At 69.9% G+C, this 56,247-nt stretch carries 57 protein-coding genes and 1 riboswitch (1 of these 58 only partly in view); of the genes, 22 read left to right on the top strand and 35 right to left on the bottom strand.

Annotated features, from left to right (window positions below; all coding sequences use genetic code 11):
- The 17 genes from ON36_RS02215 to ON36_RS02155 form a co-directional block, all read right to left on the bottom strand.
- A protein-coding gene (locus ON36_RS02215) for a Gp37-like protein (protein WP_043647179.1) crosses the window boundary here: on the bottom strand, positions 1-163 show its beginning. Its footprint begins 1,457 nt before the window's first position; the window shows 163 of its 1,620 coding nt (coding positions 1-163); the start codon lies at positions 161-163; its stop codon lies beyond the left edge, outside the window.
- Positions 163-1,056 (bottom strand): hypothetical protein, encoded by an 894-nt coding sequence (locus ON36_RS02210; RefSeq protein ID WP_043647177.1) that lies wholly within the window; start codon positions 1,054-1,056, stop codon positions 163-165. Before ON36_RS02210 ends, ON36_RS02215 begins: the two co-directional genes overlap by 1 nt.
- Positions 1,053-3,494, bottom strand: a complete 2,442-nt coding sequence (locus ON36_RS02205; RefSeq protein ID WP_157224742.1) for a hypothetical protein — start codon at positions 3,492-3,494, stop codon at positions 1,053-1,055. Before ON36_RS02205 ends, ON36_RS02210 begins: the two co-directional genes overlap by 4 nt.
- A gap of 59 nt (positions 3,495-3,553) precedes the next feature.
- Positions 3,554-3,769 (bottom strand): DUF5361 domain-containing protein, encoded by a 216-nt coding sequence (locus tag ON36_RS34420; protein WP_157224741.1) that lies wholly within the window; start codon positions 3,767-3,769, stop codon positions 3,554-3,556.
- A gap of 158 nt (positions 3,770-3,927) precedes the next feature.
- Positions 3,928-4,218 (bottom strand): hypothetical protein, encoded by a 291-nt coding sequence (locus ON36_RS32485; RefSeq protein ID WP_052313570.1) that lies wholly within the window; start codon positions 4,216-4,218, stop codon positions 3,928-3,930.
- Between the two features lie 235 nt (positions 4,219-4,453).
- Entirely contained in the window at positions 4,454-5,041 is a 588-nt protein-coding gene (locus ON36_RS02195) for a phage tail tube protein (protein WP_052313569.1), read from the bottom strand.
- Positions 5,042-5,118: 77 nt separating this feature from the next.
- On the bottom strand, positions 5,119-5,556 hold the full coding sequence (locus tag ON36_RS32480) for a hypothetical protein (protein WP_052313568.1): 438 nt from the start codon (positions 5,554-5,556) through the stop codon (positions 5,119-5,121).
- A 34-nt stretch (positions 5,557-5,590) separates the two neighbouring features.
- Positions 5,591-6,010: a hypothetical protein gene (locus tag ON36_RS34415; RefSeq protein ID WP_157224740.1), complete on the bottom strand. Its 420-nt coding sequence runs from the start codon at positions 6,008-6,010 to the stop codon at positions 5,591-5,593.
- Positions 6,011-6,197: 187 nt separating this feature from the next.
- The gene (locus ON36_RS34410) at positions 6,198-6,605 is read right to left on the bottom strand and encodes a hypothetical protein (protein WP_157224739.1); all 408 of its coding nucleotides are present in this window, start codon (positions 6,603-6,605) and stop codon (positions 6,198-6,200) included.
- Positions 6,606-7,028: 423 nt separating this feature from the next.
- Entirely contained in the window at positions 7,029-7,448 is a 420-nt protein-coding gene (locus tag ON36_RS34405) for a hypothetical protein (protein ID WP_157224738.1), read from the bottom strand.
- A 3-nt stretch (positions 7,449-7,451) separates the two neighbouring features.
- Positions 7,452-10,229 (bottom strand): RelA/SpoT-related domain-containing protein, encoded by a 2,778-nt coding sequence (locus tag ON36_RS33300; RefSeq protein ID WP_157224737.1) that lies wholly within the window; start codon positions 10,227-10,229, stop codon positions 7,452-7,454.
- 2 nt (positions 10,230-10,231) lie between these two features.
- On the bottom strand, positions 10,232-10,849 hold the full coding sequence (locus ON36_RS02180; RefSeq protein ID WP_157224736.1) for a hypothetical protein: 618 nt from the start codon (positions 10,847-10,849) through the stop codon (positions 10,232-10,234).
- Positions 10,850-11,120: 271 nt separating this feature from the next.
- Positions 11,121-11,417, bottom strand: coding sequence for a hypothetical protein (locus ON36_RS02175; RefSeq protein ID WP_043647170.1), 297 nt, complete (start codon positions 11,415-11,417; stop codon positions 11,121-11,123).
- Positions 11,418-11,627 (bottom strand): hypothetical protein, encoded by a 210-nt coding sequence (locus tag ON36_RS02170; protein WP_052313566.1) that lies wholly within the window; start codon positions 11,625-11,627, stop codon positions 11,418-11,420.
- A 548-nt stretch (positions 11,628-12,175) separates the two neighbouring features.
- Positions 12,176-12,910 (bottom strand): hypothetical protein, encoded by a 735-nt coding sequence (locus tag ON36_RS02165; RefSeq protein WP_043647168.1) that lies wholly within the window; start codon positions 12,908-12,910, stop codon positions 12,176-12,178.
- Positions 12,910-13,629, bottom strand: a complete 720-nt coding sequence (locus ON36_RS02160; RefSeq protein ID WP_052313565.1) for a cutinase family protein — start codon at positions 13,627-13,629, stop codon at positions 12,910-12,912. Before ON36_RS02160 ends, ON36_RS02165 begins: the two co-directional genes overlap by 1 nt.
- A complete protein-coding gene (locus ON36_RS02155) occupies positions 13,626-13,871 on the bottom strand; it encodes a helix-turn-helix domain-containing protein (protein WP_157224735.1) in 246 nt (81 codons plus the stop codon). Before ON36_RS02155 ends, ON36_RS02160 begins: the two co-directional genes overlap by 4 nt.
- 140 nt (positions 13,872-14,011) lie before the next feature.
- On the opposite strand from ON36_RS02155, the gene ON36_RS33295 reads away from it, so the two are divergent.
- The 6 genes from ON36_RS33295 to ON36_RS02125 all read left to right on the top strand — a co-directional run bounded on the left by ON36_RS33295 (position 14,012) and on the right by ON36_RS02125 (position 20,338).
- Positions 14,012-14,266 carry a helix-turn-helix domain-containing protein gene (locus tag ON36_RS33295; protein WP_157224734.1) on the top strand — a complete coding sequence of 85 codons (255 nt, stop codon included), beginning with the start codon at positions 14,012-14,014 and terminating at the stop codon, positions 14,264-14,266.
- A gap of 1,058 nt (positions 14,267-15,324) precedes the next feature.
- Positions 15,325-16,209 (top strand): metal ABC transporter solute-binding protein, Zn/Mn family, encoded by an 885-nt coding sequence (locus ON36_RS02145; protein WP_043647232.1) that lies wholly within the window; start codon positions 15,325-15,327, stop codon positions 16,207-16,209.
- Positions 16,206-17,039: a metal ABC transporter ATP-binding protein gene (locus ON36_RS02140; protein ID WP_052313564.1), complete on the top strand. Its 834-nt coding sequence runs from the start codon at positions 16,206-16,208 to the stop codon at positions 17,037-17,039. The genes ON36_RS02145 and ON36_RS02140 overlap by 4 nt, the downstream gene beginning before the upstream one ends.
- Positions 17,039-17,902, top strand: a complete 864-nt coding sequence (locus ON36_RS02135) for a metal ABC transporter permease (protein ID WP_083884849.1) — start codon at positions 17,039-17,041, stop codon at positions 17,900-17,902. The genes ON36_RS02140 and ON36_RS02135 overlap by 1 nt, the downstream gene beginning before the upstream one ends.
- A gap of 395 nt (positions 17,903-18,297) precedes the next feature.
- Complete coding sequence (locus tag ON36_RS02130) at positions 18,298-19,473, top strand: acyl-CoA dehydrogenase family protein (protein WP_043647227.1); 1,176 nt, start codon at positions 18,298-18,300, stop codon at positions 19,471-19,473.
- Positions 19,474-19,525: 52 nt separating this feature from the next.
- Positions 19,526-20,338 carry an enoyl-CoA hydratase/isomerase family protein gene (locus ON36_RS02125; RefSeq protein ID WP_043647161.1) on the top strand — a complete coding sequence of 271 codons (813 nt, stop codon included), beginning with the start codon at positions 19,526-19,528 and terminating at the stop codon, positions 20,336-20,338.
- Between the two features lie 6 nt (positions 20,339-20,344).
- Here ON36_RS02125 and ON36_RS02120 read toward each other — a convergent pair whose 3' ends face one another.
- The 6 genes from ON36_RS02120 to carD form a co-directional block, all read right to left on the bottom strand.
- Positions 20,345-20,617, bottom strand: a complete 273-nt coding sequence (locus ON36_RS02120) for a DUF4190 domain-containing protein (protein WP_043647160.1) — start codon at positions 20,615-20,617, stop codon at positions 20,345-20,347.
- Between the two features lie 76 nt (positions 20,618-20,693).
- Positions 20,694-21,674 carry a 23S rRNA (guanosine(2251)-2'-O)-methyltransferase RlmB gene (gene rlmB / locus ON36_RS02115; RefSeq protein ID WP_043647225.1) on the bottom strand — a complete coding sequence of 327 codons (981 nt, stop codon included), beginning with the start codon at positions 21,672-21,674 and terminating at the stop codon, positions 20,694-20,696.
- Positions 21,674-23,077: a cysteine--tRNA ligase gene (cysS, locus tag ON36_RS02110; protein WP_043647159.1), complete on the bottom strand. Its 1,404-nt coding sequence runs from the start codon at positions 23,075-23,077 to the stop codon at positions 21,674-21,676. The genes rlmB and cysS overlap by 1 nt, the downstream gene beginning before the upstream one ends.
- A 150-nt stretch (positions 23,078-23,227) precedes the next feature.
- The gene (gene ispF, locus ON36_RS02105; RefSeq protein ID WP_043647157.1) at positions 23,228-23,695 is read right to left on the bottom strand and encodes a 2-C-methyl-D-erythritol 2,4-cyclodiphosphate synthase; all 468 of its coding nucleotides are present in this window, start codon (positions 23,693-23,695) and stop codon (positions 23,228-23,230) included.
- Positions 23,692-24,429 (bottom strand): 2-C-methyl-D-erythritol 4-phosphate cytidylyltransferase, encoded by a 738-nt coding sequence (ispD, locus tag ON36_RS02100; protein WP_083884848.1) that lies wholly within the window; start codon positions 24,427-24,429, stop codon positions 23,692-23,694. The genes ispF and ispD overlap by 4 nt, the downstream gene beginning before the upstream one ends.
- On the bottom strand, positions 24,426-24,914 hold the full coding sequence (gene carD / locus ON36_RS02095) for an RNA polymerase-binding transcription factor CarD (protein ID WP_043647155.1): 489 nt from the start codon (positions 24,912-24,914) through the stop codon (positions 24,426-24,428). Before carD ends, ispD begins: the two co-directional genes overlap by 4 nt.
- Before the next feature lie 342 nt (positions 24,915-25,256).
- Here carD and ON36_RS02090 point away from each other — a divergent pair, with 342 nt between their 5' ends.
- Both ON36_RS02090 and radA read left to right on the top strand, forming a co-directional pair.
- On the top strand, positions 25,257-25,937 hold the full coding sequence (locus ON36_RS02090; protein WP_245557832.1) for a copper chaperone PCu(A)C domain-containing protein: 681 nt from the start codon (positions 25,257-25,259) through the stop codon (positions 25,935-25,937).
- Between the two features lie 390 nt (positions 25,938-26,327).
- Complete coding sequence (gene radA, locus ON36_RS02085; RefSeq protein ID WP_043647153.1) at positions 26,328-27,728, top strand: DNA repair protein RadA; 1,401 nt, start codon at positions 26,328-26,330, stop codon at positions 27,726-27,728.
- A 163-nt stretch (positions 27,729-27,891) separates the two neighbouring features.
- On the opposite strand, the gene ON36_RS02080 is transcribed toward radA, so the two are convergent.
- Both ON36_RS02080 and ON36_RS02075 read right to left on the bottom strand, forming a co-directional pair.
- On the bottom strand, positions 27,892-28,569 hold the full coding sequence (locus ON36_RS02080) for a DUF4232 domain-containing protein (protein WP_043647152.1): 678 nt from the start codon (positions 28,567-28,569) through the stop codon (positions 27,892-27,894).
- Between the two features lie 56 nt (positions 28,570-28,625).
- Positions 28,626-29,249: a carbonic anhydrase gene (locus tag ON36_RS02075; RefSeq protein ID WP_043647221.1), complete on the bottom strand. Its 624-nt coding sequence runs from the start codon at positions 29,247-29,249 to the stop codon at positions 28,626-28,628.
- A 90-nt stretch (positions 29,250-29,339) separates the two neighbouring features.
- On the opposite strand from ON36_RS02075, the gene ON36_RS02070 reads away from it, so the two are divergent.
- A complete protein-coding gene (locus ON36_RS02070) occupies positions 29,340-30,236 on the top strand; it encodes an HhH-GPD family protein (RefSeq protein ID WP_373281758.1) in 897 nt (298 codons plus the stop codon).
- Between the two features lie 6 nt (positions 30,237-30,242).
- On the opposite strand, the gene ON36_RS02065 is transcribed toward ON36_RS02070, so the two are convergent.
- Positions 30,243-30,995 carry an alpha/beta fold hydrolase gene (locus ON36_RS02065; protein ID WP_043647151.1) on the bottom strand — a complete coding sequence of 251 codons (753 nt, stop codon included), beginning with the start codon at positions 30,993-30,995 and terminating at the stop codon, positions 30,243-30,245.
- A gap of 56 nt (positions 30,996-31,051) precedes the next feature.
- On the opposite strand from ON36_RS02065, the gene ON36_RS02060 reads away from it, so the two are divergent.
- The 4 genes from ON36_RS02060 (at position 31,052) to ON36_RS02045 (ending at position 33,086) form a co-directional block, all read left to right on the top strand.
- On the top strand, positions 31,052-31,375 hold the full coding sequence (locus ON36_RS02060) for an antibiotic biosynthesis monooxygenase family protein (protein WP_043647149.1): 324 nt from the start codon (positions 31,052-31,054) through the stop codon (positions 31,373-31,375).
- A 56-nt stretch (positions 31,376-31,431) separates the two neighbouring features.
- Positions 31,432-31,567: riboswitch (cobalamin riboswitch) on the top strand.
- A gap of 35 nt (positions 31,568-31,602) precedes the next feature.
- A complete protein-coding gene (locus ON36_RS02055) occupies positions 31,603-31,803 on the top strand; it encodes a CbtB domain-containing protein (protein ID WP_043647148.1) in 201 nt (66 codons plus the stop codon).
- A complete protein-coding gene (locus tag ON36_RS02050; RefSeq protein ID WP_043647146.1) occupies positions 31,794-32,582 on the top strand; it encodes a CbtA family protein in 789 nt (262 codons plus the stop codon). The genes ON36_RS02055 and ON36_RS02050 overlap by 10 nt, the downstream gene beginning before the upstream one ends.
- Before the next feature lie 36 nt (positions 32,583-32,618).
- Positions 32,619-33,086 (top strand): hypothetical protein, encoded by a 468-nt coding sequence (locus ON36_RS02045; RefSeq protein WP_052313562.1) that lies wholly within the window; start codon positions 32,619-32,621, stop codon positions 33,084-33,086.
- Positions 33,087-33,137: 51 nt separating this feature from the next.
- Here the strand turns inward: ON36_RS02045 and ON36_RS02040 are convergent, their stop codons facing one another.
- Genes ON36_RS02040 through ON36_RS02025 form a run of 4 tightly spaced genes read right to left on the bottom strand, consistent with a single transcriptional unit; the run spans position 33,138 to position 35,092 of the window.
- Positions 33,138-33,569 (bottom strand): OsmC family peroxiredoxin, encoded by a 432-nt coding sequence (locus ON36_RS02040; protein WP_043647144.1) that lies wholly within the window; start codon positions 33,567-33,569, stop codon positions 33,138-33,140.
- Between the two features lie 50 nt (positions 33,570-33,619).
- A complete protein-coding gene (locus tag ON36_RS02035; RefSeq protein WP_043647142.1) occupies positions 33,620-34,066 on the bottom strand; it encodes an SRPBCC family protein in 447 nt (148 codons plus the stop codon).
- Between the two features lie 55 nt (positions 34,067-34,121).
- Entirely contained in the window at positions 34,122-34,442 is a 321-nt protein-coding gene (locus ON36_RS02030) for a DMT family transporter (RefSeq protein WP_043647139.1), read from the bottom strand.
- The gene (locus tag ON36_RS02025) at positions 34,439-35,092 is read right to left on the bottom strand and encodes an FMN-dependent NADH-azoreductase (RefSeq protein ID WP_043647136.1); all 654 of its coding nucleotides are present in this window, start codon (positions 35,090-35,092) and stop codon (positions 34,439-34,441) included. Before ON36_RS02025 ends, ON36_RS02030 begins: the two co-directional genes overlap by 4 nt.
- A 110-nt stretch (positions 35,093-35,202) precedes the next feature.
- Between ON36_RS02025 and ON36_RS02020 the strand changes: the two genes are divergently transcribed.
- Complete coding sequence (locus ON36_RS02020) at positions 35,203-35,793, top strand: TetR/AcrR family transcriptional regulator (protein WP_052313561.1); 591 nt, start codon at positions 35,203-35,205, stop codon at positions 35,791-35,793.
- Between the two features lie 20 nt (positions 35,794-35,813).
- Here the strand turns inward: ON36_RS02020 and ON36_RS02015 are convergent, their stop codons facing one another.
- Together ON36_RS02015 and ON36_RS02010 are read right to left on the bottom strand one after the other, a co-directional pair.
- Positions 35,814-36,671: an ABC transporter permease gene (locus tag ON36_RS02015; protein WP_043647133.1), complete on the bottom strand. Its 858-nt coding sequence runs from the start codon at positions 36,669-36,671 to the stop codon at positions 35,814-35,816.
- Positions 36,668-37,564: an ABC transporter ATP-binding protein gene (locus tag ON36_RS02010; protein ID WP_043647130.1), complete on the bottom strand. Its 897-nt coding sequence runs from the start codon at positions 37,562-37,564 to the stop codon at positions 36,668-36,670. Before ON36_RS02010 ends, ON36_RS02015 begins: the two co-directional genes overlap by 4 nt.
- A 145-nt stretch (positions 37,565-37,709) precedes the next feature.
- Between ON36_RS02010 and ON36_RS02005 the strand changes: the two genes are divergently transcribed.
- Entirely contained in the window at positions 37,710-39,005 is a 1,296-nt protein-coding gene (locus ON36_RS02005; RefSeq protein ID WP_052313560.1) for a sensor histidine kinase, read from the top strand.
- Positions 39,002-39,670, top strand: coding sequence for a response regulator (locus tag ON36_RS02000; protein ID WP_085999557.1), 669 nt, complete (start codon positions 39,002-39,004; stop codon positions 39,668-39,670). Before ON36_RS02005 ends, ON36_RS02000 begins: the two co-directional genes overlap by 4 nt.
- Before the next feature lies 1 nt (position 39,671).
- Here ON36_RS02000 and ON36_RS01995 read toward each other — a convergent pair whose 3' ends face one another.
- Positions 39,672-40,313, bottom strand: coding sequence for a vWA domain-containing protein (locus tag ON36_RS01995; RefSeq protein ID WP_174377529.1), 642 nt, complete (start codon positions 40,311-40,313; stop codon positions 39,672-39,674).
- Positions 40,314-40,505: 192 nt separating this feature from the next.
- Between ON36_RS01995 and ON36_RS01990 the strand changes: the two genes are divergently transcribed.
- The 3 genes from ON36_RS01990 to ON36_RS01980 all read left to right on the top strand — a co-directional run bounded on the left by ON36_RS01990 (position 40,506) and on the right by ON36_RS01980 (position 42,137).
- Entirely contained in the window at positions 40,506-40,763 is a 258-nt protein-coding gene (locus ON36_RS01990; RefSeq protein WP_052313559.1) for an SHOCT domain-containing protein, read from the top strand.
- Positions 40,764-40,779: 16 nt separating this feature from the next.
- A complete protein-coding gene (locus ON36_RS01985) occupies positions 40,780-41,589 on the top strand; it encodes an LLM class flavin-dependent oxidoreductase (protein ID WP_043647127.1) in 810 nt (269 codons plus the stop codon).
- A gap of 77 nt (positions 41,590-41,666) precedes the next feature.
- The gene (locus tag ON36_RS01980) at positions 41,667-42,137 is read left to right on the top strand and encodes a YfbM family protein (RefSeq protein ID WP_043647124.1); all 471 of its coding nucleotides are present in this window, start codon (positions 41,667-41,669) and stop codon (positions 42,135-42,137) included.
- Between the two features lie 63 nt (positions 42,138-42,200).
- On the opposite strand, the gene ON36_RS01975 is transcribed toward ON36_RS01980, so the two are convergent.
- A complete protein-coding gene (locus ON36_RS01975; protein ID WP_043647122.1) occupies positions 42,201-44,759 on the bottom strand; it encodes an ATP-dependent Clp protease ATP-binding subunit in 2,559 nt (852 codons plus the stop codon).
- Between the two features lie 713 nt (positions 44,760-45,472).
- Between ON36_RS01975 and ON36_RS01970 the strand changes: the two genes are divergently transcribed.
- Positions 45,473-46,717 (top strand): FAD-dependent oxidoreductase, encoded by a 1,245-nt coding sequence (locus ON36_RS01970; RefSeq protein ID WP_157224733.1) that lies wholly within the window; start codon positions 45,473-45,475, stop codon positions 46,715-46,717.
- Positions 46,718-46,766: 49 nt separating this feature from the next.
- Here ON36_RS01970 and ON36_RS01965 read toward each other — a convergent pair whose 3' ends face one another.
- The gene (locus ON36_RS01965; protein ID WP_043647120.1) at positions 46,767-47,642 is read right to left on the bottom strand and encodes an SDR family NAD(P)-dependent oxidoreductase; all 876 of its coding nucleotides are present in this window, start codon (positions 47,640-47,642) and stop codon (positions 46,767-46,769) included.
- Between the two features lie 268 nt (positions 47,643-47,910).
- On the opposite strand from ON36_RS01965, the gene ON36_RS01960 reads away from it, so the two are divergent.
- A complete protein-coding gene (locus ON36_RS01960; protein ID WP_052313557.1) occupies positions 47,911-55,029 on the top strand; it encodes a non-ribosomal peptide synthetase in 7,119 nt (2,372 codons plus the stop codon).
- 5 nt (positions 55,030-55,034) lie between these two features.
- Positions 55,035-56,210, top strand: coding sequence for an FAD-dependent monooxygenase (locus ON36_RS01955; RefSeq protein ID WP_043647118.1), 1,176 nt, complete (start codon positions 55,035-55,037; stop codon positions 56,208-56,210).
- The last annotated feature ends 37 nt before the right edge of the window (positions 56,211-56,247 follow it).

Here is a 56,247-nt window from a genome sequence, read left to right as displayed (position 1 = left end):
TGAACTCCAGCGACAGGTAGCTGTGCTCCTCCCCCACCTCCTGCATGAACTTGTCCCAATAGCGCACCAGTACATCGGGATTGCGTGCCCGCTCCTCATCCGCCCGGAACGCCTCGTCCATCCGGCGCACTTCGGTGTGCGGATCCCAGGTGGCCGCGCTCATCAGAACGGCCTCGAGGATCGGGGCGTCACGGTGGCGATGATGCTGGAGGCGGTGGTGCCGCCTTCCACCTGCACGGTGATGTCGGTGGTGCTCCACGGCTGCATGGACTGCAACCAGCGGCGACCCGCGAGCTGACCCCAGACGTTGTGACCGTCGGGATTCTCACCGGAGTACACCCGCGCGGTCCGATGCCGCGGATGCGTATCGATGCGCAGCGTCTCACCGGCCTGCAGGGTCGGGGTCTGCACCATGCGCAACAGATCGCCCTCGTAGGGATCCAGGATCGACCAACGCCCCGGGCCGTTCATCGTGTAGCGCGGCCACGCGGGCTGATCGGCGGCGTTGCGCAGCCGCACGACACCCCGGTCCAGACCGGACGTGTTGGTCCACACCTGATTCTCGTCGAAATGCCGCTCGAGCGGATCCATCGCCGTGGCCGACATCTTGTACCCGGCCGTAGCATTGCGCGCCGGGTCGATGTCGCCGACCGGTTCCGGGGCGGAGTCGAGCTGCGCTTGCTGGAAGCGCCAGCCCTGATGCCGGGTGTAGTAACCGACCGTCACCGGCTTATCCGTGGACCAACCTCGGAACCAGGCATCGTGCACCGCGTGGAAGTCCCGAATCGGGTCCGCTCCGGCGCCTTTCGCGTCACCGGAGATGATGACCAGGAAGTCCCACTCCTTCTTCGCCCGCACGGACCGAACGAAGGTCGCGCCGTCCTGGCGCGCACCCTCCGAGATCAGCAGTTGCACCGGGGCGAACATGTATCCGGCCTGCTGGGACAGGCGCACGCCCTCGCGGCCCGCATTGGTGCCGGACAGATGCCACACCCGGCCGTTCACGTCCCACAGCACGACCTTCGTGCCGTGGCTCTCCAATAGTTGGTGGGTCATCGCCCCATACCTCCTCCGCGTTGCTGCGCCACAGCCCGGCGCCGGCGCACCCGCTCCACCGCGATCGACGCGCTTTTGGGGTCTGTTCCGTTGAAGTTGTAGATATCGCCGCGGACGGTGTGCCCGCCCGGGCCGTCCGCCAGATCGGTGAGCCCGAAACCGGTCCCGACCAGCTCTTTGACCGCGTTGCCCGCCCATTCGATGGGGCGCGTCAGTTGGCCACCGAGCATGCCGCCCGCCATGGATCCAAGGAACTGGCCGATGACCGGGCCGAGCGGGGCGGCGGGTCCGAGGAAGGGCGCGATGGCGGTGCCGATCGCGCCGCCGACCACACCACCCGCGGTGGAGGCCGCGCCGGAGATGGCGCCGGTGAGGCCTCCCAGCAGGCCGTGTTGCTGCAAGCCGGAGACAGCGGAAGTGAAGGCGCTGTAGCCGATCTGCTGCTCATTGGTCATCTGGGTCGCGGCCGAGGAGCCGCCGGTTCCGGTTGGCTTCCACTCGACGCCGGTGAGATTGCTGATCCACTGACCGAGCGTGTTCGTCCAGTTCTTGTCGGGATCGGCGTTGCTGTACGCCTGGCCGACCGGGGTCAGCAGGGATTGCGCGAGGTCACCGAGGGTCTCCGGTGCTTGATCGCCCAGAATGGGCTTCAGCAGGTTGCCGACATTCGTGCCCCAATCCTTGGCGGCGAGCGAGACCAGATCGGTGAAGTTGCCTTCGTTCGGGTTGTAGAGATGGCTCTCGCGACGGAGATCCTTGGCGTCGGAGCTGCTACCGGTGAGCCAACCCGAGCCCATCGGGGCATCGACCCAGCGCTGGGTGGCACCCGGCTGATCAGCGACGAAACCCGAGATCTGCATGCCTTCGGGTACGGCGTCGGCATCGATCTTCGTTTCGGGCGTCAGATAGGCCCAACCACCTGTCGTGCTGCCATCAGCCTTCGGCGGAATGTACTCCCAGCGAGCCGTGTTCGAATCCTCGCTTCCACCACCGGTTGTGGCGGCAGGCCCCGCGGTTGACACGACGGCGTTGGGATCACCGTTGTCGCCCGCGCCGGGTTCCGGCGCGGACCCCGTGTCCGCCGGCGTTCCACCGGTCACCGACGGAGTCCCGTCTCCACCGGCGGTTCCCGCGCCGAGACCGCTTCCCGTGCCGAGTCCGGCGGACTGACCACCGAGTTCGGCACGCAGGGTCATCGAGGTGTTCAGTTCACCGCCGAACCGCGATCCGATCAGCTGCCCCAGCTGCTCGCCGATCTTCGGGGCGAGCTCACCGGCCGGGCCGAGCATCTGCGCGACGACGTTGCCGAGCGCCGCGCCAACGCGACCTCCGGCCACCGTCGCGGCACTGGTGATTCCGGATCCGAGAGCCGCTCCCAGCGAGCCGAGCTCGACCGCACCGGTATCGGCAGAGCCGTTCGGACCACCGACCAACCCGGCCAGTGTCCCGAGCATCCCGGAGGGTGTTGCCCGCATGGAGGCGGTCAGGGGAATCGGCGAGTCGGTCGACGACTGCGGACTCTGCACCGACAGTGCCGAATTCGACCCGGGTGTTGCGGCAAGCGGACCCCCAGGCGCGAAGAGCGGGGAGAGCGCCGAGCCCACGGCGGAGCCGGCCCACGCGCCCGCGTTCACCGCGGCATCACCGAGACCACCCAGTGCGTCGGCGATGACGCCCTGGCCGAGCATGGTGCGCCACTCGTCGGGGTTGGCGGTACCCGGAGCCGTTCCGGCGGAACCGAATCCGGTCAGCATCCCGGTCAGGAACCGCGCCGACGGAACCCAGCCGGAGTTGAGCAATTCCAGCAGCGGCAATGCGTTACCGGCTGCTGCCGCGTTGACGACGAACTCGCCGGGCGACGCGGCCACCAGGACTTTGTCCTCGGTGGAGCCGCCGGGCCCTTCGATCAGGCCGCCCGGCAGCATCGCTTTCCGCGCAGGGTAGATCGGCCCGCCGTAGGCGCGGCGGAGGGGGATCGGTGCCTCCCCCGCGGTCTCCTCGGCCATGGGGTCGACCGCCGCGCCGGACCGGCGCTTACCCGGGTTGAGCAGCGTCGTCTTGGAGCTGATCTTCAGGATCCGGGTCTCGACCTCGGACTCCGCGGGTTCGGTCACCGCGCGCAGCAGGTGCAGCGCTTCGGTGGCCATGCGGTCGGTGAAGAAGCCCGGCCTATGGCCGAGCACTGCCTCGAAGGCGCGGGTCAGAGCGCCGAACGGGCCGGAGCGCCCGACGATCGCGTTCGGTGCGATCGAACCGTCGTCCGAAACCAGGATCGGGTCCTGATCGGGCAGTGTGATGAGGGAGGTTCCCGCGGTGGGGCCGCCCTCCCACACCGCCCCGCTGGGCAGCGCGATCTGCTTTCCCGAGGGCGGGTGCCCGCTGATCGTCATCGCGAGTATGTCCGGCAGGGTCATTGCCGGTGGGCGTTGCTTGTCCACAATTCACATCCACTTTCTGGGCTGACTGGTCGCGTGCCCGGCCACCGGCGATGAACCCGTCAGCTCCAGCCGAGGAATTCGTTCATCTGGTTGACACCCATCGCGGTGCCCACCCGCTCACGGTTGGACTCGAGTCCCGGCCGCGCGATCTGTTCGGGCCGGTTGCGACCGTTTCTGGCGTCATCGGTCTTCGACCACACCAGCCAGCGCAAGCAATCGGCCATATCGGCGAGTAGGTACTGGTCCAGCTGCCATCGATAGGACTCGGGGTGCATCGAGCGCTGGAACGCCGAATCCGTCGGCGTGCACCTGACTATGGCTTTGAGATCGCCCCAGGTGATCGCCTCCGTGCCGAGTTGCCGCAGCCGGAGACCGAGAACGATGAGGTCGTATTCGATTGCCTCGGAATGCTCTTCGAGTAGAGCATCGAGGCCTAGGATTCCCCCAGGCTGATACCCGAGTGCGCGCGCCAGGCCTCCAGCATGTCGTGGTAGGCGTCCGGATCCATGTCGTCCAGGGCCGCGAGCGCTTCGGGGGAGACAGCCATTTCCAGCAGGGTGTACATCGCGTCCACGTCGCCGAGACGGCGGATCCGGCGCACCAGGCCCGGCTTCAGGTAGGACAGCGATGGCAGCTGGATCTCGACGCCGTCGACGCGGTAGAAGAAGTCTTCCTTTACCTTGGTCGGGGTGGCGATGGTGATGGGGGCTTTGGGGGAAGTCATTGTTACGCAGACCTTTCGAGTCGGTGATTCGGGTGAGCTCGCGACGGCGCCCAGCGCAAAAGGGTCCCAACGGCGGCGGGCGGGCCTGCGCATACGGTTGACAACCGCCGCCGTTGGGGGATTTTGGACAGCTGAGCACTGTCGGCGGACAGGGCTCGATCCACACGGAATCGAGCCCTGTCCGGGATGACGGCAGATGCCGCCGGAATAGCGACGGTCGCTGAGACCGCCGGGATCAGACGGTCTTGACGCCGTCGTCCAGGTAGCGGTAAGCCTTCACGCCGGCGTCGTCCTTGAACGCCTCGACGGTGATGGTGAAACCGGCCAGTTCGGTGGAGACGAACTTCTTCTCGGTCACCGCGGTGATCTTGGCGTTCGGCAGCACGATGCGCAGCTTCTTGTCCTCGTTGACCATGTCGAAGACCCAAGCGCGACGCGGCAGCGGGGTACCGGTCTCCTTGACCGTGTACAGCGAACCGGTAGTGGCGGTGGCGGCGGTGGTGACGACGTTGTCCGGGTGGAAGACCTCACCCAGAACGTCCTTGTCCCACACGGCGTACAGGGTCAGACCGAAGCGCACCGAGTGCTCAGTCTGCAGCTGCGCGATGATGTCGGCGTTCCAGTCCTTGACGGACTCGATCCGACGCTCACCCAGCGATTCGATGCCGTCCTCGGACACGTAGCCCAGCGCCTTGAAGGCGGGGTCGATGGTGCCGGCCGCGGCGGTCGGCAGAGCGGAAGCCAGCGGGGCGACCAGAACACCACCGGTAACGGCGATGTTCGGGGTGCCTGCGCCGATGAACTTGCTGGAAGGCAGAGCCATTTTCTTATCTCCCTTGGGAATGTTGCGCAGGCCCTAGGGATGGGTATTCAGTTGTTACTCCCCCGTTTTCGGGAGAGTCACGCGAGGACTGTGCCTCGCACGATCAGGTCGGTGACGATTGTGTACCGCTGAGCGGCGGTCACCGGGTCGGTGTCGTTCTCCATGCCGGCGTCCTCGACGTGGTCACACCACACCGAGCCGATGTATCCGGGAGCCGCGGCCGTCACGATGCCGCGCACCAGCGCAGCCAGCCCGGCCGCGTTGCCGGCATCGTCGGTGCATTCGAGAACAACCCGGGGACGGTCGAGGATCAACTGCGAGCCACGACGGCCCTCCCTGTCCTCGACGTCCACCCGGGCCTTGCGGTCATTACGGGTGACCCGCACCATCCGCGCCGGCCGAGGCTCGGGAACACTGGTAGTCACCGCAGCACTGTCCGACGCGGCAGCGAGTTCGACAGTCAAGTAGTCCACGAGCGCACTCTCGACATCAGGCAACGCGATTCGCTCACCCATAGATCAACCACCTTTCAATTGAATACTTTCACGTTCATGCATCAGGTATGGGAGCCGGATCGACGAATTCAGCTTCCTGCTCCCACATGGCATATGTCCGGAAGAGAGTCGATCTGATGAATTTCCTCTCCGCATCACTATAAGTGCGCCTTTCCCGCTTTACTTTGGCATCGAGATCGAGTACCACCGCATAGAGACTAAATATCGGACCCACTCCCGAAACCTTTTGCGCACGCGTCCGCTCTGCATCGATGATGAATTCCTCGCGATCCATCTGCCAGATGTCGGCGTTATTACTGGAAGATTCGGCTCGCGGGACGATACCGGACACAGCTCGTTCAAAATGACCACCGAGAGGATCCAATATAAAGCCCATCAGCCGGCCATCAGGATCCTTTTCCACGCGCAAAGGACGACCACAGTACGAGTAGTAGGAAGGATAGATCTCGTGCACCGTTTCACAAACCTCTCGATAGCCTTCTTGAAGCGCGTACCAGAATATTGAAGTGCCCCCTCCAGCACGTCTCGCAAGAGACCCCCAAAGGTGGCATTCACAATTTGGCCTAGTCCGAAGAAGTTCGAACGACGCATCTCAAAATCGTTCTCTGCAGAACCAGAAATCCATCGAAAAGGGAGGAGAATCACGAATCCGGAGCATCGACAGGACGAACGTTGCCATTCCCATTCAGATCGTCCCACATCAGATATGACCGCCTAAAAATGTTATCGACACGGTCATGTTCTTCACATGGCGGACGATGTCCATTCCGGTAGGCGTTCTCAAGAATTTCAAGGGCAGCTGAGTATAGCTCGGCGATCGGGCCGGGAGCAGGTGAATGATGCATTCGCTGAGCCTCCGTCTCCAGCACGAACTCGTCGAACGAGAGAGTCCAGATCTCAGGATGACTCAAATTGGAGGTGGCGCGGTTTATTTCTTCGAAGTCTGCCACCTCAAAGTAACCGGTCCACTGGTCAAGAACGAAGCCCGAGAAGTGGTCGTCGACCCTGAGAGTCCGACCAAAGTAGTGATAGTAGACCGGAAATTCCATGCCCCTTAAACTCGCTTTCGCGAGATCGTCCCAGAATATCACAGAAGTTCCACAATCCCGTTCGGTGCCTTCACATTCATGAGAATGTCGCCGTATCCACTGTCGGCCAGCTGTATCGTGCTCGGCGGGTTGACTGGCTGGCCCGCTGGTGACGGGATCGGCAGGGCAAACTTCGCACGGCGGGCACGGGCAATCCGAGGTTGGTTCAGGCGTAGAGAACCCTCACCTTCCTCGAGCCGCTCGTGCCTGCCCTGCCTCTCAAACCGTTGGTTTCACCCGACCAGTTTCCGCAGACCAGCAACTGAAACTCCGCCTACACCGGAGCTTTGGCCCCTTGGCGGCACCCACCCTGACGCTGGACCATCAGAGCCTCAACAGCTTTCACCGGCAGGGCGGAAAAGGACTAATTGAACACTGTCGCGTTCATGCATCAGGGATGGGAGCCGGATCGACGAATTCAGCTTCCGCCTCCCACATGGCATATGTCCGGAAGAGAATCGATCTGATAAATTTCCTCTCCTCGTCCCTATAAGTGCGCCTTTCCTGCTTAACTTTGGCATCGAGATCGAGTACCACCGCATAGAGACTGAATATCGGGCCCACTCCCGAAACGCTTTGCGCACGCGTCCGCTCCGCATCGATGATGAATTCATCGCGATCCATCTGCCAGACGTCGGCATCGTTACTTGCACATTCGGCTCGCGCGATGATACGGGACGTAGCTCGTTTGAAATGACCATCAAGCGGCTCCAAGATGAACCCGATCGTAAGGCCATCAGGAGCCTTTTCCACACGCAAGGGTCGGCCACAGTACGAATAGTAGGAGGGATAGACTTCTTGCACCGTTCACAAACCTTTCGGAAGACCTTCCTGAAGCGCGTCCCAGAATATCACGTTGGTCCTCTCCAGCGTATCCCGCAAGAATTTGGCCTCTGCGGGAATCAATTCCCGCCCAGCATCGCTGGCGAAGGTCTTCAAGTCACGAGTGACTTCAAATACCGCGTGATCGAATTCCTCCGACCTCTTCTCGATACCAGCAAGATGAAGTCGCAGCTCAGCCACTTGGCCGCTTGGGGCACGAACATTCATTAGAATATCTCGATACCCACTCTTCATAGGACTCGCGATTCGGTCTTTGATTCGAAGGACTTCAAATGGAGCATCTCGCTCCAACCACGCAAGTGCCTTGTAGATATCATCAACAGTCTTGAATACCACCTTCGATCCAACAACATCTACCAATAGAGAGGCATTATAGTTGTAATCGTCAGGGTCGCGCACCTTCGCATCCGCCCGCGTAATGTCTTTAGGGTTCTCACGTCCATATGATTTCCCTTTGAACTTCTTCGCAATTAGCTCGGACATCTTGTTTACCGCAGGCTGATCTATCTCCCATCTTCGAATGAGATCCGAAATAAATTCACGCCGATACGCATCATCCAGTTTCCGGGTGAGATCGAATCCCGACTGAACGGGCTTGTTACCGAAGTTCTCGGTTACGCGCGCCGAAATCTCTCTCTGCGCTTTGGTAAGTGGTGCACTCTTCGATATATCGAGACCGCCATCAACGGACGATCGAGGTTTGACTTTGACGCCCTTGAGAACATCGTCAATGATGTCGATCGCTTTGGGGTGCTGCAACAGACTCAGCAGCGTCTTCGGATTTCCAAGCAGAGAATCCTCCAAGAACTCGTGCTGCTGGAGAATCCTCAGCATCTTTTCATTTCGAGGAAGAAGACGCCGCACCCCATCGCCGATTGCGATCGGGCGCCCATCTATCTTCTCGATGCTCCTGGCAGAATCCAGTGCGGCCTTGACCTTGCTCTGGCTCAGATAGAGAGAGCTCTCGACCCTTATTGTCCGCGCACTGCCGACCACCCTGGACAGAGCAGATACTCCGGACCCGATACCCCTGAAGATGGAGCCCGTCATGGGAAGTAGAATGAACCCAGCATTTATCGCCGCGTCCGTGGTACTCGGGGACTCAGCGAGCATTTCATCGGCAGCACCGGTCAGATTTCGCCGTGTATCACCGGAAGCGAGATATGAACTCGCGTAAAGACCGCCGTACAAGATGTGGCGACCCGCCCATTCCACGACCGTCATGTACGGGTCAAGCACCAGATCGCCAGCGAATCTGACAGGCGTCGCTATTCCCTCAGAGAACGTTGCGATTCGCTCGAGTGGTGTCGGCGGGATGTAATAGGGGTTACCGGCGTTTGCAACGGCCTCGGCCATTGCATCGAGTCCGATGGTACGCGTGAACCAACTGGTGACACCATGAGCGATATTTCCAGGTATGCCCTTTGCCCCATCGATCAATTTTTCGATGCCGCTACGGCGATCAGGCGGTCCAACGAACGAAATCACCTCGAAGTTGCGGTCGAAGGTTACCGAGGTACCATCGCCATACTTCCGAAAAATTTTGTCATCGACATAGCGATCGGTGTACGCCGGCAATAGCCCGAGAGAGGTTCGGGTGCCACGGAAAGAATCGAACAAGACATTGTTGTGGTCGATGAAATATATGTGGGTTCCGGTGGGAGTCTCGACCGTTCGTCCCTTGGTTATCCGACCCTGCAGATCGGGACCGACCTCCCAGAACTCGCCATCTTCACCGAGTCGCCAACTATTTCGGTCGTATTGTTGATAGAACTTGCTTTCAACGCCGCCTCTGCCGTCCGGCCGGGCATGCGAAATCGTCAGATTTCCATAATTGTCGATGTGATAGTTGTCGTAGAAGCCGAAGGCGTTGAGCTTTCCGATATCGGTTCCGACCCGAACACCATCGACGAACGAAGGTGAGTACACCGACTTGAAGCCCGGATCAGCCTCCAGCGTATGACTGGGTACACCGTAGGTGGGTGCGCCTGGATCAAAACTCTGGATCTCCCAGGTTGATTCGGCCGTAACCCGTCCCGCGTAGGAAGACTGGCCGTTCGCATCATCGTGCCAGTGCTGCAGTCCCCCGGCACCGTCGCTCGCGATACGCCAGCGATCGATCGTTCCATCCGAGTTGGTGATCTCGAGGTCGACCGAGTTCGTTCCGTTCCCTTCCGGGATCGTGTAGCGCACCGGTCGGCCGTCGAGCATCGTCCCGTCCCAGGAATCGCCTACTCCGTGACCTGCCACGTTCGGCATGTCCAGCAGGCTTGTCGCCGGGGTGCTCACCCCGGGGTCGGGCTTCGCTCCGGGAATCGGGATGGGAGGCTCATACAGAGGGTTTCCGCCTGCGGCCGGCGCGGGTTGCGCCTGTTCCTGGGCAGGTTGCTGCTGACCAGAGGGGGTACTGACGGTCGGCGGCACCGGGTCTGTCCCGACCCTGGGGTCATCAGCCGGGTAGATGGATGGGCGGTCGTTGACGAACGACAGTCCTGGAAGGCCGATTGGCGATGCCTGCACCGGGGCGGCTGGGGAGTCCAGAGTCAGGCTGTCGGCATTGCGGATTCGGGAAAGAAGCTGGACGGCAGCCGCGCCGTCTTTGACCTTGTAGTCGTGAACCTTCCCGCCACCGAGTGCGTCGCCGGTGGATGGTTGTGCGATTCCGCTGCCGGTCAGGCGATTCCATGCTGCCGAGCTCACCCACGATGGCGTGGCGTTCGTCGCGGTCGATGTGATCGCCATGGTCATTCCCCGCTGGAGCGGCGAGCCCGTTCGATGCGCTGGCGGAGCTGGTCGACCATCGCGGCGTAGGCGTCGGTTTTGGTGGGGGCCTCAGTGGAAAGACCGCGGGGGTGGGTGGCGGACCAGTTGCCCTCTTCGGTTTGTTTGACCTGGATCTCTTCGAGGTCGTAGAAGGACTCGGGGTCGGGTAGCGGCCACTCGCCGTTCACGTCGCGGGTGATGTGCATTCCGGTGTCGAAGGCGCCGGGCGGACCCATGGGGGTGGGGACCCAGCGGATCTCCTCGAGATCGGGATGTACTCGGACACCACGCTTGACGAGATACTCGGCCACGCGCGTCGCCTGTTTGATGCTGGTGACCGTTGGATCGGCCAGTTTGCGGCCGACCTCGCTGTACCACTCCGGCAGGTGGATGATCGAGAGTTCCTCGGCGAGCGCGCGGACCTGAGGGTCCAGGGTCTCGTCGGGTTTGTGCTCAGCCAGCCTGCCGGTGAGGGTCTGCTGCAGGAGGGAAAGGAACTCCGGCGTAACCAGTTGCCCGGTATCGGTTTCCACATAGTCCGACGACGGCGGGGGCTGATGGCCGAAGCTGACGGAACTGATTACTTCTCTGCCGGACATAGGATTCGGTCCTTCCGATTCAGGGCATGACCGATTCCGCGCCCTTCCCCAGGCGCGGAATCGTGTGGATTGGGGTCCCGCCCCGGGTGAGGGGACTACCCGGGGCGGGACCGTGCGCCCCAGCGCAGCGTCCGTGTCTGCGACCGCGGACCACCTGCGGGAGACGGGCGCGCTGGGGAGCGGCATGCGGCGAGGCTCTCAACCCGCTGTGTATCTGCCGAGAGGCTTCGGGGGCCGGCCGCATGGGCTGGAATGACGGCGAGTAGGGCCGTCAGATCTCTTCTTCGAGCGTCGCGGGGATCTTGTAGCTCGCGTTCGGGGGCTCCTGGCCGGGGACATGGAGTTTGACGAAGGCGAGCAGCTCGTCGATGTGGCGTTGCAGGGCGCGGATCAGGCGGATCGCGTCGCGGAAGCGGCGCTGATCGCTGGCGGCCTGATCCTCCAGGGCGACAACGCGTTCGCGGAGTTTGGCGACCTCGCGGGCCTGCCAGGCGGTGACCGCGCCGATCACGGTCGCGATCGCGAGGCCGATCGCCTGGACGAAGTCGGGATTGAGCCAGGTCTGCATTCAGGCCTCACCATCCGGTGATCGCACCGGCGTCACAGCCGGGCGGATGATCGCTCCTGCGATGACGGGGGTGAGCAGGCCGTAGAGGGTGAGTGCGGATTCGATCCATTCGGTGCCGACCTGCCTGCCGAGCAGGTAGGCAGCGACACCGGTGATGGCGACGAGTACGGATCGCACCAGAGCGGGTTCGGGAACCCTGTTGATACGCATGATGTTTCCTTCGGACAGCGCCGCGGACCCCGTTCGCCGCTCTGGAAGCAGGGGCCGCGGAGTGGATTACACGAGTAGCGGGACGACCACAGCGATCAACTGAACGATGAACGAACCGACAGTGATCCACTGATCGATGGTGAGGCCGAAAAGCATGGCGATTGCTCCTGATTCAGAATTCGAGGCAGCCCGCTACGACCGAACCCTCGATCCGGAGTCGGACCGAGGGTTCGGGGCGAAAGAGCTTGGCAGGCCGACGAGGTTGAAACCTCGTGCCAGAGATGATGTTTCCCGTGATTTCGGGATGAAGGCGCAACTGTGGCGCTGCACATAGCTTCACCTAAGCGAATCCAAAAGTCAACACCCATCTCAAGATTCGAGTAAACGTGCAGGTGGGGCAGGGTTCTCCAACATCCGACGCGGGCGCGAGCCACGGCAATGGTTCTCGCAACGCCGCAGCCAACTACTCGGCGCCACTCCGCCCGGACAACGACAAAGTCCCAGTCCTCCAAGAGGACTGGGACTTCGGTAGTCGCACCTATCGACAGTCAGCCTGCGATCTTCTCCCGGATATGGAGCAGCGGCTGACGCGGCTCCTCCGCCACCTTGGCCCGGCGCTTGCGCGCGGGGTGGGCGAGATGGGCTTCGAGCACCTCCCCCACGACGAACAGCTCGGGCCACTCGGGCGCCCACGGCCCCGGCACCGGGTGAATCCTGCCCGCATCACGGAGGGTCTGAATCCTGCGAACCGTGACCGACTGGAACACCTCTCCCATTTCCTTCGCGAGCGTGGCGATTCCATTGACGTTCAACCGAGCGTTGCGCGCGGCCTCGAGCTGGGCCGCATCCACCTCGATCCGCGGGGTGGGCGGGCAAATGACCTGCAGCGCAGCCTGAATCGCCGCACGAATCTCGCACAGGGCAGTCTCCGCGCCCTCGGTCATGGCGAGGGCAATGACATTGTGATCCAGCCAGCGGGCCAGATCGCCGGTCGACGTACCCCCGGAGTAGTCGAGTCCGCGCTGCTCGCAGATCAGCCGCACCCAAGACACCAGTACGCCGTGCAGATGATCACGGGCTCGGGACGCGGCCGGGCTGAACGGCAGTGGCTGATCGCCGGAGCGGGAGCTCAGGCGCAGGTTCGGGTCGCCAAGGCGGGAGCGGCGGGTGACCGCGTCCTCGAGATCCACCGCCAGTTCCGGGATTTCCCGCAGCATGCGCACGAGATCGTGCACGGCGACACGATCCAGATACAGGTGATTTGCCTCAATCTCGCTGTACATCAGGCGATCTCCCGGTTGATGGTTTCGGCGAGACGAGCGGCGTGACCGTGGCGCACGTAGTCGACGGTGTGCCGGCCGTCGGTGAGATAGCCGCGGGCGTAGGCGAGCGCTCCGCTCCACGCACTCCAGTTCCTGGGCGCCCACCAGCGCTGGACGCGACGGTGCACGATGGTGTCGACCAGACTTCGACCCCAGGCCAGGGCAGCCTCGGGGCTGCTCATGCAGAAGTACTGCGAGAGGTCGGCGACCAGGCGCAGGGCATTGCCTGCGGGCAGGGCGGTGATGGGATCGCCCGGCGCCGCGGCCCAGTACGTCGGAATATCGGGCACCCAGCGCTGACCGGCGATGCCGTAGCCGCCGGGATCCGTGCCGACGTATTCACCGGTCGGGCGCAGAGGGTCGGCGATGAGCGCGCAGGCGGCGATGTCGAGCTCGGGCCACAGGCCGCGGCCTATCTCGGCGGCCACGTCGCCCGCGATCGCGGCGCCCTGCGAATACCCGGCCACGACCACACGATTCGGCGACTTCGCAATGGCTTCGAGCAGTGCGGTCTTCCCCGCCGCACTGCTCTCCGCGTAGGACATGCGGCCACCGTATTCGGCCGGGTACGGGATCATGCGCGGCGCGAAGCGGCTCAGATCCAGTGAGCGGGAGAATGCGTCGGTCACGCTCTCGCCGTAAGGGGCCCAGGTGCCGCCGACGATCAGGACGTCGATCACGCGGCTGCCTCCACCCGGTCGGCGGAGTGAGCGAAGGGCGGCAGCAGGTCGACGGGGTCGCAGCCCAGAGCGCCGCCCACCCGTAGCAGCTCGTCCAGCTTGAACGCGCTCGCGGCGCGCAGACGCAGCGCCAGAACCGGCTCGGGCAAGCCAGTCCGCAGGGCCAGGGTGCGGGAGTCCATGCCGATCGTGCCCATCACGGAGCTGACGCGGTCGGCAATCAGTCGGGTTAGCAAGTCCATACGGAGTATCGTAAGGTCCATACGGACCTGTGACAAGTCCGAACGGACCTCTTACTGTGAGGTTTCGTACACTTGGGCTTAGGCCTTGAGTTCGAGGGCGCTGTTTGCAACTACGCCGTTCGGACCTCAGAATGGTCCGTATGGAATTGCGGGACCTCGACGACCTCAACCGCGCCGTCGGTGACGAGCTCCGTGCCGCGCGCGCGCGCCGTGGGCTGACACGCCCTCAGCTCGCGGCGACCTCGGGAGTTGCGGTAAGCACTATTCAACGTTTCGAGAACGGTGAACGCTCACCAGATCTCACACAGCTGTACCAGCTATGCAGTGCACTCGACGTCTCTCCGCAGGAGATCGTCGCCCGATCCGTTCATAAGGTCAACGGTTTCGGGCAGTAGATCGAGCACATTTCGACCGAGCACGTCGGCCACCAGCCACAGATCAGCGACGGTGAGTCGCCCCTGAGCGACTCGCTCCGCCAATTCGACACCCAACCGTCCCGCCACGACCGACATCTGTTCACGATCTATAATCTGGCCGAACCACGCCACCAATGACGCTGTACGCACGACTTGAAACCCCTATGAATCGATCCGTCGACACGGACATCCGACTTCCGGCCCAAATGGAGCCGAAAGAGACCGCCGACGAGTCGATACCGGCCCTCCAGCCGAACTCCCCACATCGGACAGCAGCACAAATCCGCCACCCGGCCCCCGGAAAACATGGCGGCACTCCCACATCTAATCCATCTCAACTCACCGTCCGTAATGTCTTGTGACACAACGTCACCGGACAATCCGACCAGCCGGAGTATACACGTGCGCGATGGTAGTTCGTCAGCCGAAGATGGGCGCAGTGGGCATCGAAATGCGGTCTACCGATGCGACTCTCCGACAGCGAGCAAGCACTCGGCGAAGCGCCTGCGGAAGTAGAAGTTCCGCACATTCTCACCGCTCACCTGGAAATTTCGCCCTGCGCCGGGCTCGACCCATGCCCGACCTTCCGGTTCGCATAGGGCACAGCATCATCCGCCGATCACCGAATGTGGCCGCACCCGTCCTGGAAACCATTCACTTCTCGAGCGCTCGAGCGAATCCCTATGCCAACTACCTATTACCCGAGGTCGGTTGCCTTTTGTCCGCATGACGAACGATCTCGTACACAGATAGATTGGCCACGCAATGCGGCCGATGCTCAACAATTCGCGACACCGCATCGACGAAGGGGAGTACAGATGAGCCGACGTCGGCCGCAGCGTCAACGGTTCCAGCACTCCGCCGACCTCGGTCCCCGAGACGGGGTCCGGCACCATCGATCCGCCCGAAGGCAGCGCCGATGAGCCAGCTCTGCTAATCTGAAATGGTAACGATTTCCATTATGATCTAGAACACAGTGCTCCCGGGGTGGGGCTCGGGTGCTGTGCGGCGGATCGACGAACGGCCAGGAGTACCGCGTGACCACCCGATTCGCCCGCACCTGGGCCGTACTCGCCGCCGGAACCGCGCTCACCGTCGCGCTGACCGCTTGCGGTGGCAGCTCGGCCGATGACGGTAGCGTTTCCATCGTCGCGTCGACGAATGTGTGGGGCTCGATCGCCGAGGCCGTGGCCGGGCCCGACGCCGAGGTCACCGCGCTGATCAGCGATCCGGCCGCCGACCCGCACTCCTATGAGGTCTCTCCCGCGCAGACCGCGAAGCTCAGTGACGCCGACCTGGTCGTGTTCAACGGCGGCCACTACGACGAGTTCGTCGAGAAGGCCGTGGGCGGCAAGGACAAGCGCACGGTCGAGGCCTTCGAATTGCGCACCGACAAGGGCGATGAGAACGAGCACGTCTGGTACGACGTGACCACCGTGGCTGCGGTGGCCGACCGGATCGCCGCGCAGCTCGGCGAGATCGACGCCGCGCACGCCGCCGGGTACAGCGAGCGCGCGACCGCGTTCAAGAACCGGCTGGCCGGCATCACCGCCGTCACCGGCAGGATCGCCGCCGAACGGCCGGGCGCCCCGGTCGCCCAGACCGAGCCCATCGCGCACTACCTCCTGCAGGCCGCCAAGGCCACCGACCGGACACCGCACGCCTTCCAGGAGGCCGTCGAGCAGGAGACCGATCCGGCGCCGGCCGCCGTCGCGGCGACGCGGGACCTGCTGACCGGCAAGCAGGTTCGCGCGCTGGTCTACAACGTGCAGACCGAGGACAAGATCAGCAAGGATCTGCGCGCGGTCGCGCAGTCGGCCGGGATTCCGGTGGTCGAGGTGACCGAAACCCTGCCCGAGGGCATGGATTACGTTCAGTGGCAGACCAGCAATGCCGACGCACTCGCAACGGCGCTGAAATGACCGCCGTGAACGAGGGAGCCGTCCTGTCCGAGACCGATACGGACGCGGCGATCCGGCTGCGCGGCGCGACCCTGACCTACGGCGACCGAACCCTGTGGCGCGATCTCGATCTCGAGATCGCGCCCGGTGAGTTCATCGCCGTGCTCGGGCCCAACGGCTCTGGAAAGACCTCGCTGCTGCGGGTCCTGCTCGGGCGGCAGCCGCTCGCCACGGGCAGCGCCGAGGTCGCGGGCAGGCCCGCGGCCACCGGCAATCCGGGCATCGGCTACATCCCCCAGCAGAAGACCATCGACTCCGGTGTACAGCTGCGCGGCGTCGACCTCGTCGGGCTCGGCGTCGACGGGCACCGCTGGGGCATCGGCTTCCGGCAGCGCGCCGAGCGCAAGCGCCGGGTCGCCGAGGCGGTCGCCGCCGTCGGCGCGCAGGCGTACGCGCACGCGCCGCTGGAATCGATGTCCGGCGGTGAGCAGCAGCGGCTGCGGGTCGCCCAGGCGCTCGTCGGCGATCCCTCGGTCCTGCTGTGCGACGAACCGCTGCTCAGTCTCGACCTGGCCAATCAGCGCCTGGTCGCCGAACTGGTCGACAAGCGCAGGCGCGAACACGACACCGCGGTGCTGTTCGTAACCCACGAGCTCAATCCGATCCTGCCGCTCGTCGACCGGGTGCTCTACCTGGTCGACGGCGAGTTCCGGATCGGCGCACTCGACGAGGTGATGACCTCGGCGACGCTCTCGGAGCTGTATCGCACGGAGGTGGAGGTGCTGCGGGTACGCGGCAGGCTGGTCGTCGTCGGCACCGGTGACGACATGGACGCGCTCGGCGAGATCTGATGGACAAGCTCACCACGATGTTCGAGCGGCTGCTCGATTTCGGCACCACCGCCGATCTGCTCGGCTACGACTTCGTCCAGCAGGCGCTGCTGGCGTGCGCGCTGCTCGGTCTGCTGGCCGGGCTGATCGGCCCGCTCATCGTCTCACGGCAGATGTCGTTCGCCGTGCACGGCACCAGCGAGCTGTCGCTGACCGGCGCGGCCGCGGCGCTGCTGCTCGGGATCGGGGTGAGTTTCGGCGCCATCGCCGGGTCCATCGTGGCCGCAGTGCTGTTCGGGTGGCTGGGTAACCGTGCGCGCGAACGGGATTCGGTGATCGCGGTGGTGCTGGCCTTCGGGCTCGGGCTGTCGGTGCTGTTCCTGTGGCTGGCGCCGGAACGGGCCGGGTCGAAGTTCTCGCTGCTGACCGGTCAGGTCGCCGGCGTCGGCTACGACGGGCTGGCGCTGCTGGTCACCTGCACCGTGGTCGTGCTCGCGGTGCTGGCCGTCATCTACCGGCCGCTGCTGTTCGCCAGCACCGACCCGGAAGTCGCGGTGGCGCGCGGTGTTCCGGTGCGCGCGCTGTCGATCGTATTCGCGGTGCTGCTCGGTATCACCGCCGCGTTCGGTGTGCAGATCGTGGGCGCCCTGCTGGTACTGGCCGTGCTCATCACCCCGGCCGCCGCGGCCGCCCAGCTCACCTCGAGCCCGCTGCGGGCGACCGTGCTGTCGGTGGTGTTCGCCGAGACCGCCGCGGTGGGCGGACTCCTGCTGTCGCTGGCACCGGGCGTGCCGGTGTCGACCTTCGTCACCGCGATCTCGTTCACCATCTACCTCGCCTGCCGCCTCACCGGCCACCGCCGCCGCACCCTCGCGCGTGCCTGATCCTCAATCGCCGATCCCACCTTCGACGGCTCCCTCCGCCGCACCCCCGCGCGCCTGAGCCTGCCGTCGGAACAAGCCGCAGCCGGGCGCTCACCCGAAGTTGGCGCCGCGGTCGCGGTGATGACCTTCGCCCGCCCGGTCACGCTCACGCACGCCCGAGGCCGGCACACGGTCACCCGCTGCCACGCGCGCACGAGCTCCGTGGCCTGCCGCCGGAGCAAGCCGTAGCCGGGCCCGCCCGGGTACGGCGCCTGGTCGGCCGACGAACGCAGACTCCAGGCCCCGCATGACAGCGCGGCTCGCCGGGGCGCTCCTGCGCGTTGGAAACCGCCCATCCCGCATGGGTGGATTCGTATGCTCACGAGCGGAACATCCCTTCTGCGATGGGCGGCTTCATGTCGATCGATTTCACCGTTCCCGCCGACCTGGAGGCGCTGCGCGACCGGGTCCGGTCCTTCGTCGCCGACCGGATCGTGCCCTACGAGCGCGACCCGCGGCTGACCCAGCACGGCCCCGACGACGACCTGCGCGCCGAACTCGTCGAACTGGCCAGGGCGGAGAAGCTGCTGACCGTCCAGGCCCCGGTGGAATTCGGTGGGCTCGGGCTGAGCCACGTCGAGCAGGCCGTGGTCTACGAGGCGGCGGGCTGGTCCACGCTGGGACCGGTCGCGATGAACTGCGCCGCCCCCGACGAGGGCAACATGTTCCTGCTGGGCAAGGTCGCCGACCCGGAGCAGATCGACCGGTTCCTCATGCCGGTCATCCGCGGCGAGCAGCGCTCGGTGTTCGCCATGACCGAGCCCGGCGGCGCGGGCTCCGACCCGAACCAGCTGACCACCGAGGCCGTCTTCGACGGCGAGAACTTCGTGATCAACGGCCGCAAATGGCTCATCACCGGCGCCGACGGCGCCAAGACGTGGATCATCATGGCCCGCGTCGCCCCGAACCCGCACGTGCCCGCCGGGCCCTCGCTGTTCCTCGCCGACGGCGACACGCCGGGGATCGTCATCGAACGCGTCATGAACACCATGGACCGCAACTACGTGGGCGGGCACGCCGTGGTGCGCTTCGAGAACCTCACCCTGCCCCGCTCCGCCGTGCTCGGCACCACCGGCGAGGCTCTGCGCTACGCGCAGCTGCGGCTGGCGCCCGCGCGGCTCACGCACTGCATGCGCTGGCTGGGCGCCGCCGCGCGCGCCCAGAGCATCGCGGTGGACTACGCCCGCACCCGCACCGCGTTCGGCAGGCCGATCGGCGAGCACGAGGGCGTGTCGTTCATGCTCGCCGACAACGAGGTCGCCCTGCACCAGTGCAGGCTGACCATCTGGCACACCTGCTGGCTGATGGACTCCGGTGACCGGGCCCGGCACGAGTCCTCGATGGCCAAGTCCTACGTCTCCGAGGAGCTGTTCAAGGTCGCCGACCGCTGCGTGCAGGTACTCGGCGGCATCGGGATCAGCGACGAGACGGTCGTGGAGATGATCTTCCGCGACATGCGCGCGTTCCGGCTCTACGACGGGCCCACCGAGGTGCACAAGTTCGCCATCGGCAGACACCTGCTGCGGGAATGAAACACCGGTCATCGGCGGACGCGCCGTCACCGACCCACTACGATTCCCTGTCATGAGTCCGGAACTGCTCGTCGATGTCTCCTCGGGTGTCGCGGTGCTCACGCTCAACCGCCCGGCCCAGCAGAACGCCTTCACGGCGACCATGGCCGCCGAGCTGGGCGCGGCCCTGCACCGGTGCGACGCCGAGGACGCCATCCGCGCCGTCGTCGTCACCGGCACCCCGCCCGCGTTCTGCGCGGGCGCGGACCTGTCGGCACGCACGGGCGAAGTCAGCGCGACCATCGAGCCGCCGCCCTGGCGGGTGCGCAAGCCGGTGATCGCCGCGGTCAACGGGCACGCGGTCGGCCTCGGCCTCGCCCTCGCCCTGCAGTGTGACCTGCGCTACATGGCCTCCGACGCCGTCTACGGGCTCAGCCAGGTCCGCCGCGGGGTCCTCGCCGACGGCTACGCCCACTGGACGCTGCCGCGGCTGGTCGGCATGGCCAACGCCGCCGACATCATGCTCACGGGCCGCACCTTCGACGGCGCCGAGGCCAAGTCCATGGGCCTGGCCAACGCGTCCCTGCCCGCGGGCGAGGTGCTGCCCACCGCCCTGTCGGTGGCCCACGACATCGCCAACGGGCCCGCGCCGCTGCCGGTGGCGCTGTCCAAGCGCCTGATGTGGGAGAGCCTGGCCATGAGCCCCGGCATGGTGGGACAGCTGGAGACCGAGCTCAACGCCCACGTCGCGGGCAGCATCGACGGCGGCGAGGCGATGGCCGCGTTCCGGGACCGGCGCCAGCCCAAGTGGACGGGCAGCATCAGCGAGGAGTGGCCCACCTGGGACCCGGGCCGCGGCGACACCGAGCGGCCCGGCCTGGACTGACGGGGCTCAGCCCCCGTTGCACATGACGAGCAGCCACAGCAGCGCCATGATCACCACCAGGATCGTGCCGATGATCCCGATGACGTAACCGATGAACACCTGGGTGCGACCGCTGTAGGCACCGTAGGAGTTGTCGATCTCGTTCAGCGCCTTCTTACCCATCACCCACGCCACCGGCCCGAACACACCGCAGCACAGGCTGAGGATGCCGAAGGTGAGGATCAGGTTGGCATTGGGGTGCTCGACCGTCTGCCCGATCGGCTGGTTGGGGATGGCCACTCACGAATTGTAAGGTGCCAGAGCACAACTAGCGGTGATTAGCCGCCGGACGGCCCCTGACCGGGCCGTCCGCGCGTCACCCGAGCCTGCGCTGGCGCGCGATCTCCGACAGCACGACGCCCGCCGCCACCGACGCGTTGAGCGACTCCACCGGGCCCGCCATCGGGATGCTCAGGATGGAATCGCAGTTCTCGCGCACCAGCCGGGACAGGCCCTTGCCCTCCGAGCCGACCACCACGACCGTGGGCGCGGTGCCGTCGAAGGTGTCCAGGGTGGTGTCCCCGCCGGCGTCGAGGCCGACGATCTGGAAGCCCTGCGACGCCCAATCCTTCAGGGTGCGGGTCAGATTCGTCGCCCGGGCGACGGGAAGCCGGGCCGCCGCGCCCGCGCTGGTCCGCCAGGCCACCGCGGTGACGCTGGCGCTGCGGCGCTGCGGGATCAGCACGCCCTGCCCGCCGAACGCGGCCACCGAGCGGATCACCGCGCCCAGGTTGCGTGGGTCGGAGATGTTGTCCAGGGCGACCAGCAGGGCGGGCTCCGCCGAGCCGCGCACCCGGTCGAGCAGGTCGTCCGGGTGGGCGTAGCGGTACGGCGGCACCTGCAGGGCGAGGCCCTGGTGCAGGCCGTTGGCGCTGAGCCGGTCCAGGTCGGTGCGGGGCACCTCCAGGATGGCGATGCCCATGTCCGCGGCCCGCTGCACGCTCTCGGTCAGCCGCTCGTCGTTCTCGGTGCCGACGGCCACGTACAGCGCTGTCGCGGGCACGTCGGCGCGCAGACACTCGACCACGGGGTTGCGGCCGAGCACCAGCTCCGGGCCGTCGTCGGACTTGCGGCCCGCCCGCGGCACGTTGCCGCGCGCGGGGGCCGGACGCGACTGGGCCGCTTTGGCTTTCGCCGCCGCGCGCTTCGCCGCGGGGTGCTTGGTGCGCGCCTCGGCGGGCGGCGTGGCGCCGCGGCCCTCGAGCCCGCGGCGGCGCTTGCCGCCGGAACCGACGACCGCGCCCTTCTTCGTCCCGCCCTTGCGGATCGCGCCTCGCCGTTGTGAATTGCCTGCCATCAGTTCGCCTTTCCGCTCGGTGCGCCCAGCGACCATTCCGGCCCCTGCGGGGTGTCGGTGACCTCGATACCCGCGGCGACCAGGCGGTCGCGAACGGCATCGGCGGTAGACCAGTCCTTCTCGGCGCGCGCGGTCGCGCGCCGGTCCAGTTCGGCACGCACCAGGACGTCGAGCGCGTCCATGGCCGCCGAGTTGTCGCTCGGGGCGTACCAGTGCGCGTCGAGCGGGTCGACGCCGAGGACGGCCAGCATGGCACGGACCTGACCGGCCCGCTCGACGGCCGCGTCGAGCGCGCCGGACTCCAGGGCCTTGTTGCCCTCGTGGACGATGTGGTGGATCTCGGCGAGGGCCTTCGGCACGGCCAGGTCCTCGTCGAGGGCGGCGGCGAAGTCGTCGGTCCACTTACCGACGGGCACGTCGCCGCTGCGCTCGAGCACCCGCGACACGAACGCCTCGATCCGCTGGTAGGAGGTGGCGGCGTCCTGCAGGGCCTTGTGCGAGTACTCCAGCTTGGAGCGGTAGTGCGCGCCGACGAGGAAGAAACGTAGCTCCACCGCGCGGACCCGCTCCAGCATGGCGGGCACCGACAGGGTGTTGCCGAGCGACTTCGACATCTTCTCGCCGCTCATGGTGACCCAGCCGTTGTGCAGCCAGTAGCGGGCGAACCCGTCGCCGGCCGCCTTGGACTGGGCGATCTCGTTCTCGTGGTGCGGGAACACCAGATCCAGTCCGCCGCAATGGATGTCGAACTCGGCACCGAGGTAGTACTCGGCCATCGCCGAGCACTCGAGGTGCCAGCCGGGGCGCCCGCGGCCCCACGGCGACGGCCAGCTCGGCTCGCCCGGCTTGGCCGCCTTCCACAGCGTGAAGTCGCGCTGGTCGCGCTTTCCGGTGCCCGCGCTCTCGCCCTGGTGCACCTCGTCGAGCTTGTTGCCCGACAGCTCGCCGTACGACGGCCAGCTCAGCACGTCGAAGTAGACGTTGCCGTCGGCGGCGTAGGCGTGACCGCGCTCGATGAGCCGGTCCATGAGGTCGATCATCTGGGTGATGTGACCGGTCGCGCGCGGCTCGGCCGACGGGGGCAGGACGCCGAGGACGCGGTAGGCCGCGTCGAAGGCGCGTTCGTGGGTAGCGGCCCACTCCCACCACGGACGGCCCGCCTCGGCGGCCTTCCACAAAATCTTGTCGTCGATATCGGTGACATTCCGGATGAAAGTCACGTCGACGGAATGAGCCTGCAGCCATCGGCGCAGCACGTCGAAAGCGACGCCGCTGCGCAGGTGCCCGATATGCGGCAGACCCTGCACGGTGGCGCCGCACAGGTACACCGACGCACGGCCGGGAACCAGCGGGACGAATTCCCGCATGGTCTGCGTGTCGGTGTCGAAAAGGCGCAAGGTCACGGCATTCGATCCTAGCTGGTGGGCCGGGTTGCTCCCGTGACGGGAGGGGTCGGCGGCCCGCCTCGATTCTGGACAGACGGAGAAAGGGAAGCGGAGCGACTGAACGCAGCGGGAAGAATCGGCCCCTCCGGGGCCGCGCACTCCGGCGCGTCAGCGCTCCGTGCTACAGAGACAGGTCGCGATCGCGGCGATTCCCTCGCCGCGACCGGTCAGGCCCAATCCGTCCGTGGTCGTGCCGGAGACCGATACCGGCGCGCCGAGTAATTCGCCGAGAACCTTCTGGGCCTCGGCCCGCCGGGGGCCGATCCTCGGACGATTTCCGATCACCTGCACCGCGGCGTTGACCACGGTGAGGCCGTCCTCGGCGAGCAGCCTGCGGACCTCGGTGAGCATCGCGGCGCCGGAGACCCCGGCCCATTCGGGCCGGTCGACGCCGAACACCGCGCCGACATCGCCGAGGCCGGCGGCCGACAGCAGGGCGTCGCACAGCGCGTGCGCGGCGACGTCACCGTCGGAATGGCCCGCGCACCCGTCGGCATCCTCGAACAGCAGGCCCGCAATCCAGCAGGGCCTGCCCGGTTCGATCGGATGCACGTCGGTGCCGATGCCGACTCTCATGAGTGGGCCACCGCCCCGTCGGCGGCCAGCAGCGCGTGCGCCAGCCGCAGGTCGAGCGGTGTGGTGATCTTGAACGCCAGCGGGTCGCCCGCGACGGTGTGGACGGGAACGCCGAGGCGCTCGACCAGGCCGGCGTCGTCGGTGGCGCCGTGCTCGGTGGCGTAGGCGCGGCGCAACAGCTCCGCGGCGAACCCCTGCGGGGTCTGGATCGCGCGCAGCCGGGCGCGATCGGGAGTGCCGGTGACCACGCCCGCGTCGTCCACCGACTTGATCGTGTCGACGACCGGCAGGGCGGGAACCACGGCGGGATGACCGGCGGCCAGCTCCTCGGCCACGCGCGCGATCAGCGCGGGCGGGGTGAGCGCCCGCGCCGCGTCGTGCACGAGGAAGGATCCGGCATCGGGCGCTGCCTCGATTCCGGCGCGCACCGAATCGGTACGCTCGGCGCCACCCACGACGATCTGCACCGGCACCGGGGGCAGCGAACCGCCGGGCAGCGGGGTGGCGAGTGGCACGTCACGCGCGACGGCCTCGGACGCGGCGTCGACCAGTTCGGCGGGCACGATGACGACCACCCGGTGCACCGCACCGGAGGCGATCAACCCGTCCACAGCGAGCCGGACCATAGGTATGCCACCGACCGGGACGAAGGCCTTGGGGAGCGACTCCCCGAGACGGACGCCTCGACCGGCGGCAGGGACCAGAGCTACGACTGGTCGCACGGCGCGGCTCAGGAAGCCGCGGCGAGGACCTCGTCGAGCAGCGATTCGGCCTTGCCGTCGTCGGTCCCCTCGGCGAGCGCGAGCTCACCGACGAGGATCTGACGCGCCTTGGCCAGCATCCGCTTCTCGCCGGCGGACAGCCCGCGATCCTGCTCACGGCGCCACAGGTCGCGCACGACCTCGGCGACCTTGTTCACGTCGCCGGAGGCCAGCTTCTCGAGATTGGCCTTGTAGCGGCGGGACCAGTTGGTCGGCTCCTCGGTGTGCGGCGCGCGCAGCACCTGGAAGACCTTGTCGAGACCCTCCTGGCCGACGACGTCGCGGACGCCGACGTATTCGGCGTTCTCCGCGGGAACCCGAACGGTCAGGTCGCCTTGTGCGACCTTGAGGACCAGATACTCTTTTTGCACACCCTTGATGGTGCGGGTCTCGATTGCTTCGATCAGCGCCGCTCCGTGGTGGGGGTAAACGACGGTGTCTCCGACCTTAAAAATCATGTGTCCCGTGCCCCTTTCGATGTTCACAGTTTAACATGCGACTCGATAACGGCGCGATCAACTGTGCAGGTCAGGGCCACAACGACGGCATCGTAGGGGTTGACAGAACAGAATCGGTGTGCATTGTGTTGTGCCCGAACAGGTTAACCACCAGCACAGCGCACCCCCGCCGGCCACACCACCACCGGCACTTCTCCGGCAACCGCCCTCCGGACACCGAACTGTTACCTCGGCACCCGCGCGTCGCGAGCCCCCGCGCCACGGGCGCGCGGCGAACTACTACGCTGCCTAGTTACTACACTCCTGACACGGAGTGAGCCCGGTCGACATGGAGGACAAACCGTGACTGCCCTGAAAGCTGTGACCGCCCCCTCGGCGCGACGTCGCATGGTGACGGTCGCCGCGCTGGCCGCTGCGGGCGCCGTCGCGCTGTCCGGCTGCGGAGCCGGTCAGCACACCCAGACCTCGTCGCAGGTCGCGGCCATCAACGGCAACAACGCCGACATCGGCCAGATCGCCCTGCGCGACGTGCAGATCGTGCTGCCGCCCGCGGGCTCCGCCGACTACGCGCTGACCAAGGGCGGCAAGGCCGTGATCGCGCTGTCGATCATCAACGACGGCGAGATCGTCACCGACGAGCTGACCAGCGTCACCACCGACCTGGGCCAGGTCAAGATCACCGCCCCCGGCGGCGACCCGGCGTTCAAGATCGCGCCGCAGCAGACCGTCGTCGCGGGCAAGCCCGCCACCTCGGCCGCCACCGGCGGCACCGACGACCACCACGGCACGCCCGCGCCGTCGGCCGCGCCCGACAAGCCCGCCACCGATCCCGAGGCCAAGCCCGGCTCGATCGAGATCCAGGGCCTGGTCAAGGACATCGTCCCCGGCCTGACCTACACCGTCACCTTCAACTTCAAGGACGCCGGCACCATCCAGGTGCAGGTCCCCGTCGACGCGGGCCCCGACACCGTGCGCGTCGTCAACGAGAAGTCCGGACCGGCCACCGAGGGCGCCGGGCACTGAATCTTCTGAGCGCTGGTGCGCTCGAGTCGCGGCCTCTCGTGCCCCGACGAAAAGAACCCCGAACCTCGCGGCTGCGCCGCATTGGTTCGGGGTTCTTTTCGTCGGGGCGGCCGCGACCGCCGCTGCGCGGCGGGGCCTCCTCGGGGTCGGCCCGTGGTGGTCGCGTCCTGGGGTCCGGCCCGCGGTGGCGGCATCGTGGGGGTCCGGCCCGCGGTGGCGGCATCGTGGGGGTCCGGCCCGTTGGTGGTCACGTCCTGAGGTCCGGCCCGCCGTAGTCACGTCCTGCGGTCCGGGCCGCCGTGGTCACCTCGCGGTGCGACCCCGGCCTACTGCCCGGGGCTCACGCAGTGCGCGGTGCGACCTGTCGGGGGGAGTGCCTACTGTGCTCTCGTGGCCAAGTCGAAGCAAGTGTTCCGGTGCTCTGCCTGTGCGCACGAGGTGGCGAAGTGGGTCGGCAAGTGCCCCGACTGCGGGGCGTGGGGCACGGTCGACGAGGTGGTCGTCTCGGCGGCCGCGGCCGCGCCGGGCAGACGGGCCATGCTGCCGAGTACCGCGGCGGCGCCGCTGACGCGCATCGACGCGAAGGTGACCCAGGCCCGGTCGACCGGGGTGAGCGAACTGGACCGGGTACTCGGCGGCGGCGTGGTGCCCGGGTCGGTGGTGCTGCTCTCGGGCGAGCCGGGGGTCGGCAAGTCGACGCTGCTGCTCGAGGTCGCCTACCGGTGGGCGTCGCAGCGGGAGGAGACCTCGCTGTACGTGACCGCCGAGGAATCCGCGGGGCAGGTGCGGCTGCGCGCCGACCGCACCGGCGCGGTGCACGACCGGGTGTACCTGGCGGCGGAGTCGGATCTGGCGGTCGTGCTCGGGCACGTGGAGCAGGTGCGGCCCACCCTGCTGGTGGTCGACTCCGTGCAGACCATGCTGGCCCCGGACGCGGACGGCGTCATCGGCGGCGTCACCCAGGTGCGCGCGGTGACGGCGGCGCTGACCTCGCTGGCCAAGGCGAGCGGGATCGCGGTGCTGCTGGTCGGCCACGTCACCAAGGACGGCAACGTGGCGGGTCCGCGCACGCTGGAGCACCTGGTCGACGTGGTGCTGCAGTTCGAGGGCGACAAGAACTCCACGCTGCGCATGGTGCGCGGCCTCAAGAACCGCTTCGGCAGCGCGGACGAGGTCGGCTGTTTCGAACTGCACGAGGACGGCATCGCCTGCGTGGACGACCCGTCGGGGCTGTTCCTGCACCATCGCACGGACCCGGTGTCGGGCACCGCGGTCACCGTCGCGATGGACGGCAAGCGGCCGCTCGTCGCCGAGGTGCAGGGCCTGACCGTGCGCACCGAGATCCCGCAGCCGCGCCGCGCCGTGAGCGGGCTGGAGTACAACCGCGTCGCCATGGTGCTCGCGGTGCTGCAGAGCCGGGGCGGCGTCTTCCTCGGCAAGCACGACGTCTACGCGGCGACCGTGGGCGGCATGCGCCTGGTGGAGCCGACCGCCGACTTGGCGATCGCGCTGGCCATCGCGAGCGCCGAGTCCGACATCGCGCTGCCCTCGGGGTGGGTGATCCTCGGCGAGGTCGGTCTGGCGGGCGAGGTGCGCAAGGTGACCGGTCTGTCGCGGCGGCTGGCCGAGGCCCAGCGACTCGGCTTCACCACCGCGCTCGTCCCGCCGGGTTCGGAGAAAACGAAGACCGGGAATATGCGTATCCACGAGGTGGCCGATGTGCGCGCCGCCCTGCGGCTCGCGAAACTCCGCAAACCACGCGCATCGCGCGCGGAATCCGGCGCAGAATAATTCGGGCAAACGGCAGTTTCACTCGCGGAACGCAATTCGGCCGCCAACTCTGGTTGACAGATCGGCCGATCTTGCGAATCCTGCGAATAACAACGATAACGACTCGGCCACACCGTAGCCGTCACCCTGACGAAAAGCCGTGGTACAAGCCACATTCCCGCGGCTACGCGATGTTGAACGGCTCCGCCGCGCTGTTGATGGCGCCCAGCTGTGCCACCACGCTGTAGGCGCCCGCGGGCACCTGGATCCGCTCGCCCGCGCAGTTCGGCTGCGAGGTGGAGCCCAGCCAGTTGACCGTGAACGCCGCCTGCTCACCGGGTTTCAGGTTGCGCACGTCGGGCTGGCCGCCGGGATTGCAGTCGTTGCTCGCCCACAGGCGGCGCTGGCCGTCGATGGACAGCACGGCCACCTGCGGCAGGCCGGAGCCGAGGTCGCGCGAACACACGCCGGCGGAGATGTTGGTGACGACGATCCCGAACGTGGGCTGCTCGCCCAGCTTGTACGTCGGGCGACCCACGGTGACCTTCACGGCCAGCGACTGGTCCGGGCACGGCTCGGCGGCGATCGGCGCCCCCGAGGTGGTGGTGCTGCTGCCCGCCGCGGCCGAGGTGCTCGTCGGGCTCGTCGGGCTCGACGAACTCGCGGCCGAGCTGCTCGCCGGAGCGGCGGTGGTGGACGAGGACGTGACGGCCGCGGCGTCCTCACCGGCGGAATCACCGCCGCGCGCGGCCATGACGATCAGCAGGGCGACCACCGCGAGCACGACGACGGCCACACCGACGGCGAGCGCGCGGCGGCGCCAGTAGATCTCCGGTGGCAGGGGTCCAGTCGGTTCCAGCACTCCTCAACCGTAAGCGCAGCCGTCTGGGCCGCGCTCGATGACCTCGGCGTGTCGGGTCAGACCACTTCCCCGATGTTCCCGACGACGCGGCGCAGGTGCACCCGCCCGTCCTCGAGCTTGTAGGTGACCGAGGCGATGGCGAGTTCGCCGGTGGCCACGCGCTGGGAGATGATCATCGACCGCTGCATGAGCAGGCGGCTCGTCTCGACGACGTGGCGGGACTCGAACTCGTCGATGGTGGTCAGGCCCTCGCGCCTGCCGACGAGGATCGACGGCGTCACCCGCTCGACCACGCTGCGGATGAAGCCGCCGGGGACCTCGCCGCCGTCGAGGGCGTCGATGGTGGCCTTCACCGCGCCGCAGCTGTCGTGTCCGAGGACGACGATCAGCGGCACGTCGAGCACCGCGACGCCGTACTCGATCGAGCCGAGGACCGAGCTGTCGACGACGTGGCCCGCGGTGCGCACCACGAACATGTCGCCGAGGCCCTGGTCGAAGATGAGCTCGGCGGCCACGCGGGAGTCGCCGCAGCCGAAGAGGATGGCGTGCGGGTGCTGGCCTTTGACGAGCTTGGCTCGGTCGGCCGCTCCCTGGCTAGGATGCAACAGGTTGCCGCTCACGAAGCGCTCGTTGCCCTCGCGGAGAGACTTCCAGGCGCTTATCGGGTTTGAACCAGGCATACCGACCATTGTGCACACGGCCCTGGTTACCAGCGAGTCCGTTTCGTTACGGGTCGGCAAACAGGGTCTGGCGGAGGCAGGACGGAAGTGGTGAGGGCGGTGCGCGCCGGGATCGACGCGGAAGTGCTGGTCGGCTGGTACGAGCGGGAGGCGAGAGACCTGCCGTGGCGGCGCCCCGAGGCGACCGCGTGGCACATCCTGATGAGCGAGATCATGCTCCAGCAGACCCCGGTCGTGCGGGTCGAGCCGATCTGGCGGGAGTGGGTCGCGCGCTGGCCGGTGCCCTCGGCGATGGCGGCCTCCTCGCAGGCCGAGGTGCTGCGGGCGTGGGGCAAGCTGGGCTATCCGCGCCGGGCGCTGCGGCTGCACGAGTGCGCGCGGGTGCTGGCCGCCGAGCACGGCGACGCGGTGCCCGCCGACGTCGACGTGCTGCTGAGCCTGCCCGGCATCGGCGCCTACACCGCGCGGGCGGTGGCGTGCTTCGCCTACGGCGCGCGGGTTCCCGTGGTCGACACCAACGTTCGCAGGGTGGTCGCCCGCGCCGTGCACGGCCGCGCCGAGGCGGGCAATCCGTCCTCGCGGGACCTGCCCGAGACCGAGGCGCTGCTGCCGGTGGACGTCCGCCGGGCGGCGGTCTTCTCCGCGGCGCTCATGGAACTCGGCGCGACCGTGTGCACCGCCCGCAACCCCACCTGCGACGGCTGCCCGCTGCCGCGGTGCGCCTGGATCGAGGCGGGCCGTCCGGCCTCGGATGTCGTCCGCAGGACGCAGAAGTACGAGGGCACCGACCGGCAGGCCCGCGGCAGGCTGCTCGACGTGCTGCGCGGATCGAGCGGACCCGTCGAGCGGGTCCGCCTCGACCTGGCGTGGACGCGTGACCCCGGCCAGCGCGACCGGGCCCTTGACTCGCTGCTGATGGACGGGCTGATCGAGCAGACGGCCGACGGGCTCTTCGCGCTGGCGGGCGAGGGCGGCGAACCGCGCTGACCGGGGCTAGCGCCCGTCGCCGAGCACGCGGCGCAGGAAGCCGGACACCGCTTCGCGGTAGACCTCCGGCCGTTCGTCGTGGATCAGGTGCCCCGCGCCCGGCACCCAGCGGTACTCGGCGTCCGGGTGGGTCCCGGCCATCTGCCGCATCTGCCCCGGCGGGGTGATGGTGTGTTCGCCCTCGAGCAGCAGGGCGGGGACCGTCAGCGCCTTCCATTCGGTCCAGAAGTCGCGGGTGCCCCACTCCTCGGAGATGGCGCGGAAGGTGGCGACCTCGCCGTGCAGGCGGTACCCGTGCTCGGTGCGGGTGAAGGAGCGTTCGAAGTAGCGGCCTGCGACGGGCCCGAAGTACTCCGCGAGCGCCTCCCGCGACGGGAACGGCTGGGGCCAGGACTCGATGAGCGCGGCCCAGTGCTCGGCGGTGCGTCCGGTGAAGTCCGGGGCGATGTCCTCCACGACCAGCGCCCGGACGCGTGCGGGATGGGTGGCGGCGAAGACCCAGCCGTGCAGCGCCCCCATCGAGTGCCCGACCAGCACCATCGGTTCGGTGATGGCGGCGGTGTGGCGGGCGAGGTCGGCCACGAACGCCTCGGTGGTCAGCTCGGGCGGTGGCGTGCGGCCGTGCCCGGCGGCGTCGAAGGTGTAGACGTGCCCGAACGCGCGCAGCCACGGCACCTGATCGGACCAGGTCCGCGCGCCGCCCATGAGCCCGTGCGTCAGCAGGATGGGCGCACCCGCACCGCCCTCGTCGTACAACACGACGCCGATTCTGCCGCACGGACCCGCGCGGTCCGCGCGCCCGTATTGTCGATCTCATGGCTGTTGTGAAGATCAATGCGATCGAGATCCCCGAAGGCGCCGGACCGGAGCTGGAGAAGCGCTTCGCGGCGCGCGCGCACGCGGTGGAGAACTCCCCCGGTTTCCTCGGCTTCCAGCTGCTCCGCCCGGTCGCCGGTGACAACCGGTATTTCGTGGTGACGCAGTGGGATTCGGAGGAGTCGTTCGCCGCGTGGCGGGACGGGCCCGCCCGCACCGCGCACGCCGGGCACGGTGCCGACGGCGAGCGTCCGAAGCCGGTGTCCACCGGCGCCTCGCTGCTGGAGTTCGAGGTCGTGCTGGACGTGCCCGCCAAGGCCTGACCTCGGCGAGTCGGTGCGACGCGCGCGCAGCGCGTGTTGACGCCGGGGGCGGCGGCTGTCACAGTTCGAGGTGCACACAAGCGAGGGTGCGCGGGAATTCCGGTGAGAATCCGGAGCGGTCGCGCCACTGTATCCACGTACCGGATCCCCGGTGCCGGAGAGCCAGACACCGGCACCTTCGCGACCCACCCACCCCGACTGGGACGCGTATCCCGAGGAGGATCCGAATGGCTATCGCGCATTCACCCAGCCGCCCCGCCGGCCTGGACACCCTGACGACTGTGCTCGTCACGGTAGGTGTCGTTCTTCTTGCACTGCTCACGCTGTACCTGGTCGGCTTCGACCAGGGTGCCGTCTCGCGTAGCGGGATGTACCTGCACGAGCTGATGCACGACGGACGCCACCTGCTGGGGGTTCCGTGCCACTGACAGGCGCACTGAAAACCCTGCTGTTGCGCGGCCTGCTGGCCGGTCTCATCGCCGGCCTGCTGGCCGCCACAGTGGGGTATTTCGTCGGCGAGCCCCAGGTCGACGCCGCGATCGCCATCGAAGAGGCCGCCTCGGCCGCCGCCGAGCACGCCCATTCCGCCGGAGAGGCCGCCGGCGGGCACTCCCACGACGCGGACGACGCGCTGGTCAGCCGCACCGGGCAGAAGGCGGGTCAGTTCCTCGCCCTCGCCCTGGCCGGCCTGGCCTTCGGCGCGATCTTCGCCGCGGCCGCCAACGTGGCCCGGCGCTACACCACCCTCTCCGGTCCGCACCTGGCACTGGCGCTGGCGCTCGGCGGCTGGACCGCCGTCGTGGCGGTGCCGTTCTTCAAGTACCCGGCCAACCCGCCCGCGGTGGGCGATCCGGAGACCATCGACCAGCGCACCTGGCTGTGGGTCGCGGCGGTGCTGCTCGGCCTGGCGGCCGTCGGCGCGGCCGTGTTCGTCCACCGCGCGCTGGCCGGCCGGTTCGCCACGTGGCGCCTGATCGGCGGGGTGGCGGCGTTCGTGCTGGTCACCGCGCTCGGCTATGTGCTGCTGCCGGGCGTCGACGAGGTGTCCGCCGACTTCCCCGCGACGCTGCTGTGGCGCTTCCGCGTCGCCTCGCTGGCCGAGACCGCCACGCTGTGGGCGGGCATCGGGCTCGCCTTCGCCGCGCTGACCGAATTCGCCACGCGCCGTAGCACTCCCGTACCGGGCGAGGTCGCTACCGCGGGGTGATCCGGGGTTCGGATGTCGAAAGGCAGTGTCGGTGACATGACCGGCACTGCCTTTCCCGTTTCCGCATCCTCCGCCGCCGCGCCCTCCGCCGCGTCGCCGCGTCCCACCGCCGTCGCCGTCGCCGTCGCGGGTTTCGCGACCGCGCTGGCGGCCGGCCTCGCCGAGGGTCTGCTGGGGGCCGCCCGCGCGGGCGACCCCGCGGGCCTGCTGCCGCGGCTCGCGATCTACGCCCTGGTCGGGCTCGCCGTGTGGCGGATGTCGGCGGGCGGCCGCGGGGCGCGGCTGCTGCTGGCCGCCGGGATCGGCGTGGCGGGCACCGCCTCGCTGGTCGTCGAGCCGCTGGCGATCCTGTTGTCGGCGCAGTCGTTGCGTGACCCGTTCCTGGCGCTCACCCCCACCGGCACGGTGCTGCTGGCCTGCCGGATCGTGCACTTCGTCGCGGTCGCGGTCGCGGTGCCCGCCCTGTTCACCCCGGCGGCGCGGGCCTGGTTCGCCCGGCGCTGACCGACGGGAACGGCCCGGGTGCGCGCACCCGGGCCGTCGCCGTGTCACGACTCAGACGAGCACCAGTTCGATGACGTCCACGCCGGCCAGTGCCTTGCTGACCGGGCAGCCCTTCTTGGCGGCCTCGGCCGCGGCCGCGAAGCCCTCGGCGTCGAGACCGTCCGCCTGACCGCCGACGGTCAGGGTGATCTTGCGGATGCGGAACCCGCCCGCCGGGTCGGGCCCGAGGTCGACGTCGGCGGTCACGTCCAGGCTGACCGGGGTGCCGCCCGCGTTGGCGATCTCGGCCGAGAGCGCCATGGAGTAGCAGGACGAGTGCGCGGCGGCGATGAGTTCCTCGGGGCTGGTGCCCTCGGCCGCGTCGGCGACGCGGCGCGGGAAGGTCACATCGAACTTGCCTGCGCCGGAGCTGGTCAGCTCGACCTGTCCGGCGCCGTCCTGCAGTCCGCCGGTCCAGGAGGTGCGGGCGCTACGAGTGGGCATCGTTGTCCTTTCGAGGAGGGGTGTGCCTTGCGCCCGTCGAACCTACTCGCTCAGCTCGCCGCCGAGGTGACTTCGTCGAGACGCTCGAGCACCGCGGGCCAGACCTGCAGGTGCAGATCGCGCAGCGCGGGAGTGGCGAACCCGGAGTGGCGCAATCGCAGGCGGATGCCGCGCGGCTGTTTGAGCAGCTGGACGGCGACGACGGTCTCGACGCCCTCGGTGGCGGCGGTGACCCAGGTGAACTCGACCAGCCGATCGGTTTCCAGCCGGAGGTACCGCCCGTAGTGCGGGTTGCGCTTGCCGTCGTGTTCGGTGTCGAAGTAGATCGGCTCGTCGACCCCGGGCCGTCCGAGAACCGTGCCGGGTACCGCCAGCCAGAGGTCCAGGCCCTTGGTCCAGGCCGCGTAGAGCAGGCTCGGGGAGGCCTTCATCACGCGTTCCACGGTGAGCTCGTGCGGTCGCGCAGACAGGTCCGGGGGTCGAACTGACTGGTTCATCTCTGGACCATACCGGTTTCGCCCGATCGCGATCGGTATCGGGTGCACGACACCGCTATTCCGGATTCGTCACCCGCGCGAGCACGACGCCACCGAGGATCATGGACAGCGCGAGCACCCGTCCCGCGCTCAGCGGGTCCTTGTGGACGACGACGCCGAGGGCGATCGCGCCCAGCGCGCCGATGCCGGTGAACACCGCGTAGGCGGTGCCGACGGGCAGCGACTGCATGGCCCGCGACAGCAGGTACACCGCGAGGGAGCCGAGCGCGACGCACAGCAGCGTCGGCCCGAGCCGGGTGAAGTTTTCGGTGGGTTTGATCGTCTGGGACCAGACGATCTCGACCACCCCGGCCAGCAGCAACACCATCCAGCTCATCGGGCGAACTCCTCGGCGAGCCGGCGTACCTCGGCGAGCGCGGCCGCGTGCGAGTCCTCCTGCGCGCCGCGCAGGTGGGCCAGTCCCGGATCGAGGCGGGCGTTGGCCAGCTCGCTGCTGACGAACACGGCGTCGGTGACCGCGAAGTGGCCGGCGAAGAAGTCGCGCAGGTAGCGCTCCTGGTAGTCGAAGGCGGCCTTGGGCGCGCCGGGCGAGTAGGCGCCCCCGCGCGCGGTGACCACCACGAAGCGCCGGTGCCCCAGCGTCATCCGCGGGAACGTCACCTGGTCGAGCCACGCCTTGAGCGCGGCGGGGATCGAGTAGTTGTACATCGGGGTGCCGATGAGGATGACGTCGGCGGCGAGGACCTCGGCCAGCAGCGGTTCGACGACGGACAGGGCCCGGCGCTGCGCGGGGGTGCGCGCCAGCTCGGGGAGCCGGTCCAGGTCGGTCTCGCCCTCGGCGAGGACCGCGTCGCACAGCTCGGTCCAGCCCTCGTCGATGAACGGCACCGGGTCGGCGGCGAGGTCGCGGTAGGTGTAGGTCCCCGCCGGGCGCGCGGCACGCCAGGTGTCGGCGAACGCCGCGCCGAGTTCGCGACTGATGGATCGGCTACGGGCGCTCGCGTCGAGGTGCAGCAGATGGGTCATGGCGTCGGTCCTCCCTCCAAGCGGACGTTGTGTCCACTTGTGTCGGATTCGACGGTAGAACACAAGTGGACATCTTGTCCACTTGTTCTCCGCTGGGCTACAGTCGGCCCATGGACACCGGAACCGACCTGCTCGGCGGCGCCCCCGCGCCGGGCGAGCGCGCCGACGCCAGCCGCAACCGCGCGAAGGTGCTGGCCGCGGCCGCGGAACTGTTCGCCACCCGGGACCCGCGCACCGTCACCATGGACGACATCGCCAAGGCCGCCGGCGTCGGCCGCGGCACCCTCTACCGCCGCTATCCCGACCGCAACGCCATCGCCGTCGCCCTGCTCGACGAGCACGAACGGGCGCTCCAGGAGCAGCTGCTGCGCGGCGCGCCCCCGCTCGGCCCGGGGGCGCCGCCCGCCGACCGCCTCGCCGCCTTCTACGCCGCGATGGTCGACCTGCTCGACACCCACGCCCACCTGGTCCTCGGCGCCGAGACCGGCGGCGCGCGCTTCGCCACCGGCGCGTACGGGTTCTGGGCGGCGCACGTCCGCGCGCTGCTGCTCGACGCGGGCGTCGACGGTCACGACGCGCTGGTCGACACCCTGCTCGCGCCGCTGGCCGCCGAGGTCTACCTGCACCAGCGCGACCGGGGAGTCCCCACCGCCGAGATCGTCGCCGGGCTCGGCCTCCTCGCCCGGCGACTGCTCGGCTGAGCCGACGCCGGACGCCCGGCTCAGGTGAGGTCCCGCCGCGCCTGCAGCAGGACCGTGGCACCGGCGAACAGAACCGTGTAGACCGCGAGGACGACCAGCGACTCCCCGCGGCCGAGCACGTCGAGCACACCCGGCGTCGCCGGACCGTCGACCGTGCGCATCGCGCCGGCGAGCGACCCCGCCGCGGTGCCCGGCAGCAGGTCGGTCACCGCCTCGACCGGGCCGAGCAGGCCCGCGACGCCGCGCAGCAGGTTCTCCACGACCAGCACCCAGACCAGGCCGAGCCCGATGGACAGCGCCGGGCCGCGCGCCAGGGCCCCCAGTGCCGCCCCCGCCGCGGTCCACATGCCGAGAATGGCCGCGCCCGTGGCGATGCCGAGCAGCGCGCGCCCGGGCGTCGGCAGCACCGCCGGCTGCCCCTCGGTGACCTCGACGAGCGAGGCCACCCCGAGGTCGACGGCGAAGGCGACCACGACCAGCGCCAGCACCACCGCGCCGAGACTCACCAGCAGCCCGCCGCTCACCGCGACCCGCCGCGGGCCCTGGGTGAACGCGGTCTTCCAGGTACCCCACCCGTACCCGCTGCCGACGGCGAGCGCGCCGAGGATGAGCATGAGCGCGCCCCCGAACATGGCCATGCCCTGCGTGAACACCTCGGGGACCGCCGCGGGGAGGAGCTGGGCGAGCAGCCGGTCGCGCGGCAGCCCGTCCGACATCGGGGAGGCGTCACCGGAGCGGTAGGCGAGATAGTTGAACAGGTAGGCGAAGGTCAGGTTCAGCAGCAGCCAGCTGCCGAGCACGATCCAGAACGCGGGCCAGCGTGTGAGCCGCAGGGTCTCGGCGCGCACGCTCGCGCGCAGTTCGGCAGGGCCGGTCATCGGTGTGCCTCCGTCGTCATCTCGAAGAACGCTTCCTCCAGGGACTTCTCGTCGACCCGCAGTTCCAGCAGGTCGGCGCCCGCGCCGAGCACCGCGCGTGCCACGGCGGGCGCGGCCGTGCCGTCGAGCTCGACCCGGAACCCGTCGCCGGCCGTCCGCGGGTCGGCGCCGGTCGCGGCGCGGACCGCCTCCCGCGCGGCGTCCAGCGGCGTCGCGCGCACCAGAAGGGTGGCGGCGCCGCGCAATTCGGCGACCGTCGACTCGCTGAGCAGGCGACCGCCCGCGATCACCCCGACCCGGTCGCAGATCTCCTGCACCTCGGCGAGCAGGTGGCTCGACAACACCACCGTGCGGCCCTCGGCCGCGAGATCGACGACGAGCGAACGCATCTCGGCCAACCCGGCGGGATCGAGACCGTTCGTCGGCTCGTCCAGGATCAGCAGATCCGGGTCGCCGAGCAGCGCCGCGCCCACCCCGAGCCGCTGCTTCATGCCCAGCGAATAGGCGCGGAACCGGTCGCCTGCCCGCTCGGCGAGCCCGACCCGCTGCAGCGCCCGGTCGACCTCCGCCTCGCCGAGCCCGCGGTAGCGCGCAAGGACGCGCAGGTTGTCCCGGCCCGAGAGGTAGGGATGGAAGCCGGGGCCCTCGATGAGGACGCCCGTGCGGCGCAGCGCCGCGGGGTCGCCGGGTGGTCGCCCGGCTATCCGCGCGCGGCCGGAACTGGGCCGGATCAGCCCGGCCAGCATGCGCAGCAGCGTGGTCTTGCCCGCACCGTTGGGGCCGAGCAGGCCGTAGATGTGGCCCGCGGTGACCCGCAGGTTCACGCCGTCGACCGCGGTCTTGGCGCCGTAGTGTTTGGTGAGGCGCTCGGTCTCCACCAGGGATTCGTTCATGGGTCGAGCATCGGCCCGCACGGGGTCCCGCCACATCCGCCGCCGGGCGCTGCCCCGGCTACGCCGCGCGGCGGACCCCGCCCGCTCCCCGGCCACCCCCCGCGAACGACGCGCCCGAGCAGGTCGGCGCACTACGCTTGGCAGGGTGAGAACGCCTGCGCAATGGGATCGTGGCTGGGTCATCGGGGACTGGGGCCTGGCGCTGATCATCGCGATCATCCAGCTCGGCGGCAGCTACGGCGCGAACACCCACCAGGCGGGCGCGCGTCCGCTCGACATCCTCGCCTACATCCTGCTCCTGGTCGGCCCGATCGCCCTCGGCTTCCGGCGGGAGGCGCCCGAGCCGGTCCTCGCGGTGACGCTGCTGGCGGCCGCGGCCTACGTGATCTGCGGCTACGGGTACGGCCCGATCTTCCTGTCGCTGGTCGTCGCGTTCCTCACCGCCGCGGTCACCGGATCACGCTGGCGCACCTACCCGTTGGCGGCCGTCGGCTATCTGACGATGGTCTGGCCGCTGCCCGCCCTGCTCGGCCGGGACACCGGCGCCTGGCAGGCGTTCGGGCTGCTGGCCTGGATGGGGGTGCTGGTCGCGATCGCCGAGGGGATCCGCCAGCGCCGGGCGGTGACCCTGGCCCGGAAGCAGCGCGCCGAGGCGGCCCGGCGTGACGAACAGGCCCAGCGCGACCGGGTCGCCAGCGAGGAGCGCCTCGCCATCGCCAGGGAACTGCACGACGTCCTCGCGCACAGCCTGTCGCTGATCAACGTGCAGTCCTCGGTCGCGCTGGAACTCTTCGACCGCAAGCCGCAGCAGGCCGCGGCCGCGCTGGCGACCATCAAGACCACCTCCAAGGAGGCGCTCACCGAGGTGCACACGCTGCTGCAGGCCATCCGCAGCGGCGGCCCGGTCGCCGTGCCGGTGGAGGAGAGCGCCGACACCCGCGCGCCCGAACAGGAGGCGGAGCCCGCGCCGCCGCCGCCCCGGCCCGCGCAGGCGCCACGGGCGCCCGTGCCCAGCCTCGACGACCTCGACACCCTGCTCCAGCGCACCCGCGCCACGGGCCTGACCGTGGACACCCGCGTCCTCGGCACGCCGGAGAAGCTGCCCAGCGTCATCGACGTGGCGGCGGCCCGCATCGTCCAGGAGGCCCTGACCAACGTGGTCCGGCACGCGCCGGGCGCCTCGGCCACCGTCACCCTGCGCTACTCCCCCGAATCGGTCGACATCACCGTCGACAACTCCCGCCCGACCAGCACGGTCACCCGGACCGCCAATTCCGGCGGCAACGGCATCATCGGCATGCGCGAGCGCACCCACGCGCTGGGCGGCGCGCTCACCGCGGGCCCCCGGCCGAGCGGCGGGTTCCGGGTCGCGGCGCGGCTGCCCGCCCGGATGGAGGCCGCCGAACCCGCGGGCGACGAGCCGAAGGAGGCCCTCGGGTGACCCCCGCCGTGCGGGTGGTCGTCGCCGACGACCAGGCGCTGGTCCGGGGCGGTTTCGTCGCCCTGCTCGACGCCCAGGACGACCTCGAGGTGGTCGGGGAGGCCGACAACGGCGAGCAGGCGGTCCGGCTCACCCGGTCCCTGCGGCCCGACGTGGTCCTCATGGACATCCGCATGCCGGTGCTGGACGGGCTCGCCGCGACCCGCATGATCGCAGGGGACCCCCAGCTCGCCGGGGTGCGGGTGGTCGTGCTGACCACCTTCGAGCTCGACGAGTACGTCTTCGAGGCGATCCGGGCCGGCGCGGCCGGTTTCCTGGTCAAACACACCGAACCCGCGGATCTGCTGCGCGCGGTGCGGGTGGCGGCCGCGGGCGACGCGCTGCTGTCCCCCGGCGTCACCCGCAGGCTGCTGGCCGAATTCTCCACCCACGCCAAACAACCGCCCCCGGCCGCGCTGGCCGAACTCACCGAGCGCGAACGCGAGGTGATGACGCTGGTCGCCGAGGGCCTGACCAATGCCGAGATCGGGGAGCGGCTGTTCATGAGCCCGGCGACCGCCCGGACCCATGTCAGCCGCATCCTCACCAAACTCGACGCCCGCGACCGCACCCAGCTCGTCGTCATCGCCTACGAGTCGGGCCTGGTGCGGCCGGGCTGGCAGTGAGCTAGCGGCCCGGGTTCGACCGCCGCCGCTCGTCGTCGGAGAACGCCTGCGGCGCGCCGCCGGGGGCGGCCTGGGCGCGGGCGGCGTAGGCACCGAGGGCGTCGAACGCGCCGCGCACGCCGGCCGGGGCCGCCGCGTAGGTCATCGAGGAGCCCGGCGCGACACCGATGCCCGTGCCGATCTCGACGGCGTCCATGTTCGCGCCGAGGAACACGAAGCTCCACTGGTAGACCTCCTGCTGCTGGGTGATCAGCGACCGCACCGCGGCGTGCGTCCACTCCCGGCTGGAGTTCTCGTGGCCGTCGGTGAGGATGACCACGATCACCGTCCCCGGCCGCTCGTGTTCCGGGCGGCGGGCGAGGTCGGCGCCGAGCGCGGTCACCAGCTTGCCGATGGCGTCGTAGAGCGCGGTGCCACCGCGCGGCTGGAGCACGGGCGCGGGCACCTGGGCGAGCGGCAGGTTCGCGTAGACCACCTCGTACTCGGTGTCGAACTGGGCCAGGGTCACCTCGATCCGCTTCGGAACCTGCCGCTGCTGGTCGTAGAACGCGGCGAGCCCGCCTTCGGTGTCGGCCTTGATGGTCTGCATCGAACCGGACCGGTCGAGCAGGACGGCGATCGTGGTCAGGTCAGGATTGGTCATGAACACCCCCGTGTCTGTGTGCCTTGCGGACGTCCTCCACGCTACGCGCGGCGGCCGTTTCCCGAGAGCGGCCCGACCAGGGCTTCAAGCGCGCGACAAGGGTTCCTTATGCGCCGGGTACGCCGCGCGGCGTAGCGCGGATGTGGCCGCGCGGCCGATGTCCGCGCGCCCCGCGCGGCGGAGGCTGGGGGCATGGACATTTCGACGATTTCCCTGCTGGCCGACCACTACGACGGCGGCTGGCATCCGTGGCCGTTCTTCTGGATCTTCCCGCTGCTGTTCTGGATCACCGTGGTGGCGGTCCTGTTCCTCGCGCGGCGCCGGTGCGCGGGGCGCGGTGGCGCCGTGACCGCGCTGCGGACCGCGTTCGCCCGCGGGGAGGTCGGCGAGGCGGAGTACCGCGCGCGCCTCGCCGTGCTGACCGAGCCGCGCCGCGGCGAGAAGCGCTGAGCGGAAGGATGATTCGATGAGCCTGCGATTCGGCATCGTGCCCGACGCCCGGTCGGGCAAGGAATGGGTCGCGGCGGTCCGCGCCGCCGAGGAGCGCGGCTACGACACCGTGCTCGCGCCCGACACCCTCTTCACGCCCTCGCCGTTCCCGCTGCTGGCGGCCGCGGCGGCGGTGACCTCCGACATCCGGCTGCGCACGAATGTGGTTGCCGCGCCGCTGCGCTCGGCGGCGGAGACGGTCCGCGAGACCGCCGCGCTGCGCCTGCTCTCCGACGGCCGGTTCGAGCTCGGCATCGGTTCCGGACGCCCGCAGGCCGAGCAGGAGGCCCAACGGCTCGGCCGGCCCTGGCCGTCGGCCGCCCGGCGCCGCGACCAGGTGATCGAGGTGATCGGGGCCGTGCGCTCCCAGGTCGATCCCGCGCCACCGATCGTCGTGGCCGCCGCGGGCCCGCGCATGCTGGCCGTGGCCGCCGCCCACGCCGACCGAGTCCTGCTGGCCGCCGCGCCCTCGGCGACCGAATCCGAGCTGGCCGACCTGATCGCCACCGCACGCGCCCACACGGACCGTCCCCTCCCCTGCACCCTCCAGATCGCGGGCATCGGCGACCGGCTCCCCTACTGGCTCCGCCACCACCTCGGCCACACCCCCGCCGACCTGCGCGCCCGAGGCGCCGCCGCCCTCCTCCCCAGCGATCCCCGGGCCGCCCTCGACACCCTCCTGCGCCGCCGCGAGACCCACGGCATCGACGAGGTCGTCGTCCCGGGCGAACTGGCCGACGCCTTCGACCCGATTCTCTCCGCGGCCCGAGCCGCCGGACACCGCTGACCCTCCGTCGCCGACCCGGGCGGCCACGGCCGATCCCCCTGGTACCTTTCGCCCGTCTGTACGGGAGGAGACCACACATGGGTGTGACGATGTCGTTCGCGCGGATCGCACTGGACGATCTGCGGCGGATGCTGGACGACGCCGCCTGGGGCGAGGAATTCCTGGCGCGGTTCACCCCGCCGGAGGGCGACCCGGACGGTGATCTGGACAAGGCGTGGGGCGGGCTGGACTTCCTGTTGACCGCCGCCGAGGCGGGGGTCGACCTCTGCCACGCCGGGATCCCACTGGAATCGGGCGGCGGGCGGTACACCGCCTGGCGGCCCAAGCTGGTCGCCGCGACGGCGGAGAGGCTGGGCGGGCTGACCTTCGACGAGCTGGCCGGGCACTACGACCCGCCCGCCATGGAAGCGGCCGAGGTCTATCCCCCGATCTGGGCACGCGACGGCGGCGACGCGCTGCCCTACCTGCGGGCGGGCTACCGGGACCTGGTCGCGATCTTCGCGCACGCGGCACGGTCCGGATACCCGCTGCTCCAGCGCTGCGGCTGAGCGGCACCGACAGAGCGAGGCCCGCCCCACCGATTGGTGGGGCGGGCCTCGTCGGCTGTGTGCCTACTCGCCGGAGGCGGCCGCCTCCGGGGCGTCGCCCGTCGCGGTCAGGACGACCTCGGGCTTGTCCTTCTCCGTGGAGACCTTGTCCAGCTTCGCCTTGCCGGTGAAGGTGAACTTGGCGTCCTCGCCCTGGCCCTCGCCGTCCCAGCCTTCGACGCCGACCTCGATGAGCTGGCCGGGGCCGATCTCGCCGAAGAGGATCTTCTCCGAGAGCTGGTCCTCGATCTCGCGCTGGATGGTGCGACGCAGCGGTCGCGCACCGAGCACGGGGTCGAAGCCGCGCTTGGCCAGCAGGGCCTTGGCGTCGGCGGTCAGTTCGATCGCCATGTCCTTGTTGCGCAGCTGGTTGGCGACGCGGCCGATCATCAGGTCCACCATCTCGACGATCTGCTCGGTGTTGAGCTGGTGGAAGACGATGACGTCGTCGATGCGGTTGAGGAACTCCGGGCGGAAGTGCTTCTTCAGCTCGTCGTTGACCTTCAGCTTCATCCGGTCGTAGTTCGACTGGGTGTTGTTGGAGGCCGCGAAGCCCAGGCCGACCGCCTTGGAGATGTCGGAGGTGCCCAGGTTCGAGGTGAAGATCAGCACGGTGTTCTTGAAGTCGACCGTGCGACCCTGACCGTCGGTGAGACGGCCGTCCTCGAGCACCTGCAGGAGGGTGTTGTAGATCTCCTGGTGCGCCTTCTCGATCTCGTCGAACAGCACCACCGAGAACGGCTTGCGCCGCACCTTCTCGGTGAGCTGGCCGCCCTCCTCGTAGCCCACGTACCCGGGAGGGGCACCGAACAGGCGCGAGGCGGTGAAGCGGTCGTGGAACTCGCCCATGTCGATCTGGATGAGCGCGTCGTCGTCGCCGAACAGGAAGTTCGCCAGCGCCTTGGACAGCTCGGTCTTACCGACGCCGGACGGACCGGCGAAGATGAACGAGCCGGACGGACGCTTCGGGTCCTTCAGGCCGGCGCGGGTGCGGCGGATCGCCTTGGAGACGGCCTTGACGGCGTCCTCCTGGCCGATGATCCGCTTGTGCAGCTCGTCCTCCATGCGGAGCAGACGGGTGGTCTCCTCCTCGGTGAGCTTGAAGACGGGGATACCGGTCCAGTTGGCCAGCACCTCCGCGATCTGCTCGTCGTCGACCTCGGCCACGACGTCCAGGTCACCCGAACGCCACTGCTTCTCCCGCTCGGCGCGCTTGGCGACGAGCTGCTTCTCCTTGTCCCGCAGGCGCGCGGCCTTCTCGAAGTCCTGCGCGTCGATCGCGCTCTCCTTCTCGCGGCGGGCGTCGGCGATCTTGTCGTCGAACTCGCGCAGGTCCGGCGGCGCGGTCATCCGGCGGATGCGCATGCGCGCGCCCGCCTCGTCGATGAGGTCGATCGCCTTGTCCGGCAGGAACCGGTCGTTGATGTAGCGGTCGGCCAGCGTCGCGGCGGCGACCAGGGCACCGTCGGTGATGGACACCCGGTGGTGCGCCTCGTAGCGGTCGCGCAGACCCTTGAGGATGTTGATGGTGTGCTCGACGGTCGGCTCGCCGACCTGCACCGGCTGGAAGCGGCGTTCCAGGGCGGCGTCCTTCTCGATGTACTTGCGGTACTCGTCGAGGGTGGTCGCGCCGATGGTCTGCAGCTCGCCACGGGCCAGCTTCGGCTTCAGGATCGAGGCCGCGTCGATGGCGCCTTCGGCGGCACCCGCGCCGACGAGCGTGTGCAGCTCGTCGATGAACAGGATGATGTCGCCGCGGGTGTTGATCTCCTTGAGCACCTTCTTCAGGCGCTCTTCGAAGTCACCGCGGTAGCGGCTGCCCGCGACCAGGGAACCCAGGTCGAGGGTGTAGAGCTGCTTGTCCTTGAGCGTCTCGGGGACCTCGCCGTTGACGATGGCCTGCGCCAGGCCCTCGACGACCGCGGTCTTACCGACGCCGGGCTCACCGATCAGCACCGGGTTGTTCTTGGTGCGGCGGCTCAGCACCTGCATGACGCGCTCGATCTCCTTCGAGCGGCCGATGACCGGGTCGAGCTTGCCCTCGAGGGCGGCCTGGGTGAGGTTGCGGCCGAACTGGTCGAGCACCAGCGAGGTGGACGGGGTGCCCGCTTCGCCGCGCGTGCCCGATTCGACCGGCTCCTTGCCCTGGTATCCGGACAGCAGCTGGATGACCTGCTGGCGGACCCGGTTGAGGTCGGCGCCGAGCTTGACCAGCACCTGGGCGGCGACGCCCTCGCCCTCCCGGATCAGGCCGAGCAGGATGTGCTCGGTGCCGATGTAGTTGTGGCCGAGCTGCAGCGCCTCGCGCAGGCTCAGCTCGAGCACCTTCTTGGCGCGCGGGGTGAACGGGATGTGACCGGACGGGGCCTGCTGACCCTGACCGATGATCTCCTCCACCTGGCTGCGCACGCCCTCGAGCGAAATCCCCAGCGACTCCAGGGACTTCGCCGCGACACCCTCGCCCTCATGGATCAGGCCAAGCAGGATGTGCTCGGTGCCGATGTAGTTGTGGTTGAGCATCCGGGCCTCTTCTTGGGCCAGGACAACGACACGCCTCGCGCGGTCGGTGAACCTCTCGAACATCGCTCCCTCACTCTCCTGCTCCGACATTCTGGCAACAGACGCCGCAGTGCACTTGGACAACCTGGGCGCCAGCCCGACGATCACTCGTCAGCCTGCCATGAAGCCCGGGGGTTGCGGCCCCCGCCTCCACTCTAGTTGGCAGGGGGTTCCGCCGCCGCTGGTCCATCCGATTGATGACCGGCGGCAACATGGTCATTCACTCATAACGCACAGGTAGCGGCATTCGTTTCCCCACGGATTTTGCCCTGAGCGAACAGTACTGTGGCGGCGGCTCCGGCGCCGTGTGGTCGGCCTCGTGACCGCCGCGTCGAGGGGCGATACCGCGCCTCGTCCCGCCCTCGGCGGCGAGACGGCCGAACCGGGGGTGGGGCGTCCGCGGATCGCGCCGCCGGGGGCCGGGCCGTGAGCAGGGGCCGGCGGGGTCGGGCCGGGGGCGTCCGTTCGATCCCGGCGGCGGATCGCGGGGTGGCGCCCGGCTCGGCCCGGTACCTCCGACGGTAGCCGGTCGGCGACAGCGGGGTCAGGGCGGCTCGGGCGCCCTCGCGTTGCGATCCTCACATTCCGGGCCGCCACGAGATCAATTGCGTTGTGGAACAATCGCTCCGGCAGCAGCAGCGGCGCGGCTGCCGTTCTCGATCCGTAACCGAACCCACGGTCGCCGCACCCTGTCTCCTCCCGGCCCGGCCTCACCGTGGCAGCGACAGGACCAGTCAGTGAATTCCTCGAATTCCTCGCAGCAACCCCGGGTGATCGTCCTCGGCGCGGGCATCGGTGGGCTCGCCACCGCGGCCGCCCTGCACGCGGTGGGTATCGCCGCCCACCTCTATGAGGCCGCCGCCGACATCGTGCCCGCCGACACCGGCCTCGAACTGGGCAGCAACGCCAACGCCACGCTCCGGGCGCTCGGCGTCGACCTCAACGTCATCGGCCGCCCCGCCCGGCAGCTCGAGGTGTGCGGCCCGCGGGGCGGGGTGATCCGGCGGATGAACGTCGCCGACATGGGCGTCGAGCTGGGCGCGGCCACCGCGGGCGTGCACCGGCGGACGCTGTGCGCCGCCCTGCGCAGGGCCGCCCCGAACTGCCGCGTCACCACCGGAACGCGGGCGGTCGGCTTCGACATGCCCGCCACCGGCGGCGTGCGGGTGCACTTCGCCGACGGGCACCACACCACCGGCGACCTGCTGATCGGCGCCGACGGCTTCGACTCGGTGGTGCGCGCCCGGGTCCAGCCCGCCCGGCCCCCGATCACCTACGACCAGCTGACCTGGCAGGGCACCGCCGACCTGCGGCACCAGCGGATCACCCCGGGCTGGATCGGGCACTACTGGGGCACCGGGCAGCGCTTCGGCATGATCGAGCTGGGCGGCGGGAAGGTCTCCTGGTGGGCGACGACCACCATGCCCGCCGCCGCGGCGGGCGCCTGGGCGGGCACGCGGGAGGACGTCCTCGCGCACTACGACGGCTGGGCGTCGGAGGTGCGCGCGGCGATCGAGGCGACGCCGCGCAGCGCCCTGGTCGCCGAGCCGGCCCGCGACCGCGATTTCGGCGCGGAATGGGGCTACGGCCCGGTGACCATGCTCGGCGACGCCGCCCACCCCATGCTGCCCGGCCTCAACCACGGCGCCGCGGCGGCCATCGAGGACGCCTACGTCCTCGCGCACAGCCTCGCCCTCCAGCTCAACGGCGACCGCGACCTCGTCGCCGCCCTGCGCCACTACGAGCACCGCCGCATCCCGCGCACACGCCGGCTGGTGGAGGAGTCCCGCCGACTCGCGCGCACCGGCAGCATCACCAACCCGGTCCTGCGCCGTGGCCGCGACATCGCCATCGGCTACTCCCCCAACGGCCTGATCAGGCGCATCACCATGGACCCGATGCGCTTCCGCGTGGAACCCCTGCCGACGGTCCGCACCGGCGGCCCGGCCCGCTACAGCGGCAGCCAGGGCCTGCTGCGCTGAGGAACGCCTCGGGCGCGGCGCCACCCGCGCCGCGCCCGAGGCGTTCCCCCTAGCCCGCCGCCAGTACCCGGTCGAGGAGGCGGTCCGGAAGCAGACGCGCGGCGAGGCTCGCGGCCGCGGCGTCCCGGCCGACGCGGTAGCGGGTGCGCGGGCGGGGCGAGGTCAGCGCGTGTTCGACGGCGCGGGCGAACTGGCCGGGAGTGGTGGCGGCCGAGCGGGCCGCGGACTCGTTGCGCGCGACGAAGCGGGTGAAGGGCGCGCGATAGAGGGCGGCGACGTCGGCGGGCGCGGCGGCGAGGACGCGGTCGGCGGTGGCGGCGACCTTGTCCCAGATCGGGGTGGCGATGGCGCCGGGTTCGATCACCGAGACGGCGACACCGGTGCCCGCCAGCTCGCGGCGCAGCGAGTCCGAGAGACCCTCCTTGGCGAACTGGGCGGCGGCGTAGGCGCCGAGGAACGGCCCGGCGACCCGGCCGACGCCGGAGCTCACGTTCACGAGCCTGCCCGCCGGGCCGCCCCCGCCGGGCGCGGCCGCGCGCAGCAGCGGCAGGAACGCCTGGGTGACCGCGACGACGCCGACCAGGTTCACCTCGAGTTGTTGCCGGAGATCTTCCAGCGCGAGGCATTCCACCGGCGCGCTGACGCAGATGCCCGCGTTGTTGACCACCCCGCGCAAACTCCCGGCACCGAGCTCGGACGCGACGGCGTCGCGCGCCGCGGCGACGCTGTCGGCGTCGGTCACGTCGAGCCGCAGCGCGGTGAGGCGGCCACCGCCCGCCGCCGTCCGCAGTTCCTCTGCGGCTGTGTCGTTCCGCACGCCCGCGTAGACCCGGAGACCACGCGCGGCCAGGTGCAGGGCGGCGGCCCGGCCGAGTCCCGACGAGGCCCCGGTCACCAGGACGGCGCCGGAATCTGTTGTTCGCATGACGTTTCCATTCCCCTCATCCGGGATCCGTTTCCCGGGTGATTGTCGTCACGAGCACCGGAGCGAATCTTGCTCGCCAAAGCTTTACCGCGTAAATCTAGGCACAGAGGCCACGCGACGGCAAACGCGTTGCGGCACAGGCGCAATGGTGCGCCCAGCAGGGGATTTGTCTCGAGAAACAAAGTCCGCCCCTGCATTTTCGTCGTGCCGTCAAACCATCGGCAACATCGGCATCATCGCGCGCTCCAATTCCGAGGGGAGACTTTTCATGCTCGAGGACGAATTCCGTGACGTCACCGCGTTGCAGCGCGACGTGCTGGCCGTCGCGGCCCGCCACCCGCACCTGCCGCTCGTGCACATCAGCGGCTACAGCCACGTGGCCGAGGCGCTGGACCCCGACCGGATGCGGCGCTGCGTCGAGCTCGCGCACGAGGCGAACGACGCGCTGCGGCTGCGCTTCCACAGCGGCCCCGAGGGGTTCCGGCAGTCCGTCGCCGACACGGTCCCCGCGCTGGAGGTGGTCGACCTGTCGGCCGCCGACGATCCGGCGGTGGCCTGCCGGGAGTGGATGCGCGAGGCCAACGGCAGGCCACCCGCCGAGGCGGGACCGCCGCTGGAGCTCGCCCTGCTGATCGACGGCCCCGGCTCGCACTACCTCTACGGCAGGCTGCACCACGCGGCGGGCGACGCCTGGGCGCTCAACCTGCTCTTCGCCCAGATCCTCGGCATGTACGAAAGCGCTACGCCCACCGCCGAACTCGCCGCCGTGCCGATGCCGTCGTTCCTCGACCACGTCGCGCGCGAGCGCGCCTATCGGGACTCCGACCGCTGGCGGGAGGATCGGCAGTGGTTCCTCGACCACCTGGGCGACACCGAGCCCGCGCTGTTCACCCGCACCGCCGCGCTCGACACCGTGACCCGCACGACGCGCACGGTGCGGGTCGACCCGGAGCTCGCGGCCGCGATCCGCGCCACCGGGCTGTCGATGTTCTCGGTGACCGCCGCCGCGCTGGCGGCGCACCTGGCGCAGGTCCACGGGGTCGGCGAGGTCGTGCTCGGCGTGCCGATGCTCAACCGGGCGCCCGCCGACCTCGCCACCGTCGGCGACTTCGCCAACATGCTCCCGCTGCGGGTGCCGGTCGCGGGGTCGTCCACCCTGCTCGACGTCGCCCGCCGGGTGGCCGACCAGGTGCGCGCGCTCAAGCCGCGCCAGGGCTTCGCCCTCGGCGACATCGTGCGGGCGCTGGCCGAGCGGACCGGCACGCCGCCGACCCTGTTCGACGTCACCTACTCCTACAGCACCCTGCCCGCGGCCGATCACCTGGAGAAGCTGCTGGCGCGCTCGGAGTTCTTCTCCGGGGGCACCGTCGCCGACGCGGCCAACATCATCGCCGTCGAGCACGAACGTGACGGCACGGTCGACCTGCACCTGTTCGCCTCCACCGACGTGTTCGACGCCGACTTCCCCCTGGCCGACGCCCTGCGCCGGGTCACCGCGCTGCTCCGCAACGCCCTCGCCGCGCCGGACGTGCCACTGCGCGAACTCGACGCGCTCCCCTCCGCCGATCGGCGGACCCTGGCCGCCTTCGAGCCCGGCCCCACGGTGCCCTTCCCCGGGGACTCGCTCGATCGACTGTTCACCGCGCAGGCCGCGCGCACCCCCGACGCCCCCGCCGTCCGCGGCGCGGACGGCACCCTGACCTACGCCGACCTGCGCGCGGCGGTCGAGCGGCTGGCCGCCGAGCTGGCGGCCGCGGGCGTGCGCGCCGACGAGCCGGTGCCGGTGGTGCTGCCGCGCTCGCCGGAACTGCTCGTCGCCATCTGGGGCGTGCTGCGCGCGGGCGCCGCGTACGTGCCCGTCGATCCGGCCTACCCCGCCGAGCGGATCGCCACGGTGCTCACCCAGAGCGGCGCCCGGCTGGCGATCACCGCCGACGGGCTGCCCGCCGGCGCGGTGCCGGACGGGGTGACCCGGGTCCCGGTCCGCCCGGAGGGTGCCGCCGAGGCGCCCGAATCGACCACGGCGCCGGGCGATCTCGCCTACGTGCTGTTCACGTCGGGATCGACGGGCACGCCGAAGGGCGTGATGATCGAGCACCGGCCGGTCGTCAACCGGCTCGCGTGGATGCAGCGCCGCTACCCGCTCGGCGCGGACGACGTCATCCTGCAGAAGACGCCGGCGACCTTCGACGTCTCGGTGTGGGAGCTGATGTGGTGGGCGCTCACCGGCGCGAGCGTGGCGCTGCTCGCGCCCGGGGCGGAGCGCGATCCCCGGCGCATCGTCGAGGCGATCGAGACCCACCGGGTGACGGTGCTGCACTTCGTGCCTTCAATGCTCGGGCCGTTCCTCGACGAGCTGGCCGCCGAGCCCGCGGCGCGGCGGCGGGTCGCGTCGCTGCGGCGGGTGTTCTGCAGCGGCGAGGCGCTGCCCGCCGAGCTGGTCACCCGCTTCGCCGCGGTCTTCGGGGGCACCGCGGACGCGCCGCGACTGGTCAACCTGTACGGGCCGACCGAGGCGACCGTCGACGTGTCCTGGTTCGACTGCCCGGCCGACCCGGCCGGTCTCACCGTGGTGCCCATCGGCAGGCCGATCGACAACATCGACCTGCTGGTCCTCGACGAGGACGGCAGGCGGGTCCCGCCCGGGGTGGCGGGCGAGCTGAACATCGCCGGTGTCGGCCTGGCCCGCGGCTACCTGGGCAGGCCCGACCTGACCGCCGCGGCCTTCGTCGAGGACCCGACGGCCCCCGGCGGGCGGCGCTACCGCACCGGTGACATCGCGCGCTGGCTGGCCGACGGCACCCTCGAATACCTGGGCCGCCGCGACGACCAGGTCAAGATCCGCGGCAACCGGGTCACCCTCGGCGAGGTGGAGAACACGCTGCTGCGCGCGCCCGGCGTCCGGGCCGCCGCCGTCCTCGACCAGCAGTCCGAGGCGGCAGGCACCCACCTGGTCGGCTACTTCGTCCCCGCCGCGCCCGGCGTCACCGACGCGAACGCGCTGGCCGCGTACCTGTCGGCGGCCCTGCCGCCGTACATGGTGCCGAGCCGGTTCGTGGCGCTGGACCGGATCCCGCTGACCCCCAACGGCAAGCTCGACCGGCGCGCGCTGGCCGCCGCCGCCCCCGCCGCGACCGACGACCGGCGGGCGCCGAGCACCCCGGCCGAAGCCGAACTCGTCCGGCTCTGCACGGAGCTGCTCGGCGCCCCGATCGGGGTGGACGACAACTTCTTCACCCACGGCGGCGACTCGATCCTGGCGCTGGCCCTGCGCACGGCGGCCGAGCGGCACGGCCTGCACCTGGACCTCGACGTGCTGTTCACCCGGCCGACCATCGCCGCCCTCGCGGCGTCCGCCGGGACCGAGGCGGCGCCCGCCGACCGGGTCGGCGAGCCGTTCGCCGGCGTCGCCCTGGTCGACCGGGCCGCGCTGGCCCAGGCCGAGGACGCGTTCGCGGTCGGCTCGCTCCAGCTCGGCATGCTGTTCCACGCGGCCGAGCGCGCCGAATCCACCCTCTACAAGGACGTCTTCCGCTACCGCCTGCGGATGCCGTGGCAGGAGGGCGAGTTCCGCGCCGCGGCGGACCGGCTCGCCGCCCGGCAGCCCGCGCTGCGCTCGACCTTCGACCTCACCGGGTTCACCACACCGCTCCAGATCGTCCACCCGGCAGCCACCGCGCCGGTGACGGTCTGGCCCGGCGCGGACGAGGACCGGATCGCCGCCCACATCGAGGACCGCCGCCGCTTCGCCTACGACATCGCCGCCGGGCCGCTGTGGCACCTGGCCGTCTTCCCCGGCGCGGGCGGCACGGTCGAGCTGGTGCTGAGCTTCCACCATGCCGTGCTGGACGGCTGGAGCGTCGCCACCGTCGTCCGGGAACTCGTGCAGGACTACCTCTCCGCGCTCGGATTCCCGCTCACCGCACCGGTTTCGGCGGCGGCGCCGTCCACCGTGCTGGCCGAGTACGTGCGCGACGAACAGCGGGCGACCGCCGCGCACGAGCACGCGCGGTACTGGCGCGCGACGCTGGACGGCGCGACCCCGACCCAGCTGCGCTCGTTCACCGCGCACCTGCCCGCGGGCACGCCGGTGCGGCCGCGCACGACCCTGCTGGTCCCCAGCGGGACCCAGGCCGCCGCCCGGCGCTTCGCCGCCGAGCAGGACGTCACGGTCAAGACGCTGCTGCTCACCGCGCACTGCCTGGCGCTGGGCGTGCTCACCGGCGCGACCGACACCGTGACCGGCGTGATCGGCCACGCCCGGCCGGGCAGGCCCGACGCGGAGACCGTCGCGGGGCTGTTCCTCAACACCCTGCCGCTGCGGCTGGACGGCAGCGCCCGCACCTGGCGCGAGGCGGTCGACCAGGTCGCCGCCGCCGAGCGGGCGGCCGTCCCGCACCGCCGCTACCCGCTGCGCGCCATCCTGGCCGACCGGGCGGCGGGCGGGCGCGCGGAGACCACGCTGTTCGACACTGCCTTCAATTACGTCCACTATCACCAGTTCTCGCGGCTGGCCGGCATCGACGGCGTCGAGCTGCTCGACTTCGACGTGCGCGAGGAGACCAACTTCGCCGCCCTGCTGACCGTCGCGATCGACCCGCGCACCGACCGCATGCTGCTGCGCGTCGACGGCGACGCCGACACCACCCCCGAGCAGTGCGCGCTGCTGGCGAGCACCTGCCTGCGCATCCTCGAGTGCCTGCTGGTGGCGCCCGACGAGCCGATCGACCGCAACCACCCGCGCATCCGCGCCACCGACGTGGTCTCGCTGACCGCCGAGCGGGCCGCCCGCACCCCGGACGCGATCGCCGTGCGCGACGACGAGGGCACGTGGACCTACGGCGAACTCGCCGAGCACGCGGGCCGGATCACCGCCGACCTGCTCGCCCTCGGGCTCGCGCCGCAGGCCCGGGTCGGCGTCCTCATGGATCGCGGCCGCGCCCTGATCGCCACCGTGCTCGCCGTCGCGCGGGCAGGCGCGGTGGTCGTGCCGCTGGACCCGAACTACCCCGAACAGCGCCTGCGCCGGATGCTCGACCGCAGCGCGCCCGCGCGGGTCGTCGCCGCCGCGGCCTACGCCGACCTGCTGCCCGACCCCGCGATCCGGATCGATCCCGACACCCTCGGCGCGGGCGCGCCCGCGGGCCCGCTCCCGCTACCGCACCCGGAATCGGCGGCCTACGTGCTGTTCACCTCCGGCTCGACCGGCGAACCCAAGGGCGTCGTCATGCCGCACCGGGCGCTGGCCAACCTGGTGGAGTGGCAGAACGGCACCGCCACCGGCGCGGCGGCGAGCACCCTGCAGTACGCCCCCCTCAGCTTCGACGTGTCGTTCCAGGAGATCTGGGCGACCCTCGCCGCGGGCGGCCTGCTGCGCCTGGCCGGATCGGCACAGCGCTCCGACATGGCCGCGCTGCTGGACACCCTCGTCGGCGAACGCATCGAGCGTCTGTTCCTGCCCTTCGTCGCCCTGCAGGCCCTCGCCGAGACGGCCGTCGCCACCGAGCGCTACCCCACGGCGCTGCGCGTGCTGATCTCCTCGGGCGAGCAGCTGCGCGTCACCCCGGAGATCCGGGAACTGTGCAGGCGGGTGCCCGGGCTGATCGTGGAGAACCAGTACGGGCCCACCGAAACCCACGTCACCACCGCCTTCGCCATGACGGGCGCCGCCGAGCTGTTCCCGGCCCTGCCGCCCATCGGCCGGGCCGTCGACGGCGCCACCGTGCACCTGCTCGATCGCACCCTGCGCCCGGTGCCCGACGGCGTCGAGGGCGAGATCTACCTCGGCGGCGTCGCCGTGGCCACCGGGTACGAGGGCCGCGGCGACCTTACCGCCACCCGGTTCGTTCCCGCGGGCCCCGGCGGCGAGCGGGTCTACCGGACCGGCGATCTCGGCATCCGCCTCGGCACCGGCGACATCGTGTGCCGCGGCCGCGCCGACGCCCAGGTGAAGATCCGCGGTTACCGCGTCGAGCCCGCCGAGGTGGAGCTGCAGATCGCCGCGCTGGCCGTCGAGTTCCCCGGCATCACCGAATCCGCCGTCGTGGCACGGACCTTCGGCGGCATCGACGGCGTGCTCACCGCGTTCCTGGTCGGCGACGAGGCCGCCACCGACGTCGCGGCGCTGCGGACCCGGCTCGGCGCGGCCCTGCCCGCGCACATGGTGCCCACGCGGTTCGCCTGGCTCGACGCCCTGCCGCGCACCCCGAGCGGCAAACGCGACGACCGGGCCCTGCGCGACCTCGACCTGGACGGCCGCGACGGCCTCGGCCCCGCGGGCGACCACGTGGCGCCCCGCGACGAGATCGAGGCCGCCGTCGCCGAGATCATGGCCGAATTCGCCGGCGTGCCCGCGCTCTCGGCCGACCAGGACTTCTTCGACGCGGGCGGCACCTCGGTCGGCGCCATGCGGGTGGTGCTGAGCCTGAACCGGCGCTGGGACACCGAGATACCTCTCGACACCTTCGTCAAGGCCCCGACCGCGGCCGCGCTGGCCGCCATCGTCCGCAACGACGGCAAACGACGCTTCGACCCCGTCGTCGCGCTGCGCCGCACCGGGGCCGGCGCTCCCCTGTTCCTGGTGCACCCCATCGGCGGCAACGTGCTGTGCTACCTCGCGCTGACCAAACACCTGCCCGCCGGGCGGCCGGTCTACGGGCTGCAGGCGGCGGGCGCCGACATCGGCAGCGAACCGCTGGACGACGTCACCGCGATGGCCGCCGCGTACCTGGCCGCCATCCGGCGCGTGCACCCGGAGGGCCCGATCCACCTGGCGGGTTGGTCGTTCGGCGGCTATGTCGCGCTGGAGATGGCCCGGCAGCTCGACGCCGACGAGGTCGCCAGCCTCACCCTGCTCGACACCATCGCGCTGAGAACCGGCCCGCGCGAGGCATTCCCGGCGGACGCGAAGATGCGGTGGTTCTTCCAGGAACTGCTCTGGTACGCCCGCGGCGCCGAGGCCGCCGACGTCGACTTCGCGCCGGGCACCGACGGCGACGACCTGTTCGCGCACATGCTCACCGAGTCGGTCGCGGCGGGCCTGCTGCCGCCGGAGAGCTCGGAACGCACCCTGCGCAGGCTCTTCGGCGTCTTCGACGGCAACGCCACCGCCATCCAGTCCTACCGGATGACGCCGCTCGACCGCGACGTCACCCTGCTGCGCGCCGCGGGCGGCCTGCCGCCGGGCCTGAAGTTCGCGCACACGCTGGCGGGCACCATGTTCGACAGCGACTCCAACGGCTGGGACGACCTCGTCCGCGGCGACCTCGACATCGTCACCATCCCCGGCGACCACCTCGACATGATGACCGAACCGCACGTCGCCGAGCTGGCGGCCACCCTCGGCCGGCTGCTGACCGCGGCGGAACCAACCAGGACAAGGCAGTGACATCCATGAGCTCTCCCCGCGTCATCGTTCTCGGCGCAGGCATCGGCGGGCTGACCACCGCCGCCGCCCTGCGCGCGATCGGCATCGAGGCCCGCCTGTTCGAGGCCGCGCCCGCCCTGCGCGCGGGCGGCACCGGGCTCGGCCTGGCCAGCAACGCCGCCGCCACCCTGCGCGCGCTCGGCATCGACCCCGTCGCGCTGGGTCGACCCGCCCGGACCTTCGAACTGTGCACCCCCGCAGGCCGGGTCTTCCGCGAGATCCCGATCGCCGCGATCGGCGAGGAACTGGGCGCCCCGACGGTCAGCGTGGACCGCGGCGCGCTGACCCGCGCGCTGCGGGCCGCCGCGCCCGAGGTGCCGATCACCTTCGGCGCCCGGGCGCTGGGCTACGAACTCCCCGAGACCGGCGGCGTCGTCGTGCGTTTCGCCGACGGACGGAGCGAACGCGGCGACGTGCTGATCGGCGCCGACGGCATCGGCTCCGTGGTGCGCGACCGGATCCAGGGGCCGGGCGAGGTCAACGAGTACGGCTACGTCTGCTGGCTGGCCGTCACCGAGTTCCGCCACCCGCGCGTCACCCCCGGCTGGATCGGGCACTACTGGGGTTCGGGCAAGCGGTTCGGGCTCATCGAGCTCGGCGACGGACAGGTCTACTGGTGGGGCACCGCCAATATGCCCGCCGCGCAAGCCCGTTCCTGGTCGGGCACCCGCGAGGAGATCGCCGCGACCTACGCCGGCTGGGCGCCGGAGATCGGCGCGGCCATCGCGGCGACCCCGCGCACGGCGATCCTGTCGGTGCCCGCCCGCGACCGCGACTTCGACCCGCGATGGGGCGACGGGCCGGTCACCCTCCTCGGCGACGCCGCCCACCCCATGCTGACCAGCCTGAGCCAGGGGGCGGGCTCGGCCATCGAGGACGGCTATGTCCTGGCCCGCAGCCTCGCCGGCGCCACCGACCCCGTCGCCGCGCTGCGCGACTACGAACGCGCCCGCATCCCGCGCACCCGCATGCTGGTCGAGGAATCGCGCAAGCTCAGCCGTACCGAGCAGTGGGACAACCCACTGCTGCGCCGCGGCCGCGACCTCGTACTGGAATACGCCCCCGCCGGGCTGATCAAGCGGATCAACATGGCGCCCATGCGCTTTCCGGTCGAGCCGCTGACCGCCGGGGCGATCCGGTGACGGCGGACGCGCCGCGGCGACCGCTGAGCCCGCTCGA

The sequence above is a fragment of the Nocardia thailandica NBRC 100428 genome, from assembly GCF_000308795.1.
In the GTDB taxonomy this organism is placed as follows: domain Bacteria; phylum Actinomycetota; class Actinomycetes; order Mycobacteriales; family Mycobacteriaceae; genus Nocardia; species Nocardia thailandica.
This window is presented reverse-complemented; position numbering and strand designations above follow the sequence as displayed.

Excerpts from the sequence above, each read along its gene's own strand:
- ON36_RS01965 (WP_043647120.1), bottom strand. The coding sequence starts at position 47,642 with ATGCGAACAACAGATTCCGGCGCCGTCCTGGTGACCGGGGCCTCGTCG.
- ON36_RS02055 (WP_043647148.1), top strand. The coding sequence starts at position 31,603 with ATGGCTATCGCGCATTCACCCAGCCGCCCCGCCGGCCTGGACACCCTG.
- ON36_RS33295 (WP_157224734.1), top strand. The coding sequence starts at position 14,012 with ATGGAATTGCGGGACCTCGACGACCTCAACCGCGCCGTCGGTGACGAG.
- ON36_RS02060 (WP_043647149.1), top strand. The coding sequence starts at position 31,052 with ATGGCTGTTGTGAAGATCAATGCGATCGAGATCCCCGAAGGCGCCGGA.
- ON36_RS02170 (WP_052313566.1), bottom strand. The coding sequence starts at position 11,627 with ATGCGTATCAACAGGGTTCCCGAACCCGCTCTGGTGCGATCCGTACTC.
- ON36_RS02035 (WP_043647142.1), bottom strand. The coding sequence starts at position 34,066 with ATGAACCAGTCAGTTCGACCCCCGGACCTGTCTGCGCGACCGCACGAG.
- ON36_RS01975 (WP_043647122.1), bottom strand. The coding sequence starts at position 44,759 with ATGTTCGAGAGGTTCACCGACCGCGCGAGGCGTGTCGTTGTCCTGGCC.
- ON36_RS02125 (WP_043647161.1), top strand. The coding sequence starts at position 19,526 with ATGAGTCCGGAACTGCTCGTCGATGTCTCCTCGGGTGTCGCGGTGCTC.
- ON36_RS01985 (WP_043647127.1), top strand. The coding sequence starts at position 40,780 with ATGAGCCTGCGATTCGGCATCGTGCCCGACGCCCGGTCGGGCAAGGAA.
- ON36_RS02040 (WP_043647144.1), bottom strand. The coding sequence starts at position 33,569 with ATGCCCACTCGTAGCGCCCGCACCTCCTGGACCGGCGGACTGCAGGAC.
- ON36_RS02210 (WP_043647177.1), bottom strand. The coding sequence starts at position 1,056 with ATGACCCACCAACTATTGGAGAGCCACGGCACGAAGGTCGTGCTGTGG.
- ON36_RS33300 (WP_157224737.1), bottom strand. The coding sequence starts at position 10,229 with ATGGCGATCACATCGACCGCGACGAACGCCACGCCATCGTGGGTGAGC.
- ON36_RS01960 (WP_052313557.1), top strand. The coding sequence starts at position 47,911 with ATGCTCGAGGACGAATTCCGTGACGTCACCGCGTTGCAGCGCGACGTG.
- ON36_RS02030 (WP_043647139.1), bottom strand. The coding sequence starts at position 34,442 with ATGAGCTGGATGGTGTTGCTGCTGGCCGGGGTGGTCGAGATCGTCTGG.
- ON36_RS01995 (WP_174377529.1), bottom strand. The coding sequence starts at position 40,313 with ATGACCAATCCTGACCTGACCACGATCGCCGTCCTGCTCGACCGGTCC.
- rlmB (WP_043647225.1), bottom strand. The coding sequence starts at position 21,674 with ATGGCAGGCAATTCACAACGGCGAGGCGCGATCCGCAAGGGCGGGACG.
- ON36_RS34410 (WP_157224739.1), bottom strand. The coding sequence starts at position 6,605 with ATGGAATTTCCGGTCTACTATCACTACTTTGGTCGGACTCTCAGGGTC.
- ON36_RS01955 (WP_043647118.1), top strand. The coding sequence starts at position 55,035 with ATGAGCTCTCCCCGCGTCATCGTTCTCGGCGCAGGCATCGGCGGGCTG.
- ON36_RS02195 (WP_052313569.1), bottom strand. The coding sequence starts at position 5,041 with ATGGCTCTGCCTTCCAGCAAGTTCATCGGCGCAGGCACCCCGAACATC.
- ON36_RS02045 (WP_052313562.1), top strand. The coding sequence starts at position 32,619 with ATGACCGGCACTGCCTTTCCCGTTTCCGCATCCTCCGCCGCCGCGCCC.
- ON36_RS02180 (WP_157224736.1), bottom strand. The coding sequence starts at position 10,849 with ATGTCCGGCAGAGAAGTAATCAGTTCCGTCAGCTTCGGCCATCAGCCC.
- ON36_RS01980 (WP_043647124.1), top strand. The coding sequence starts at position 41,667 with ATGGGTGTGACGATGTCGTTCGCGCGGATCGCACTGGACGATCTGCGG.
- ON36_RS02165 (WP_043647168.1), bottom strand. The coding sequence starts at position 12,910 with ATGTACAGCGAGATTGAGGCAAATCACCTGTATCTGGATCGTGTCGCC.
- ON36_RS32485 (WP_052313570.1), bottom strand. The coding sequence starts at position 4,218 with ATGACTTCCCCCAAAGCCCCCATCACCATCGCCACCCCGACCAAGGTA.
- ON36_RS02140 (WP_052313564.1), top strand. The coding sequence starts at position 16,206 with ATGACCGCCGTGAACGAGGGAGCCGTCCTGTCCGAGACCGATACGGAC.
- ON36_RS02010 (WP_043647130.1), bottom strand. The coding sequence starts at position 37,564 with ATGAACGAATCCCTGGTGGAGACCGAGCGCCTCACCAAACACTACGGC.
- carD (WP_043647155.1), bottom strand. The coding sequence starts at position 24,914 with ATGATTTTTAAGGTCGGAGACACCGTCGTTTACCCCCACCACGGAGCG.
- ON36_RS02175 (WP_043647170.1), bottom strand. The coding sequence starts at position 11,417 with ATGCAGACCTGGCTCAATCCCGACTTCGTCCAGGCGATCGGCCTCGCG.
- ON36_RS32480 (WP_052313568.1), bottom strand. The coding sequence starts at position 5,556 with ATGGGTGAGCGAATCGCGTTGCCTGATGTCGAGAGTGCGCTCGTGGAC.
- ON36_RS02020 (WP_052313561.1), top strand. The coding sequence starts at position 35,203 with ATGGACACCGGAACCGACCTGCTCGGCGGCGCCCCCGCGCCGGGCGAG.
- ON36_RS02075 (WP_043647221.1), bottom strand. The coding sequence starts at position 29,249 with ATGCCTGGTTCAAACCCGATAAGCGCCTGGAAGTCTCTCCGCGAGGGC.
- ispF (WP_043647157.1), bottom strand. The coding sequence starts at position 23,695 with ATGAGAGTCGGCATCGGCACCGACGTGCATCCGATCGAACCGGGCAGG.
- ON36_RS34420 (WP_157224741.1), bottom strand. The coding sequence starts at position 3,769 with ATGCACCCCGAGTCCTATCGATGGCAGCTGGACCAGTACCTACTCGCC.
- ON36_RS02025 (WP_043647136.1), bottom strand. The coding sequence starts at position 35,092 with ATGACCCATCTGCTGCACCTCGACGCGAGCGCCCGTAGCCGATCCATC.
- ON36_RS02155 (WP_157224735.1), bottom strand. The coding sequence starts at position 13,871 with ATGGACTTGCTAACCCGACTGATTGCCGACCGCGTCAGCTCCGTGATG.
- ON36_RS02130 (WP_043647227.1), top strand. The coding sequence starts at position 18,298 with ATGTCGATCGATTTCACCGTTCCCGCCGACCTGGAGGCGCTGCGCGAC.
- ON36_RS02135 (WP_083884849.1), top strand. The coding sequence starts at position 17,039 with ATGGACAAGCTCACCACGATGTTCGAGCGGCTGCTCGATTTCGGCACC.
- ON36_RS02015 (WP_043647133.1), bottom strand. The coding sequence starts at position 36,671 with ATGACCGGCCCTGCCGAACTGCGCGCGAGCGTGCGCGCCGAGACCCTG.
- ON36_RS01990 (WP_052313559.1), top strand. The coding sequence starts at position 40,506 with ATGGACATTTCGACGATTTCCCTGCTGGCCGACCACTACGACGGCGGC.